Below are 56422 nucleotides of genomic sequence, written 5' to 3' on the forward strand. Positions count from 1 at the left end.
ACCGCCGTCGGCGGCCGTGAGCGATTCGGAGTACAGCGAGGCGACCCGGATGCGCAGGCCCGCCTCGGCCGCCATCACGCGGATGAGGCGGTCCGGCTGGGAGGAGTCGGCGAAGACCGTCGGGACGCCGGCGCGGCGGACGGCGTCGGCCAGCGACTTCAGATCCGCGCCGCTGGGCGAGGCCAGGGTCGTGCCGCTGGGGATGACCGCGCCGATCACGGTGAAGCCGAAGCGTTCGGCCAGGTAGCCGAAGACGTGATGGTTGGTGACCAGGTTGCGGCGGTCGGCGGGGAGAGCGGCGAAGCGTGCGGTCATCCAGCGGTCAAGGTCGGCTATCTGGGCCCGGTACGCGGCGGCGTTCGCCCTGATCTTGGCGGCGTCGGCGTCGGGGAGGTGCTCGATGATCCGCGAAGTGATCAGGTCGACGGCCTTGAGCATCCGCGCGGGGTCGGTCCAGAAGTGCGGGTCGGGTCGCTGGGCGTTCTCGCCGGACTTGTAGGCGAGAGGACCGATGCCCGCCCCCACGTCCAGGGTCGGGACGCCGGATGAACGGGCGGTCTCGACGTTGCGGGCCACGCCCTCCTCTAGGCCGAGCCCGTTGTGGATCAGAAGCGCCGCGTTCTCCATCCGCGCCGCGTCCTGGGCGGAGACGCCGAACGAGTGCGGGTCGGCGCCGGGCTTCATCAGCACCGTGACAGGGCTCTCAGTGCCGGCGATCGCGCGGGTGACGTCGCCGAGGATGTTGGTGGTGACGACGATCCCCGTCCGGTCGGCGCCGAGCGCCGAGCATCCGGTGAGGGCGAGGATCAGCAGGACTGCGGCCGTGGCGCGGCTCACCATCCCGTCTCCACCATGTGCTCGGGGGTGAACGCCAGGTCGAAGGTGCGGGCGACGCGGAGACCGTCGCGGTAGTCGATCTCGACGACCCGGCGGCCCGCGGGGTCGTTGACGTAGGCGCGGGCGGTGTCCACCTGGATCACCGATGCGGCGTTGGGCTTCTTCAGGAGGTCGCTCCGGTTTCGTTGTTTGCCGGTGCCGGGGTCGTAGGACCGCAGCGCGCCGCCGGCGTCCAGGGCCAGCACCGGTGTGTCCTCGCCGGTGCCGCTCACTGCGGTCAGCGGGGCGGAGCCCGCGCGCTTCCAGGACCGGGCGGTCACGTTGAGGATCCACAGCCCCCGGTCGCCGGCTTTGGCGGCCAGAACGGGGGTGCCCGGGCGGTGGTGGAAGTCCGTGGCTCTTTCCGCCGCGCGGACGCGGCCCGGATAGGCGATCTTGGTTCCGGTGAGGCGGCCCTCCTTTCCGGTCACCAGCAGGGCGCCGTCCGCGCAGCCCAGCACGGCGCCGCGCCTGGTCACCGCCTGTCCACGCGCCTGTGGGCACGGCTCGTCGAGCCTGGCGGTCTCAGTGCCCTGGCGATCGTGCACTCGGACCGTTCCGTCGGCGGCGGCGATGACGAGGTGCTCGGCGTACGCGACGGCCGCGCGTCCTGGGATCTCGCGGGCGGGCGGGACCTTGCCGCCCTCCAGCGCCTTGCGGTCCAGGGCGCGGACAGCGGTCCCGCCGGACACCGTGGTGACCGCCAGGTCGCCGGTGACGGCGCCGGGCGCTCCGGGGACAGTCCCGACATCACGGACGGCGGCCTTGTAGTAGTGAACGTGGTCACCGTGGTCGACGGTCCAGACTCCGCTGTCCACGGCGCGGATTCCGGCCGGTGTGGTCAGGTAGGCGAAGCGGCCGTCGCTGCTCATCCCGGTGACCCCGGGTGCCGCAGCCACGTCGGTGACCTTCTCGGTCCCGGGATCCAGAACGCGGACGCGGTCGTCGCCGGCGAGGACGAGCCGCCACTGCGCCTCGGATGTCTCCTCGGCTCCCGCCACATACCCGTGCGGCTTCTCGGCTGGCCGGCTTTCTCCGCCACCGCACGCGGTGGTCAGGAGTCCGGCCACCGCGATGGCGGTGGCGGGCCCGTAAGGGAGGCGGGGGGTCATGACGCGTGCTCCGGATCGATCAGGCCGTGGACGGGCCGGGTGGCCACCGGGATCCGGCGGTCGCGGAGCCGGGCCGCCGCGGAGGACAGGAAGAACAGGGCGACGGCCGTCGCCGCGATCGTCGCGCCCGCCGCCGTGCGCAGATGCCACGAGAGCAACAGCCCGATCACCGTGGACGCCGCGCCCGCCAGCGCGGCGCCGGCCATGACGAGGGGAACGCTGCGCGCCCACAACACGGCGGCGGCCGGTGGGGCGATCAGCAGGCCGAAAACCAGGAGGGTGCCGACCACATGAAAGGAGGCGGTGATCGCGAGCGTCAGCAGGGCGAGCAGCAGTCCGTGCGCCAGCCGGGGACGCAGCCCGAGGGTGGCGGCCTTGCGCGGGTCGAAGACCAGCGCGAGGAACGCGCGGTGCCCCAGCAGGGCGATGACGGCCGCGACCCCGAGGGCGGCGGCCAGCAGCGCCAGGTCGCGCGGGCGGACGGCGAGCACGTCGCCGAACAGGAAGGCGGTCAGGTCGACCGCGAAGCTCTCCGACCGCGAGACGATGATCACACCGAGCGCGAGCATCCCCACGAACAGCAGCCCGATGGCGGTGTCGTGCGACAACCGGCGCGACCGCGACAGCGCGGTGACGCCGAACGCCATCGCGACCGCGCTGGCGAACGCGCCGGCGAACAGGTTGCCGCCCAGCAGCGAGGCCAGGGCCACCCCGGGGAGCATCCCGTGGGACATCGCGTCGCCGAGGAAGGCCATGCCGCGCAGGACGACCCAGGTCCCCGCGAGGGCGCAGATGCCGGAGACCAGCAGACCACCCCACAAGGCGCGTTCAACGAAAGACACCCCAAAAGGGGCGAACAACCACTCCATGGCGGCACCCTACAATGAAAACCGTTATCGTTTGCAAGTGGCCAAGGGAGTGATCTGTGAGGACGGCGATCGCGCTGGACGGAATCTGCGCAGGTTACGGCCGGGTACGGGTATTGACGGGAATCTCCGCCGAGCTGCCCCGGGGTCAGGTGACCGCCCTGCTCGGGCACAACGGATCAGGGAAGTCGACGCTCCTCGGCGTCCTCGCCGGCCTGCACGCGCCCTCGGCGGGGACCGTGCGGTGCGACGGGGAACGGCGCCCGGCGCTCGTCCTCCAGCACACCGCCGTCAGCGTGGCCCTGCCCCTGTCGGTGCGGGACGCCGTCGCGATGGGACGGTGGGAACGCCTCGGCTGGTGGCGCCGGGCGACCACCCGCGACCATGCGGTCGTCCGGGACTGCCTCGAAAGGGTGGGCGCCGCCGACCTGGCCCGCCGGCAGTTCGCCGAGCTGTCGGGCGGGCAGCGTCAGCGTGTCCTCATCGCGCAGGGCCTGGCACAGGAGTCCGGCGTGCTGCTGCTCGACGAGCCCGCCGCCGGCCTGGACACCGCGGCGCGTGAACGTGTCCTCGCCATCATCGACGAGATCACCGCGACGGGCACGACCGTGGTGCACGCCACGCACGACGACGACGCGGCCCGCCGCGCCGGCCACTGCCTGCTTCTCGAACGCGGGCGGGTCCGGACCGAAGGGCGACCCGAGGAGGTGCTGGCGGCGGCCTCCATCCAAAAATGATCAAGCTTCGGGGGCTGAGCCGGGGTCGGAGCCGGCGTCGGAGCTGGGGGCAAGGGCGGCGTCGGAGCCGGGGGCAGGGGCGGCGTCGGAGTCGGCGGTGACCTCGGCGATCGCGGCTGCCAAGGCGGCCGGGACGTCCTCGATGAGGAGATGGCGGCCGTCGCGGACGATCTCGCGTCCGGAGACGACGACATGCCGGACATCGGCGGCGGTCGCGGCGAAGACCGCGGTCTCGGCGGCGAACTCCGGCCCCGGCCCCGCCGTGCGCACGGAGTCGAGCCCGACCGTGACGAGGTCGGCGTAGGCGCCCGGCTCCAGCCGTCCCGCCTCCGGCCAGCCCAGGCCGTAGTGGCCGCTGGAGGAAGCGGCGGCGAGAAGCTCACCGGAACTCCAGTGCCCGCGCTGCCGGGTGCGCAGCCGTTCGTCCAGCTCGACCGCGCGCGCCTCCTCGAAGAGATCGATCACCGCGTGCTGGTCCGACCCGAGGCAGATCGGCGAACCCGCGTCGCACAGGTCACGGGCGGGCCCGATGCCGTCGGCGAGGTCGCGCTCGGTCGTCGGGCACATGCACACGCCCGTCGTCGTGGTGCCGAGCAGCCCGATGTCCTCCTCGGTCAGGTGGGTCGCGTGCACCGCCACGGTGAGGGCGCCCAGCGCGCCGCAGTCGGCGAGGAGGCGGGTCGGCGTCATCCCGTACTCCGCCATGCACGCCTCGTTCTCGGCGGGCTGCTCGGAGAGGTGGACGTGCAGCGGCGCCCGGTGTTCCTTGGCCCAGCTCGCGACCGCGGCGATCTGCTCGCGCGGCACGGCGCGCACGGAGTGGATCGCGGCGCCCACCCGGGCGTGCGGGCGGGCGGTCTTGCCGGTCGCCTCGTAGAGGCTGTCGACGCGTCGCGTCCAGTTGCCGGCCGTGCCGTCGCCGAAGCGCAGCTGCGGGCCCTTGAGCGGCTGCCCGATCCCGCCCGCCAGGTAGCAGGCGTCCAGGAGCGTGATCCGGATGCCCGCGTCGGCGGCGGCTGCGATCAGCGCCTCACCCATGGCGTTCGGCTCGCCGTAGGGCTCGCCGCCGGGGCGGTGGTGCAAATAGTGGAACTCGCCGACACAGCTGATCCCGGCGAGGGCCATCTCCGAGTACACGGCGGTGGCCAGGGCACGGTACGACACGGGATCGAGCCGGTCCGCGACCTTGTACATCTGCTCTCGCCAGGTCCAGAACGTCCCGCGGTCCGCTTGAACGCGGCCGCGGAGCGCGCGGTGGAAGGCGTGGGAATGGGCGTTGGCCAGGCCCGGGAGGGTCAGGCCGGGGAGCCGTGCGGTGTCCGGCGGAGCCGGGACACCAGGCGTGACGCTGGTGAAACGTTCTCCATCGGCCTCGATGAGCACATCGGCGGCCACTCCGTCTCCGAGCCAGGCAAACTCGGCATGCCATCGCATACTGGGATCCCTACCCGCAAGCAAGGTCGTTGAGTACGGTCGCGAGGGCCTCAACTCCGGCCAGGCAGTCGTCCTCCTCCGCGAACTCCGAGGGTGCGTGGGAGACTCCGGTCGGATTGCGCACGAACACCATCGCGGTCGGCACACGCGAGGCGAGGATGCCCGCGTCGTGACCTGCGCCGGTCGGCAGGACGGGCACACCGCCGAGCGCCTTGACCACCCGGTCGCGGAGATCGAGATTGAAGTCGACGACCTCGGTGTAGGACTCCTCGGCCAGGTTCACGGTCACTCCGTGCGCCTCGGCGCCGGACCGCGCGGCCTCGTGGATCTCCGTCACCGTACGCCGGACGGCGTCATCGACGGGGCCCCGGCTGTCGAGCCAGGCGGCGACGCCGGACGGGATGGCGTTCACCCCGCCCGGCGTCACGTCCACCTTCCCGACCGTGGCCACGGTGTCGTTGCGCTCGGCGGCCTCGCGGGCGGCGAGCACCATCCGGGCGAACGCGAGCATCGGGTCGCGCCGGTCGGCCAGCCGGGTCGTGCCCGCGTGATTGCCCTCACCGGCGAAATCGAACCGCCACCGCCCATGCGGGACGATCGAGCTCGCCACCCCGACCGGATCGTCCAGCGCCCGGCCCTGCTCGACGTGGAGCTCGACGTAACAGCCGATCCGGCTCAGGAGTTCCTCGTCCGGCCCGACCGTGTCCGGGTCGAGCCCGTTCTCGGCCGCCACTTCGGCGAACGACCGGCCGTCCCCATCGGTGAGCCCCCGGGCACGGCCGGGATCGATGGCGCCGCTGAGGAGCCGCGAACCCAGGCAGGCGACGCCGAACCGGGCGCCCTCCTCCTCGGCGAAGGCCCCGATCCCGATCGGGCGGTCCGGCCGAACGCCGCGTTCGCGGAGCCGATCGATCGCGGCGAACGCGGACACGACGCCGAGCGGGCCGTCGAACGCGCCGCCGCCCGGCACCGAGTCGAGGTGGCTGCCCGTCAGCACGCCCCTTTTCCCTGGCGGCGGGGCCGAACGGTCCACCCACTCGGGGTACCACCACGCGAAGAGGTTCCCGTTGCGGTCGCGTTCGACCTCCAGGTCACGCCGGCGTGCCTCGTCGAGGAACCAGGCACGGCACTCCAGTTCGGGCGCGGTCCACACGAACCGGCGGTAACCCCCGCTCTCGGGATCGCGCCCGACCGGCAGCAGCGCCGCCCACATCTCCTCGAAGCTCACAGGCTCTCCCCGCTCAGATCAGATTCCCGCTCAGATCAGCTTCCCGCGTGGATCAGATCTCGTTCATCGGGATGCGGACGCCGCGTTCGGCCGCGACCTCGTTCGCCCGGTCGTAGCCGGCGTCGGCGTGCCGCATGACGCCGGAGCCGGGGTCGTTGGTCAGGACGCGCTGGAGCTTCTCGCCCGCCAGCGCCGTGCCGTCGGCGACGCAGACCTGCCCGGAGTGGATGGAACGGCCGATGCCGACGCCGCCGCCGTGGTGGATCGACACCCAGGTGGCGCCCGACGAGGTGTTGAGCATCGCGTTCAGCAGCGGCCAGTCGGCGATCGCGTCGGAGCCGTCGAGCATGCCCTCGGTCTCGCGGTAGGGCGAGGCGACCGAGCCGGTGTCGAGGTGGTCGCGGCCGAGCACGATCGGCGCGCTGATCTCACCGCGCGCGACGAGGTCGTTGAAGAGCTCGCCCGCCTTGTCGCGCTCGCCGTAGCCGAGCCAGCAGATACGGGACGGCAGGCCCTGGAAGTGCACCCGCTCCCCCGCCATCTTGATCCACCGGGTCAGCGGCTCGTTGTCCGGGAACAGGTCGAGGATCGCCCGGTCGGTGCGGGCGATGTCCTTCGGGTCGCCGGACAGGGCGGCCCAGCGGAACGGGCCCTTGCCCTCGCAGAACAACGGCCGGATGTAGGCGGGCACGAAGCCCGGGAAGTCGAAGGCCCGGCTGTAGCCGTGGAGCTGCGCCTCGCCGCGGATCGAGTTGCCGTAGTCGAAGACCTCGGCGCCCGCGTCCTGGAAGCCGACCATGGCCTCGACGTGCACGGCCATCGACTCGCGGGCCTTGGCGATGAAGCCGTCGCGGTCCTTGTCGCGTTCGGCCGCCATGTCCTCGAACGCCACCCCGCGCGGCAGGTACATCAGCGGGTCGTGCGCGCTGGTCTGGTCGGTGACGATGTCGATCGGGGCGCCCCGGCGCAGCAGCTCGGGCACGAGGTCGGCGGCGTTGCCGAGCACGCCGATCGAGAGCGGGCGGCGGGCCGCCTTGGCCTCCTCGGCCTGGCGGAGGGCTTCGTCCAGCGAGTCGACGCGGATGTCGCAGTAGCGGTGCGCGACGCGGCGGTCGATGCGGGACGGGTCGCACTCGATGCAGATCGCGACGCCGCCGTTCATGGTGACGGCGAGCGGCTGGGCGCCGCCCATGCCGCCGAGCCCGGCGGTCAACGTGATCGTCCCGGCGAGTGTGCCGCCGAAGCGCTTCTCCGCCACGGCGGCGAACGTCTCGTACGTGCCCTGCAAGATGCCCTGGGTACCGATGTAGATCCACGACCCGGCGGTCATCTGGCCGTACATCGTGAGCCCGACCGACTCCAGCCGCCGGAACTCCTCCCACGTCGCCCACTGCGGCACCAGGTTGGAGTTGGCGATGAGCACCCGCGGCGCCCACTCGTGCGTACGGAAGATCCCGACCGGCTTCCCGGACTGGACGAGCAGCGTCTCGTCGCCCTCCAGGTCGCTCAGCGAACGGATGATGCCGTCGAACGAGGCCCAGTTGCGGGCGGCCTTGCCGGTCCCGCCGTAGACGACGAGCTCATCGGGATGCTCGGCCACCTCGGGATCGAGGTTGTTCTGGATCATGCGCAGGGCGGCCTCCTGCGGCCAGCCCTTCGCGGCGGTCAGCGAGGTGCCACGCGGTGCGCGCACGGGGCGAGGACCAGACATGCGATGCTCCTTCTCAGGTGGAGGCCCGGTTATGGAGAGGCTCAGGTACGGAGAGGCTCAGTACAGAGGAACTCCGCACGGAGAGGCTCAGGAGAGCGGGCCGGTGACGCTTTCGGCGGCGGCGACGAGACCGCCGTTCAGGACGAGTTCGGTGGCGGCCGCGATCTCCGGCGCCAGGTAACGGTCGGGGCCCGGGCCGGGGACCCGTTCGCGCAGCCTGGCGACCACCGCGCCGGTGGACGGGCCGGGCCGCAGCGGCGTCCGCAGGTCGAGGGCGCGGGCGGCGGTGAGGATCTCGATGGCGACGACCTGGGCGAGCCCGTCCACGGCCCGGCGCAGCTTGCGCGCCGCGTTCCAGCCCATCGAGACGTGGTCCTCCTGCATGGCCGAGCTGGGGATCGAGTCCGCGCTGGCGGGGGCGGCCAGCCGCTTCAGCTCCGAGACGATCGCTGCCTGCGTGTACTGGGCGATCATGTGGCCGGAGTCTACGCCCGGGTCGTCGGCCAGGAACGGCGGCAGCCCGTACGAGCGGGCCTTGTCGAGCATGCGGTCGGTGCGGCGCTCGGACATCGACGCCACGTCGGCCGCCGGGATGGCCAGGAAGTCCAGCACGTACGCCACGGGGGCGCCGTGGAAGTTGCCGTTGGACTCCACGCGGCCGTCGGGAAGGACGACCGGGTTGTCCACGGCGGAGGCCAGCTCGCGGGAGGCGACCAGCTCGGCGTGCGCGAGGGTGTCGCGGGCGGCGCCGTTGACCTGCGGGGAGCAGCGCAGCGAGTACGCATCCTGGACGCGGGTGCAGTCCGGGCCCCGGTGCGACTCCATGATCTCCGAGTCGTCGAGGAGGGCGCGCAGGTTGGCGGCCGAGGTGGCCTGGCCCGGGTGGGGGCGCAGGTCCTGCAGGTCGGCGGCGAAGACCCGGTCGGTGCCCAGCAGGGCCTCGACGGTCATCGCGGCCGCCACGTCGGCGGCGGTGAGCAGCCGGTGCAGGTCGCGGATCGCCAGCACCAGCATGCCGAGCATGCCGTCGGTGCCGTTGAGGAGCGCGAGCCCCTCCTTCTCGCCGAGCGCGACCGGCGAGATCCCTGCCTCGGCCAGGGCATCCGCCGTGGGCTTCAGCTCACCTGCGGCGTCCCGGACGAACCCCTCGCCGATCAGCGCCAGCGCGACGTGCGCGAGCGGGGCCAGGTCGCCGGAGCAGCCCAGGCTGCCGTACTCGTGGACGACCGGCGTGATGCCCGCGTTGAGCAGCGCCGCCAGGGTCTGTGCGGTCACCGGCTGCACCCCGGTCCGGCCGGACGCCAGGGTGCGCAGGCGCAGCAACATCATCGCCCGGACGACCTCGCGCTCGACCTCCGGACCCGACCCCGCCGCGTGCGAGCGGACGATGTTGAGCTGCAGCTTGGCGCGCAACTCCGGGGCGATGTGCCGGGTGGCCAGCGCGCCGAAACCGGTGGAGACGCCGTAGACGGGCGTTGGCCGGGCGGACAGCTCGTCGATGTGCGCCCGGGTGGCCGCCATCCCCTTGAGCGCCTCGCCCGTGAGCGTGATCGGTGCGCCGCCGCGGGCCACCGCCACGACCTGATCGAAGGTCAGGGGTTCCGGTCCGACCTCGACGTTCATGTCCACCATGCCGAAACTCATACCCACCATTGCATCGTGCGGATCGGCACCGCCGTTAGGGCCCATTAGCCTTATGTGTCTCGTATTTGAGACAATCGACCCATGAGCCAGGTTCCCGCCGCACGCCGCGCCCTGGCCGTGCTGCGGCTGCTCGCCGGATCGGCCGGGCCGCTTCCCGCCTCGTCCATCGCCCGGTCCCTCGACCTGCCGCGATCAAGCACGTATCACCTGCTCACGGCCATGGCGGAGGATGGCTTCGTTTCCTACCTGCCGGAGGAACGCCGCTGGGGGCTGGGCGTCGGCGCGTTCGAGATCGGCTCGGCCTACCTGCGGCACGGCCCGCTCGAACGCCTGGCCCGCCCCCTTCTGCACCGCCTCGTCGACAGCGTCGGTGAGATCGCCCAGCTCGGCGTCTTGCACGGCGCGGAGACGCTCTACCTGCTGAAGGAACAACCACGGCGGCACGCCACCCTCGTCACGGACGTGGGCGTCCGGATCCCGGCGCAGCTGACCGCCAGTGGACGGTCGATGCTCGCGCACCTGCCAGCCGCCCAGGTCCGCGCGCTCTTCCCCGGCCCGTTCGTCGACCGCACGGGGCACGGACCGTCCTCGCTGCGCGAGCTGCGGCGCGAACTGGCCGAGGAGGCCCGGCGCGGCTGGTCGGTCGAAGACGGTTACGTGACCGAGGGCTTCGCGAGCATCGCCGCCTGCTCGTTCGACCACACGGGCCATCCCACCGCGGCCGTCACGGTCACGTTCCGCCGGGAGAAGCGCCCCGAGAACACCTGGCCGCAGCTCGCCACCCGCGTCCGCGCCACCGCGGCCGAACTGACCACCCGCCTCGGCGGGCACATCCCCCAACGGTGAACGGCCGCGCTCCCGGTGGAGCGCGGCCGTTCAGGGTGTTGCGGGTCGTGCGGGCGTGACGAAGATCAGACGAGACCGGACTTCTGGAGCCACTCCTTGGCGACGTCCTCGGGGTCGGCCTTCTCTGTCTCCATCTTGCCGTTCATGTCGATGAGGTCCTGGGTGGTGAGCTTGGCCGAGACCGCGTTGAGCGCGGCACGGGCGGTCTCGTTCACCTTGGACTTGTAGACGAGCGGCAGGACGTTCTGGGCGCCGAAGACGTTCTTGGGGTCCTCCAGCGCGACCAGCTTCTCCTTGGCGATCGCCGGGTTGGTGGTGAAGAGGTTGGCGGCCTGGATCTGCCCCTTGGTGAGGTTGGACAGGGTGATCGGCCCGGTGTCCAGGGACTTGAACTGCTTGAACTTCAGGCCGTAGACCTTCTCCAGCCCGACCATGCCCTGCTGGCGCGTCTTGAACTCCGGCGGACCGCCGACGATCATGTCCTTGGCGGCGGCCTTGAGGTCCTCGATGGTCTTGAGGTTGTTCTTGGTCGCGGTGTCCGCGGTCACCACGAGGGCGTCCTTGTCCTCCGCCTTGGACGCGCTGAGGATCTCCAGCGCGGCTGGCAGCTTGGCCTTGAGCGCTGCGTCCACCTCTTCGGTCGTGGAGGCGGTGCTGGTCTTGTCGACCCGCGCCAGGAGCGCACCGTTGTACTCGGGGAACACCTGGATCGCGCCGCTCTCGACCTGGCCGTAGTAGACCTCACGGGCGCCGATCTTGAACTTGCGCTCGACCTTGATGCCCTTGGCCTCCATGGCCTGCGCGTAGATCTCGCCGATGACCTCGCTCTCGCCGAAGTCGGCGGAGCCGACCGTGACGGTCCCCCCGGCGCCGCCCTTGTCGCCCCCCTTGAGCGGATCGTCGCCGCCGCCGTCGCCTCCGCACGCGGCGAGCGCCAGCGTCGCGGCCAGCGCGACCGCGGCGCCTCGAATGAACCGGGACATATCTCGTTCCTTCCTCAAGGGCCTGTGGAGAGCCCGTTCGATGCCGTGATCAGGACCCGGCGTACTGGAGCCGGGTCCCCGGCGAGACGACGTAGCGGCGTAGCGCCGTGAAGACGAGCTGGATGACCACCGCCAGCACCGCGACCAGGATGGCGCCGCCGGCCATCCGGTCGTATTCCTGGCGTGCGTAGCCGTCGACGATGTAGCGGCCGAAGCCACCCAGGCCGACGTACGCCGCCAGCGTCGCGGTGGAGACGATCTGGATCGCGGCCGTGCGCAGCCCCAGCAGGACGAGCGGGAGCGCCACCGGCAGCTCCAGCCGCAGGATCACCTGCGGCGCGGTCATGCCCATGCCCTCCGCCGCGTCGCGCAGCCCCGGCTCGACCTGCTGGACGCCCGCGTAGGCGTTCACCAGGACCGGCGGGACCGCCAGCACGACCAGCGGGATGAGGATGGGGACCAGGTCGCCCGCAGAGGTGAGGATCACAGCCAGGATGAGCAGGCCGAGCGTGGGCAGGGCCCGCGCCGCGTTGGCCGAGGAGGTCACCACGATGCCGCTGACCGCCGCCAGCCGGCCCTGGCGCACGTGGCCCAGCAGCAGGCCGAGCGGCATCGCGATCAGGACGGTGATGCCGAACGCGAGCAGCGACAACCAGAGGTGTTCGAGCAGCCGGTGCGGGATGCCGTCGACGCCGGACCACTGCTCGGACTTGCCGAACCACTCCAGCGCGTTGAGGATCGCGTTCACGCGGCACCTCCGGTCGCGAGCACTTCCTTCTCCCGCTTGCTCGCGCCTGCACCACGGCTGCGTTCCCATGGGGTGAGCAGCCGCTGGATCAGGAGTAGCACCATGTCGGCGACGAACGCCAGCGCGATGATGAGCACGATCCCCACGACGAGCGGCGTCGGGAAGTCGCGCCGCAGGCCGTCGGTGAACAGCTCGCCCAGCCCGCCGATCCCGATCATCGCCCCGACGCTGACCAGGCTGATGTTGGAGACCGTGGCCACCCGCAGCCCGGCCATCACGACCGGGATGGCGATCGGCAGCTCGACCTGCACCATCCGCCGCATCTCGCCGAAGCCCATGGCGGTGGCGGACTTGCGCACGTGGTCGGGCACCGAGCCGAGGCCGTCGACGACGCTCGGCACCAGCACCGACAGGGTGTAGAGGGTCAACGGGATGATCACCGTGGTGTACGTCAGCCCGGTGAACGCGACCAGCACCACGAAGAGCGCGATCGCGGGCAGCGCGTACAGCACGCTGGTGACCGCCAGCACCGGCGGGTAGAACCGCCGCCACCGGGCGCACGCGATGCCCAGCGGGAGCGCGATGAGAAAGCCGAGCAGGATGGGCGTGAACGACAGGACCAGATGTTCCTTGAGCGATTCAAGGATGTCGTCGTCCCAGTTGCGCGCGATCCAGTCCCACCGGATCAGCGGCTCGCCGTCCCCGATCGCCAGGGCCGCGTACATCGGGCTCACCGCTCCGCCGCCGTCGAGCCTGCCTCGGGTTGGGCGGCGGGGGCTCCCTGCCCGTCGGGTTGGGCGGCGGCCTGCCCGGCAGCCTCCTCGGCGCGTTGCTCGGCAGCCTCCTCGGCGCGTTGCTCGGCAGCCTCCTCGGCGCGTTGTTCGGCGGCCTCCTCGGCGTCCAGCTCCTGGAAGAAACGGAGCCGCCTGATGCCGCGCTCGCCGCCGAGGAAGTCGCGGACGAAGTCGTTGGCCGGGGCGTCCAGGATCTCCTCGGGGGTGGCGTACTGCGCGAGCTTGCCACCCACCTGGAAGACCGCGATCTTGTGCCCGAGCTTGATCGCCTCGTCGATGTCGTGGGTGACGAAGACGATCGTCTTCTCCAGATCGTTCTGCAGCCGGAGGAACTCGTCCTGGAGGCTGGCCCGGACGATCGGGTCGACCGCGCTGAACGGCTCGTCCATCAGCATGATCGGCGGGTCGGCCGCGAGGGCCCGGGCCACGCCGACGCGCTGCTGCTGCCCGCCCGACAGCTGGGCGGGGTAGCGCTTGGCCATCTTGGGATCGAGCCCCACGCGGTCCATCAGCTCGTGGGCCTTGGCGCGGGCCTTCTTCTTGTCCCAGCCGAGCAGGAACGGCACGGTCGCGATGTTGTCGACGATCGTGCGGTGCGGGAAGAGCCCGGCCTGCTGGATGACGTAGCCGATGCCGCGGCGGAGCGTGGGCGGGTCGATCTCGCTCACGTTCTTGCCGTCCACGGCGACGACGCCCTCGGTGGCGTCGACCATCCGGTTGATCATGCGCAGGGAGGTGGTCTTGCCACAGCCGGACGGGCCCACCAGCACGGTGATCCGCCCGGCGGAGATCTCCAGGTCCAGAGTGTCGACGGCGACGGTGCCGTCCGGATAGCGCTTGGTCACGCCCTCAAAGGTGATCAAACGAGTCACGTCCTCGCCGGGCGTCGGTGCAACGCCGTCGTTCCGCTCGTGGTCAGGGATGAAAGAAGATCGGGTTCGTACCCACAGTAGTCAATCGTTATCCTCGGCCCAATGACCAGGCTATGCCCGGACATCGCTTCCAAACCGTAACGATCTGAATGCCACGGAAAGTAACGTTTGTCCGTGGACAACAGCCGAATCGTTATCGACGGGGCCACCCTGACCTGCCCCACGGTGGCCCGCGTCGCCCGCGGCGACGTGATGGTCGCCGTCGCCGCCGAGGGAGTCGAGCGCGCGCGGGAGGCCTGGCGGGTCGCCGGCGAGGTGGCCGAGGTGCGCCCCGTCTACGGCCGTACGACCGGCGTCGGGGCCAACCGCGTCGTCGACGTCGAGTGGGAGGACGCCGACGCGCACGGCCTCCGCCTGCTCCGCAGCCACGCCGCGGGCGCGGGCCCCCTCGTCTCGCCCGAGATCGTCCGGGCGATGGTGCTCATCAGGCTCAACCAGATCTCGGCCGGCGGCTCCGGTGTGGACCCCGGCGTCCTCCAGCCGTTGGCGGACGTGCTCAACCTCGGGCTGCTGCCACCCGTCCCGGTCTACGGGGCGATCGGCACCGGCGACCTCACCGCGCTCGCCTCCACCGCGCTGTGCCTGCTCGGCGAGCGGTCCTGGCTGTCCGGCAGCCCGGACGGCGGGCAGGAGCGCGGCCCGGGGTTCCGGCTCCGGTCCGCCGACGCGCTGGCGTTCATCAGCTCGAACGCGGCCACGCTGGGCGAGGCGGCGCTGGCGGCGACCGACCTGCGCGTGTTGCTCGACGCCTCGACGGTCGTCGCGGCGCTCTCCCTGTTCGCCGTACGCGGGTCGGAGGAGCCGTACGCGCCGTACGTGCACGAGGCCTGCCCTCACCCGGGCCAGGCCGAGGTCGCCTCGACGATGCGCGCGCTGCTGGCCTTCGACCACGGCGAACCCGCCCGCATCCAGGACCCGTACGGCTATCGCGCGTTCCCCCAGGTCCACGGCCCCGCCCGGGAGAGCGCCCTGTACGCCGAGGACGTGATCACCCGCGAGATCAACGCCGCCGCCGAGAACCCCCTGATCGACCGGGCGGGCCGCACGGTCTGGCACAACGGCAACTTCCACACCGCCTACGTCGGCCTGGCACTCGACTCGTCCCGCGCGGCGCTCTTCCAGACCATGGCGCTCTCCACGTCCCGCCTCGGCACGCTCACCGAACCGTCCTTCACTGGCCTCCCGCCCTTTCTGGCGGCCACCGAGGCCTCTTCCGGGATCATGGTCCTGGAGTACGTGGCGCACTCGGCCCTGGCCGACGTCCGCCGCTACGCGACCCCGGCCGCCCTCGGCGGCGCCGTGTTGTCGCGCGGCGTGGAGGAGCACGCGGGCTTCTCCACCCAGTCGGCCCGGGCCACGACCGACGCGCTCACGGCGTACCGCATCGGGCTGGGCTGCGAGCTCGTCGCGGCCACCCGGGCGCTGCGCATGCAGGGCAGGATCCCTTCGGGCGGAGCGTTGAAGGCGGCCCACGACCTGGCCACCGGGGTCCTCGATCCGCGGATGGAGGACCGCCCGCTGGACGCCGACATCGCCGTGGCCGCCGACCTACTCCCCCATCTGGCCCGGCTCCTCGCCTAGGGCCTCGTTCGGTGCTTAGGGCCTCGTTCGGTGCTCAGCCGGTCGAGGCGCGGGCGCGCAGAGCGGGCTCACGAACGACGCGGCGGCGGCGCTGGGTGCCGTCGATGACGTCGACGACCAGGCGGACGGCGGAGGCAACGATGCCGTCGATGTCCCAGTCGACGGTGGTGAGCGGCGGCGTGAGCAGGGCGGACATCGGATGGTTGTCGTAACCGCAGACCGCCACGTCGCCGGGGACGTCGAGGCCGAGCTCGCGGGTCGCCGCGTAGACCCCGTAGGCGATCGAGTCGGAGAAGCAGAAGACCGCAGAGGGCCGGTCGTGGTCGGCCAGCACCCGGGTCGCCACCTCGGTCGCCTCCGGCAGGCTCTGCGGAGCGACGATGAGGTCGACCTCCAGGCCCAGCCGCTTGGCCTCGGCGTTCACGTGCACGTCGGCGGGGCGGTCGGGGGTGCTGGCGAGGGTGGGGCTGAACACGGCGACGCGGCGGTGGCCGAGGGTGTGCAGGTGCTCCAGTGCGAGAGTGACGCCGCGCCGGTTGTCGAAGACGACCTCGCCCTGGGAGTGGTCGCCGCGGAGCGCGTCTCCGATCGACACGACCGGGATCGACTCGGCCAGCTCGGCCCAGAGCTCGGCGGACGGGTCGAGCGGCTGCACGATCAGCCCGTCCACCCGCTGGTCGCGCAGCTGGCGGGCCAGGGCCAGCTCGCGGCCCGGGTCGCCGCCCGCGTCAACGATCAGCGCGTAGCGGTCGCGGGCGAGGAGCTCGCGGCCGATGCCGACGGCCAGCGACTGCTGCCAGTAGTCGCCCAGCGAGCCGCAGAGCAGGCCCACCATGCCGGTGCGCCCGCTGGCCAGGGCCCGGGCGATCGGATGCGCCTCGTAGCCGAGCTCGTCGGCCGCCGCGCGAACCCGTTCCTGGGTCTCCTCGGAGGTCTGGATGCCGCGCAGTGCGTACGACACGGCCGCAGGCGACAACCCCGTCGCCTGCGCCACTTCCCTGATCGTTGCGCGCTTGCGCCTGCTCGGCACCCCACAACCCTATGGGGTCGGGCCGGCTTTCCACGGTATCCGACTTGACGGGACGGCTCCTGAACCGGTTCACTGAAACGGTTAACTGATGCGGTTCAGTAGCCACTTCCAGGAGTTATGCGAAACATCGACGTGCATCAGCATCTGTGGAGCGCCCCGTTCATCGAGGCCCTCCGCGGTCGCCGCACACCTCCGTATCTGGACGGGTGGACGCTGCACCTTGCGGGCGAGCCGCCCTACGAGGTCGATCCGGCCGACCATGACATCGCCGTCCGAGCCGGGCAGGTCGAAGCCGATGGGATCGACCTCGCGCTGGTCTCGCTCTCGTCACCGCTCGGCATCGAAGGGCTTCCGGCGGGCGAGGCCCGGCCGCTGCTGGACGCCTACCACGCCGGGGCCCTGACGCTGCCCCACCCGTTCGGGTCCTGGGCCGCCGCCTCCGTACGGGACATCGACGCCGGGCAGCTCGCCAAGGACCTCGACCAGGGGTTCGCCGGCCTCCAGTTGCCCGCCACCGCGCTGGCCGACGCCGCCGGATACGACCGTTGCGGCCCGCTGCTCGACGTCCTGGAAGAGCGCGGCCTGCCCCTCTTCGTCCACCCCGGCCCCGCACCCGGCACCGGCGGCGGCCCGGCATGGTGGCCGGCCCTGGTGCCGTACGTCCAGCAAATGCACTCCGCCTGGTTCGCGTTCCGCGCGTTCGGCCGGCCGCGCCACCCCCGGCTGCGCGTGTGCTTCGCGCTGCTCGCCGGGCTCGCGCCCCTGCACGGCGAACGCCTGGCGGCCCGGGGCGGCGGCCGCGGCGAGGTCGACCCCGGCGCGTACGTCGAGACCTCCTCGTACGGGCCGCGCGCCGCCGACGCCGCCGTCCGCGCGCTCGGCATCGACGTGATCGTCCACGGCACCGACCGGCCGTACGCCGGACCCGCCGACCTCGCGCTCGGCGAGGCCGCACACCACGCGTTCCGCGTGACCAACCCACACCGTCTGCTTACAGGAAAGGAGCCGATCCATGCCGCCTGAGGTCACGACCTGCGCCCAGGGCACCGCCATCCGTCTCGACGACCCGGGCATCGACAGCCTGCCGGCCCGCCCGTTGGACCGCCGCGAACTGCGCGCCCTGGTCGACGGGCTCGCCGAACGACCCGAAGTCTGGCGGCAGCACGTCGCCTTCTCCGAAGGGCAGCGGCACTATGCCTCGCTGTACCGCGACGAGTACGTGGACGTGTGGTTGCTCTGCTGGACACCGGAGAACGACACCGGCTGGCACGACCACGACATCTCCTCGGGAGCCGTACGGGTCGTCGCGGGTGCCCTGGAGGAGTGCAACCCGCGGATCGGCGGCGCCCACGTCAAGACCGTCATCCCCGCGGGTTCGTCGTTCTCGTTCAGCGCCGACCACATCCACCGGCTCGTCGGCCTGGACGCGGCGAGCGTCTCGATCCACGCCTACTCGCCGCCACTCTGGCGGCTCGGGCAGTACTCCATCGACGACGACGGCGTGATGCGCCGCGTGTCGGTGAGCTATGCCGACGAGCTGCGTCCTCTGGATGAGCCGACGCTAGCTTGAGTAGGCGGGGTGATCGGACGCCCCGGCGTTCACGCCCATCCGCGCCATTTCCCGGGCGGCCTCCTCCTTCCCCAGCAGGGGAAGGAGGACGAAATAGGTGAGGGAGGAGACCATCTCCGGCAGCTCCGCCGTCCGGCCCGCGTCCACCCAGAGGTAGATGGCGCTGTAGACGCCGCCGACGACCGCGTCCGCCACCGCCTCGGGGACCCCCGCCACGCCGGGCTCGGGTGCGGGATCGGTCAGGAGCGTCCGGAAACCCTCCAGGCAACGTGTCCGCCCGCGCCGCACCCCGGGCGACGTCGAGTTGATCTCGACCATCGCCACCCGCGCGAACCGCGGCTGCCCCGCCAGCGTCTCCAGCAGCGTCCGCATCGCCGCCAGCACGCCCTCCGGGCAGGACCCGGCCCCCTTCCAGGCCTCCTCCACGCGTGCCACGATCAGGTCCATGCCCTGGTCGTAGGCCGCGCGGAAACAGGCCTCACGGTCCGCGAAATGGTCGTAGAACGCCTTCTTGGTCACCCCGGCCGCATGGGTGATCCGGCTGATCGTCGCCTGCGGGAAACCGTGCTCCGCCACGACCTCGACGAAGGCGTCGACCAGCCGGTCGCGCTGGTTCTCGGCTACCGTCTCCGGCGCCAGGCCATGACGGCCTCGCTTGATGCCCCGGTCGGGCTCGCGGGCCGAACGGGACCCGGGCAGCATCACGTCCCCGATGACGGCCTCCGGTGGGTGATTCATCATGGGCCTCAATCCAGCCTATGACGCGGACCAGGCAGTACATCGGTCACGCGCGACCGGACCAGGCCAGGCCACCGGTGGACTATCCGTGGCGGACGCTCTCCAGGCGCTCCTTCAGGCGCCCGTAGCTCACCGGCGCGCCCTTGCGAGCGGTCCGGCGGACGACGAGGGGCACCAGCAGCCTGCCGATCCCCCGTCCTTCGAAGTCCAGGGAGAACGTGACGCGCGAGCGGTCACCGAGCGGCTCCACCGTGATCTCCGCGCTCGGCCGCACGGGTCCGTCGACGCCGCGCACGGCCCAGCGCCGGGGCGGATCGTTCACCGTGACGCGCTGCGTCATCGTGCGCTCCGCGCGTCCGACCTTGCGGGTCGTGGTGAACGTCTCGTCCGGGCCGAGCCGGACGTTCACGACGTCGTACTGCCACTCGGGAAACCGAGCGGGGTCCGTGACGTAGGAGAACACCTCGTCCGGCGGACGGGCGATCTCGATCTGGGACACGAATGGCGACATGCTTCCTCCTCGCTGGGATGAGGTCTCGTCACCGACACGACGGATCGCGCGTAAGAGATGTGACGGCGTGACGTAGACCACATGGAGTCGGCAGATCTTCGGGCCCGCGCTCGCAAGGTTAGGTCCGCGTTATGCGGCTCCTCGGTAAGATGCGGCGACGCCTTCCCGGAATCACTTGGTGGTCCTTCAATGTCATCTCGCCGCGCCCGCCGCGGCGCGGCGATCCTGTCGCTGTGCCTCGGTCTCCTCCCGGCGACCGCGTGCGGCGAGTTCGGCGGCGACGCGGTCAAGCGAGAGGCGTCCCAGGCGCAGAAGGGGCAGGCCCGGAACGGGCAGGCCCGGGGCGGTGCCGGCACGAGCACCCAGGTCACCCCGGTCGTGATGATCCTCGGCGACAGCTACACGGTCGGCGAACGCGGCAGCCAGCCGGAGACCACCTACGCCCCGGCGGCGGCCCGGCTGCTGGGCTGGCAGGTCGTCGCGGCGGGCAAGGCCGGCACCGGCTTCGTCGCCACTGGCACGCGCCGCCGCAGCACCACCCAGGGCGGGGCCGGCGCGGCCAGGACCTCAGGACAGACGTTCATGGGCCTCTTCGAGAGCCAGCTCGGCTGGCGCCCGGCCCCCGATCTACTGATCGTCTCCGGCGGCCACAACGACCGGAAGTACCCCGCCATGCAGACCGCCCAGGCCGCCCGGGAGCTGCTCAGCCGCGCCAAGCTGCGCTGGCCGGGCACGCCGATCGTGCTGATCGGCCCGATCTGGGGGAACGACACACCGGCGCCGGCCACGCTCGCGATCCGCGACGTCCTGCGCGGCGTGGCCCAGGAGCTGAAGATCCCGTTCATCGACCCGATCGCGCAGCGCTGGATCACCGGCAACCGCGCCACCGGCACCGGCAACGCGCCGGGCTACATCCGCCCGGACGGGGTGCACCCGACCATCGAGGGCCATCGTTACCTGGCCACCCGGCTGGTGGACGACATCAAGCGCCTCGGCCTGGCGCACCCCACCCGCAAGGGGACGTCCTAGGCGGGACGGGCGAGGGAGAGCGAGAAGTCTCCGGCGTCGTCGGTCCACAGCTCGGCGAGTTTGAGCCCGGCCGCGTCCAGTTCGGCCTCCAGGCGTTCGGGACGGAACTTCGCGGAGATCTCCGTGCGCATCTCCTCCCCGGCGGCGAACGCGATCTCCAGGTCGAGCCCGCCCACCCGGACGGTCTGGTCACGCGTGGCGCGGAGCCGCATCTCGATCCACTCGTCGGCGGCGTTCCAGAGCGCGACGTGCTCGAAGGACCCGGGCACGAAGTCGGCGTCGAGCTCGCGGTTGATCACGCGCAGCACGTTGCGGTTGAACTCGGCGGTGACCCCGGCCGCGTCGTCATAGGCGCGGACGAGCCGTTCCTCGTCCTTGACCAGGTCGGCGCCGAGCAGCAGCGCGTCGTCCGGCCCCATCGTGGCGCGCACGCCGCCGAGGAACCCGATCCGGGTCGCGGGCGGCATGTTGCCGATCGTGCCGCCCAGGAACGCGATCAGGCGCCGGTCGCCCCCGGGCAGCAGATGCAGGTGCTGCTCGTAGTCGGCGACGACGGGCCGGACGGCCAGCCCCGGGTGGTCGGCGGCGATCTGCCCGGCGGCCTCGGTCAGGAAGTCCCCGCTCACGTCCACCGGCACGTACGTGCGGAGCGTGGGACTCAGCGCGGCCAGGAGCAGCCGGGTCTTCTCCCCCGAGCCGGCGCCCAGCTCCAGCAGGGTCTCCGCGCCCGTCACCGTGGCGATCTCCGGTGCCCGCGCGACGAGGATCTCGCGCTCGCGCCTGGTCGGGTAGTACTCACCGAGCCGGGTGATCTCCTCGAAGAGCGCGCTGCCCTGTTCGTCGTAGAACCACTTGGGCGGCAGTGTCTTCGGCGTGCCGGTGAGGCCCTCCCGTACGTCCTGGCGAAGCGTCTTGGCAAGGTCGTCAGCGGTCAGATACTGATCCACGAATCCCTCTCAGAGCGGGTAGACGTGCACGCCGGACGCGAGGCCGGCGGTCACGAGCGAACGTTCGGGCACGGTCTCCCAGGCGGCCTCCTCGGTGACGGGTTCGGAGGCGAGCCAGATCGCCTCCCCGGTCGTCCGGACGAACAGCGAGTCGCCCCAGGTGGTGGCCGCCAGCGTGGTGCCGTCGGAGGCGAGCAGGTTGTAGCGGCCGGGGGCCAGCCCGGACACCGAACGCACCACCTCGGCGAGGCCGTCGCCAAGGGTCACGCCCTCGCGCCACAACCGGGCGGCGAAGGCGAACAGCAGCGCCGAGTCGACCGGCGCGCGGGCGTCGGGCACCTCGGCGAGATCGCCCGCCAGTTCCCGGAGCTTGCTCTCGACGCCGGCGAACCCCTCGACCTTGCCGTTGTGGCTGAACAGCCGTGTCCCGGCCCGGAACGGCTGGGCGCACGACTCGTCCACCGGGAACCCCGAGGTCGCCGATCGGAGCGCGGCCACCGCACAGCCCGCCCGGATGACGTCGGCGACCTCACGGAACGAGACGTCGGTCCAGATCGGCTGGCCCCGCCGGAACCTCCTGGCCCCGCCGTCGTCCTCGTACCAGCCGATGCCGAAGCCGTCGGCGTTGAGCAGGTTGCCCTGGGTCATGCGCGGCGCGTACGACTGGCGTTCCATCGAGTGCTCCCCCTCGTAGAGGAGGGAGCTCAGCGTGCGTGCCGGTCCCAGGTAGCCAAGGTGACGGCACATCAGCTCGCACCCGCCGACCGGGAGTTCGCACCCACTGACCGGGCGCAGCGGAAGCCTGTGAAGATCTGCCGCCGGATCGGATAGTCCCAGTTGCGGAACGTGCCCCGGACGGCCAGCGGATGGGTCGCCCACGACCCTCCGCGCAGCACCTTGTAGTCGGGGCCGAAGAAAACCTCCGAGTACTCCTTGTACGGGAAGGACCGGAATCCCGGGTAGCCGTGGAAGTCCGAGGACGTCCACTCCCACACGTCGCCGATCATCTGCCGGACGCCGTACGCGGAGGCACCCTTCTCGTACGACCCGGCCCCCGACGGCCTGAGCATGCGCTGCCCGAGGTTGGCCCGGTCGTCCTCGTACACGTCGCCCCACGGGTAGCGGCGGGAACGGCCGGCGACGGGATCCCAGCGCGCCGCCTTCTCCCACTCCGCCTCGGTCGGCAGGCGCTTGCCGGCCCATCGGGCGTACGCGTCCGCCTCGTACCAGGACACGTGCTGAACCGGCTCAGCGGGCGGCACCGGCTCGGTTCGGCCGAAGCGGCGCCGCACCCATCCCGTCCCCTCGCGTGTCCAGAACGCGGGGGCGTGCTTGCCCCCGGCGGTACGCCACTCCCAGCCCTTCGGGTCCCACCAGCGCGGATCGTCGTAGCCGCCCGCCTCCATGAAGGCGAGGTACGCGGCGTTCGTCACCGGCTCGGCGTCGATGTAGTACGACGGCAGATCCACGATGTGCCCGGGGCGTTCGTTGTCGTAGGCCCAGGGGTCGTCGGAGGTGCCCATCTGGAACGGCCCCGCCTCGATCAGCACCTCACCCCCGGCGTGCGATGTCCGCAATACCTCCCCGGGTGATTCGAGAAGGGCTGGGGCGCCCTTGCGGAGCTGATGGGTGGCGAGCATGGTCTCGTCGTGCATGTGCTCGTGCTGGACGACCATCCCGTACACGAAACCGCCCGACGTGAGCGGCGCGTCGGTCTCGAAGCGCACCGACGACAGAGAGTCGAGCACCTTGGCGCGCACTGTCTCGATGTACGCGCGTGCCTCGTGCGGCTCCAACAGCGGGAGCGAGGGGCGTTCCGCGCGCGGGTGCTCGAACGCGTCGTACAGCGTGTCGATCTCGGGCCGCATCGGCTCGATGCCCGCGGCCTCGCGCAACAACCACAGTTCCTCGTAGTTGCCGACGTGCGCCAGATCCCACACCAGCGGCGACATCAGCGGCGAGACCTGGCTGATCAGCTCGGCCTCGTCCAGCACGTCGGTGGTCAGCCCCAGGCTGCGGTCCCGGACCCGCCCCAGCTCGTCGGCGATCAGCTCCTTGAGCGCGTGCTCGTCCATCGCGGCCAGTGGCGCGGTGTCCAGTGGCGTGGTGTCCAGTGGCTTCATCGGGGCCACGTCAGGTTCTCCTCAGCTCGCGAAATGTCATCCGCTCGGGACATGTGATCGTCGGCAGGGCTGCGGCCCCGGTCGACGTAACGGTCGGCGTACGCGCCCACCAGCGGGACCAGCCCGGCCGCGCCCAGCCTGGGCAGCGCCTCCAGCGCGGCGGCGAAGCACGCGCGCGCGGCCTGTGCCAGCGGCGGGTCGGCGAGGCCGCACCGGGCCGCCTCGGCCCAGCGGTCCGCCACCGGCTCGGTCGCCGCCTCGGCCGCCGCGGCGGCGCGCGGGTCGTCGAGCAGAGCGGTCGCGACGGCGACGGGCACCGGCCAGTACGGGTCGGGCAAGGCGTCGATCATGCGCAGCTCCAGCCAGCCCCGCGGCCGTACCGGCGGGAAGAGCGTGGAGAGGTGGTACTCCAGGTCCTGCTGGCCCGGCTCGCCCTTGTCGAGCCACTCCCGGAAGGTCATCCCGGGGTCGGCGAGCCAGGATCCGTCCGGCATGCGCATGATCATGACGCGGGCGTCCAGCGCGTACCGTGCCCAGGCCTCGGCCGGGTCGTCGCCGACCGGCGCGGCGGTCCGGCACGGGTCGAGGTCGGTCCAGATGGCCTGCCGGGTGGAGCGCATCCCGGTGCGGTGCCCGGCCCGCAGCGGCGAGTTGGCGAACGCGGCGACCAGCACCGGCCCGAGCGCGTGGGCGAGCCGCCACCGCCGCGCCGCGTCGGCGGGATCGGCGCCGATGTCCACGCACACCTGGACGGAGGCGGTCGAGCACATCATCGCCATGCCGACGTCGGCGAACTCCTGGGCGAAGTAGCCCTTCATGCACTCGTACCGCGGATGGTCGGCCTGGAAGAACGGCGTCCGTACCGGATCGACGCCGTGCCCGGTGAGCGCGAGCCCGGCGGCGGTGAGCGCCTCGGTCACGTGCGCCAGGTCCCCGGAGAGCCCCTCGTGGAGGGGTGCCAGGCCGGGGAACGGCGCCGAACTGAGTTCCAGTTGCCCGCCCGGCTCGTAGGTGATGTTGCTCCCGTTCGGCGGCGGCTCGGCTGCGTCCATGACCGTCCGTAGCCGGCGGACGGGGACGTGCGCGCCGGGCGCCGCGACGTCCACGACGAACCATTCGGTCTCCGCGCCGACCGTGCCGGGAGGCCCGTTCTTGAAACAGACACCGCGTATGTACTGGTGGACGTCGTCCTCGGACAGCCGACCCCGGTGCACCAGAACCCCCTCGTTCGACAACAGTTTCGAGTTTCCCTGGTGAACCGGATCAGTAATCAAGTAATCCGGAGCAAATGACATGAACTCCCCGTGAACGTGATCAATCACACCGCGTTCTCTACGGAGAGTGAGAAGTTTTAGCGGAAAGTAACCGCACTTCTCAGTTGCGTCCGGCTTCCACTACAGTCCCAGTTTTGACCGAATTGCCCCATTCACGGACACCCACGGAGGTCAGCATGCGCGGGGACCCGGGGACCCTCTATGACGCGCACGCCGCCCGCCTGTACGCCTACTGCTGGTCGCTGGTCGGCGACGACGCGGCGGCGGCGGTCACCGACACCTTCGCGGCGACGGTCCAGCACCCGCCGCGCGGCGACAGCGTGCTCTGGTTGTACGCCCTCGCGCGGTCGGCCTGCATCGAGCGCGGCGCCCTCGACCGTGGTTTCGTCCTGTCCGGGGACGCGTCCGGAAACGACCCGCTGCTCCGCGCGGCCGGCACGCTCCGCGCCGACCACCGCGAGGTGCTGCTGCTGGAAGCCGGCGAGTGGCTGGAGATCCCCGACATCGCCCGGGTGGTCGGCATCGCCCCCGACACGGCCCGGCAGTTGCTGAACGTGGCGCGCGTCCGGTTCGAACGGGCCGTGCTGGACGGGCTCATGCGCGGCGCCGGATCACAGAGCAGCGCCGGATCACAAAGCATGGACATCATCGCCGCGTTCGAGAAGGGCACGCTCCCGCAACTGCTCGCCCGCCGCGTACCCGACCAGCCGCCCGCCTGGCTCCGCGATCACACCCTCGCCGCGTTCGAGGGCGAACTGACCGGGCCCCTGCCCGGCATCGTCACCACCAACCCGGTCGTGGTGATCGGGTCCGGGAACACGTCGAAGGGCGGTCCGCGCCGCAAGGCCAAGAGCATCACCGCGGTCGCCGGCATCGCCGCGTCCGCCGCCGCGGCGGCCGGGCTGCTCGTGTCGTGGCCGGTGGCCAAGGGCGGCGGCGCCTCCTCCCTGCTGCCGACCGGGGGCAGCGGCACCACCGAGTCGACGAGTGACCGCCCGGCCACGCAACCGAACCAGACGACCACGGACCGGCCCGGCACCACCGGGAAGGACGGCGGCACCGTCACGCCGGGCCAGGGCTCCGCACCGCTCCCCTCGACCGGCGACGGCGGCGGCACGCCGACGACCCAGCCGGTCCCGACCAGGCCGGGCACCACCCCGGCGCCGGAGAAGGGCAAGCCCAGCCCGCCGGAGAAGTCGCCCTCGCCTCCCGAGGAGACGCCGACCGTGCCGCCGCAGGAATCCCCGTCCGAGCCTCCGACGACCCCGCCGACCGAGGACCCTGGCACGCAGGACCCGACGCCGACCGAACCCACGGAGAACCCGCCGGCGCCGCCGACAGGCGAGCCGAGCCCGAGCCCCTCGTCCAACCCCGTCCCAACACCCCAGGGCTGACGGCGAGCGCCCGACAAGGGCCGACATGGCTGCCCGGGCTGGGTTAGATCTCGGCGAGCGCGGGGGCGAGTCTGGGTGGGCGGCGGCGTTCGTGCCGGAACATCAAAGCGCCCACAAGGGCGCCTGTGAACATCGCGACGACGTGCCCGACCGCGGCGACGTCGAGTGAGAGCAGTCCCGCGAAGAGGAACGGGGCGAGCGCGCACCAGCCGCCCAGGGCCAGCAGGCGCGGCCAGCGACCCGGCCCGTACAGGATGGCGGCGACCAGGGCGGCCGACAACACGTACGAGGGCCCGACGTCGGGCATCGTGCGGATGGAGTCCGACAGCTGGCCCAGTTCCAGCCGGACGAACGCGATTCCCTGGCTGACCACGGTGCCGAGCACGTGGGCGACGGCGATCAGGAGCACGGTCCGGAGGTTGCCGAAGCGCCGGGCGACCGGAAAGAGCCCGATGGCGGTCACGACCATCAGCACGCCGTGCGCGTCCTCGGCCACGAAGGCGGAGGTCACCATGGTGCCGATCGGGTTGACCCCGAGGTTGGACAGGTTGGTGCTGGCCCAGCCGATCAGGCTGGCGCGAGCGTCCTCGGACAGGATCGCCGCCTGGACGAGCCACACCAGGCCGAACACACCCAGGAACACCAACGGCACTGGATACCGCCGTACAAACCCGCCCATCACCCCTGCAGACCCCATCACCTGCAGCCTATGAGTCACGGAAGTACATACGGGGCGATACTCCGAACGTCCGCTTGAAAACGGCGACGAACGCGCTCGCAGTCTCATATCCGACACGACGGGCGACAGTCGCCACCGGGACCCCTTCCGCCAGCAGTTCCAGGGCCGCCCGCATGCGCGCCTGTGTCCGCCACCGCCCGAAACTCATCCCGGTCTCCGCGTCGAACAACCGCGCCAGGGTCCGGCTGCTCGCCCCGACCTCCCGGCCCCACGCGTCCAGGGTCCGGCCGTCCTTCGGGTCGGCCAGCAGCGCCTCGGCGACCCGCCGGGCCCGCTCGTCGACGGGCATCGGCACCTCGATCGTCGTGATCTCAACCGGTTCGAGCAGGTCGTACACCACAGCTTCGGCGCGAGCCCGGGCTGCGTTCGGCAGCTTCGGCGTCGCCAGATGAACGATCAGTTCGCGCAGGAGCGGCGGCACGTTGATCACCGTCGGCTCGTTCCAGCCCACCGGACACGTTTCGGGCCAGAGGTACGGGCTCCGCAGCATGGAGGACGCGTGCGCGGACGTCGTGTGCGGCACCCCGGCGGGGATCCACAGGGCCCGGACCGGCGGCAACACCCACGTCCGGCCGGGGGTCTCAACGGTGACCACGCCCTCCGCCGCCCACGCGAGCTGATGCCACCGGTGCCGGTGCTCCCGGAACTTCCTCCGGGCCGGCATCGGAAAGCTGCCGACCGCCAGACCACCGAGCCCGAGCCCGGCGAACGAGGCGCCCGGCCCCGCAAGATCACTCAAGTGTCCGGATCGCGACATCATCTGTCACGCCACCTCATATCCGACATCGCCCTCTTGAGCCTAGCGTCGGAATATGCCAATGAACCGGTTTCACCAGTGGTTTTGCAGGTCAACGGCTTGGGCTCGATGCGTTGAGGGCAATCTCTTGCCCTGGGTGCTGGACGACACCGACCTCGGCGACAAGGTCCTGGAGGTGGGCCCGGGATACGGCGTCACCACCCGCATCCTCCAGCGCAAGGTCCCCGACCTGACCGCGCTGGAGATCGACCCCGCTCTGGCCAAGCGCCTGCGGACCCACACCACCGCCGAAGTGGTGGAGGGTGACGGCACGGACATGCCCTTCCCCACCGAGGCCTTCAGTGGGGCGACCTGTTTCACGATGCTCCACCACGTTCAGTCCGAGGCACTCCAGGACCGGCTGTTCGCCGAGGTGCACCGAGTCCTGCGTCCCGGCGGGGTCTTCGCGGGCAGCGACAGCCGCGTCAGCGCCGGATTCCGGCTGATCCACCTCTTCGACACGATGGTCGTCGTCGATCCGGACACCCTCGCCCCGCGCCTGGAGTCGGCAGGCTTCACCGACATCAAGGTCACCACGACCGACAGGGCCCTCCGCTTCCGGGCCCGCAAGCCGGCCTAGTCACAAGCCGGCCACCGCCCCCTGTTCGGGGTGCGGTGGCCTGAGTGCGGTCGTCGGGGGCGGGGTGCGGTGTGCCGCTCGGGGCGTGGGCGGCCATGGGTAGCGGCACACCGCAGGTCTGGTGTCAGTGCCGTCCGATTTCAGTGCCGTCCGGTGTCAGCGCCGTCCGGTCACAGGGCGGCGGCACCCTCGACTGGGGTCTGGCCGCGCTTGACCAGGAGGGCCGCGAGGATCGCGACCACCGCGACCGCCCCGGCGACGCTCATGGAGGTCTGCCAGCCGTCCATGAACGCCAGGTGGCTGGCGGTCGTGATGGCGTCGGCCGTGTCCGAGGACGAGCCCGGCGGCACGGGCGCGACGCCCTGCGAGACGAGTCCCGCGCCCTGGTCGCTGATCTGCCCGGCGGCCGGGCCGGGCACGCCCTCGCCGGTCAGGCGGCCGTACAGCACGTCACCGACCTTGGTGGAGAGCAGGGTGCCGAGCACCGATGTGCCGAGCACGCCGCCGATCTGGGCGGCGGTCTGCTGCAGGCCGCCCGCGACGCCCGCCAGCTGGGGCGGGGCGTTGCCGACGATCGCCTCGGTCCCGGCGACCAGCACGAAGCCGAAGGCCAGGCCGATCAGCACGAACCACGGCCACAGCTGGATGTACGGCGCGTCCACGCCGATCCCGGAGAGGCCGAACAGCGCGATCGCAGTGAAGGCCATGCCGAGCACGAGCGGCACGCGCGGGCCGAAACGGCTCGTGAGGGCGCCCGCGATCGGCGACGCCACGATGAAGACGGCGGTCATCGGCAACATGCGCACGCCCGCGTCGACCGGGCTCATGCCGTGCACCTGCTGCAGGTAGAGCGTGATGAAGAAGATCGTGCCGAACATCCCGAAGAAGCCCAGCACGATCAGGCCGGTCGCGGAGGAGAGCGAGACCGATTTGAACAGGCCGAGCGGCAGCAGCGGGTGCTCGACCCGGAGCTCGTTCACCACGAAGACCGCGCCGAGCACGATCGCGGCGGCGAACGACCACAGCGGGACGGCGTCGCCGAAGCCGTGCTCGCCCGCCTTGATGAGGCCCCAGACGAGGGCGAAGAGCGCGCCGCTCAGCAGCGCGACACCCGGCACGTCGAACGAGCCGCGTGCCCCCTCGTCCTTGGACTCGCGGATCACCCAGAGCCCGACCGCGAGCGCGATCACGCCCAGCGGCGCGTTGAGGAAGAAGACCGACTCCCAGTTGACGTTCTCGACCAGCAGACCGGCCACGATCGGGCCGCCGGCGATCGAGATGCCGACCGTGGCGCCCCAGATGCCGATGGCGGCGTTGAGCTTGTCGGCGGGGAAGGTGTTGCGCAGGATCGCGAGGCTGGCCGGTTGCAGGAGCGCCCCCGCGAAGCCCTGCACGACGCGCCAGAAGATGACCATCCCGAGGCTGCCCGAGAGGCCGATCAGCACGGAGGCGATGGCGAAGCCGATCACACCGGCGATGAATGTGCCCTTCCGGCCGAACCGGTCGGCGATCTTGCCCGCCGGGATCAGCGTGACGGCGATGGTGAGCATGTAGGCGTTGGTCACCCACTGCAGGCCGGACAGGTCGGCGCCGAGGTCCTTGGCGATCGCAGGGTTGGCGATCGACACGACGGTGGCGTCGAGGCCGACCATCATCACGCCGAGCGCGACGGCGACGAGGGTCAGCCAGGGATGGCCGTGCCCGGCCCGTGACGAGAGGCCGCGGGAGTCGTCCCGGGGCTTCTGTGGTTGTGCGTCGAGCACATCAGTGCCCGCGGATGGGGACATGGAGCTGCCTCCGTTGGACGGCTGTTCGTTGGGGTGGGGGTGCGGATCTCAAGCTGTCATAGAATGACAGTTGTCGTCAAACGACTGCTTTCATGAGGAGACATGATTCAGATCACGACAATATTCATGGTCCGCCAGTTGGCAGAGGATCACCGGGCCGTTACACTTCGCCCATGACCGCGACCGCCCCCGAGGCCCACCCCGCGGGTCTGGACTCCCAGCCCCAGGGCCGGCGCGAACGCAAGAAGCAGCGCACCAGAGAAGCCCTGATCGACGCCGCGTTCGAGCTTTTCGCCGAGAAGGGCTTCGACGCCACGACGGTGGAGGAGATCGCCGACGCCGTCGACGTCTCGTCCCGCACGTTCTTCCGCTACTTCGCCTCCAAGGAAGACGTCGCCCTGACCTTCCAAGAGGAGCAGCACCAGGCGATATTGGCGGCGCTCACCGCCCGGCCGCCGGACGAGCCGGTCGTGACCGCCCTCCGCCGCGCCGTCGTCGACATCGTCCAGGCCGCCGAACGCGGCGAGAGCGGCTTCGACCCCCAGCGCCTGTCCACCATGATGGAGCTCATGCAGAAGAGCCCCACGCTGCTCGCGGGCAGCCTGGAGCACATGCAGAAGAAGCAGGCCTCACTGACGCGCGTCATCGCCGAGCGCATGGGCGTCGACCCCGCGGCCGACCTTCGCCCGCACGTGGTGGCGGCCACCGCCGCCTGCTCGTTCCGCGCGACCACCGACATGATCCATCAGTACCGCGGCGACTGCGGCCGTCCCCTGTCGGAGGCGGTCGATCAGGCCTTCGCCATCGTCGAGGGCGGCATCAACTTCCCCTCCGTTCCACCGGCCGGCTGATCACGAGGCTTGTAGGCTCGTCCACCATGAGTACAGACCGCCATTTAGTGGACGAAACTGCCATCGCCACGGCGCTCGCCGCCGTTCCGGACCAGCTCGCCGAGGACGCGTCGCGGGCCGAGAACGGCGGCCCGTTCGGCATCGAGATGCTCAGCGACATGCTGCTCGACTACGTGGCGGCACGGTCCGCCGAGATCGACCCGCGGTTCGAGACCCGCGAGTCGTGGACGGCGCTGAAGAGCGCGGCCGAGCTCGCGTACAACTACGTCAGGGCGCAGCACACCCCGGTGGGCGAGTCGGTACAGGCCTGGGTCGAGTATCTGGGGGTCGGCTTCGGCTTCATCCAGACCGACGAGGAACGCGTCTACACCAGCGACTGGATCCACGCCTTTCACCTGGCGCTGATCTGCCGTGACGGGCCGAAGCTCGTCGCGCTCTACAACCTGCTGGGAGGCCTGCGGGACGGTTCTGACACCGTCTACGCGAAGGCCCTGGCGATCCGCTGGGCGGACCTCGCCGGGATCATCGAGCGCGACGAGGACGAGGCGCACAGCGCCGACGGCTCCCCCGGCCCGGCAAGGACCGCCTATCCGGTGAAGCTCGACGGCGCCCAGTCGCCCGGCGACGAGGTCACGCTGCTCCGCGCGCTCGTCGACGGCACCGGTTTCCAGCCGGCCCTGACCGAGGCGCTCGCCGCGCACGGGAAACGTGCGAGCGACCGGCGCGTTCGCGACCTGATCGCCTGGGGCCCGCTCGCCCTCGCCGCGCTGGCCCACGACAGCGGCGTGCGGATCGACGTCGAGTCGGGATACCTCCCGGCGCGGCTGGTCACCGAGGCCGGACCCCGGACGGCGGAGGCGGGCGAGCCGATCCCGCGGCCCGAGTTCGAGGTGGAGTTCGCGACCCGACAGGTCGAGCGTCTGAAGAAGGACGCGGCGGAGGACGTCGAGCATCTCTTCGAGTCCCGCATCCTGCTCGGCTACCGGAGCAAGGTCTTCCAGGACTTCGCCCGGGACTGCCTCCGGGCGTTCGCCTACCGCTCGTGCCTCGATCCCGCGGCCGGCGACCCGCGCCAGTGGACCGACCTGGTCCTGGCGAGCGAGGCCGCGTGCGCCGCGTTCCGGCTCGCCGCCGCGCCCCGGGAGACCGAGCTGGAGCTCACGGTTGCCGGTCGCACCGGGTCGGTCCCGGCGCCTGGCCCGAACAGCTACAGCGGCCACTGGGAGTACGCCAAGGCGGTCGCCTTCGCGCTCACCGCCCGGTCGGCCGACGACCTGGTGTTTCTCGGCGGCGTGGCCGACGAGGTCTTCGGCAAGAGCCGCGGCGCCGGACCAGACGTCCCGGCCTACGCTCTCGCCCTGCGCGCTTTCCTGGCCGGCGGGGATGCCCGTACCCATCTGGACACGGCGCTGGCCAAGAAGAGCGGCGACGACCACTGGGAGTGCCTGCGCAACCCGCGGGTGCACATGCTCGACCGCTTGGTGGCCGACGACCAGGAGGGCTTCGACAAGGCGATGACCGAGGGCTTGGACCTCTACCGGCAGTACTACTCGGCTGGCGACCGCGTCGACGACGTCGAGGGGCTGATCTGGATCGACGCCCTGGGGCTGGCCTGCGCCGCGCACGACCGGGGCTGGCCGGTCGCCGTCGAGACCGACTACCTGCCGCGCCGGATCGTCGAAGGCTCCTGGCTCGGCACTCCCGTCGATCTCGGCATCTTCAGCTGACGCATCGTCAGCTGACGCCGAGGACCAGGCCGCTGGTGGGCACGCCCGTTCCGGCGGTCACCAGGACGTTGCGCACGTCCTCGACCTGGTTGACCGAGGTGCCGCGGACCTGCCGCACGCCCTCGGCGATGCCGTTCATGCCGTGGATGTACGCCTCACCCAACTGACCCCCGTTCGGGTTGACCGGAAGCCGCCCGTCAATTTCAATGCCGCCGTCCTTGATGAAGTCGCGTGCCTCGCCGCGTCCGCAGAAACCCAGCTCCTCCAGCTGGATCAGTACGAACGGGGTGAAGTGGTCGTACAGGATCGCCGTCTGGATGTCCGCCGGGGCCAGCCCCGACTGCTCCCACAGGCGCCCGCCCACGTTGCCCATCGCGGGCAGCGCGGCCAGGTCGCCGCTGTAGTAGCTGAACATCATCATCTGGTCGGGTCCGGTGCCCTGCGCCGCCGCGTTGATGACGACGGGCGGGTTCGGGAGGTCGCGGGCCCGTTCCACGCTGGTCACGACGATGGCCACGCCGCCGTCGGACTCCTGGCAGCAGTCCAGCAGGTGCAGCGGGTCCACGATCCAGCGGGACTCCTGGTGTTCCGCGAGCGTGATCGGCCGCTGGTGGAACCAGGCCTTGGGGTTGGTCGCGGCGTGCCGCCGCATCGCGACCGCGACGCGCCCGAAGTCCTCGCTGGTCGCGCCGTACTCGTGCATGTAGCGGCGGGCCTGCATCGCGACCCAGGCCGCCGGGGTGGCGAAGCCGTACGGAAGGTGCCAGGAGAACTCCAGCCCGGTCGAGTCCACCCGCGCCGAACGGTTGGCCTGGCCGAAGCGGTGCCCCGATCGTTCGTTGAACGCGCGGTAGCAGACGACGACGTCCGCCTGCCCGGTCGCGACGGCCATCGCCGCGTGCGCCACGGTGCCGCACGCCGCGCCGCCGCCGTACTCCACCCGGGAGAAGAAGCGCAGCTCCGGGATGCCCAGCTCGCGCTGCACGGCGATCTCGGCGTTGGCGTCCGCCGCGAACGTCACCAGTCCGTCCACGTCCGACGGCTTGAGACCGGCGTCGCGGATCGCGTCCAGGCATGCCTCGGCGGCGAGTTGCAGCTCCGACCGGCCCGACTCCTTGGAGAACTCCGTCGCCCCGATCCCAGCGATCGCGGTCTTGCCTGAGAGGCTCACTCGCTCTCCTTGATCCGTACGGTCGCCGTCGCGTGGTCGCCGAGGCTCACCGCGCCGCGCACCTTCAGCGTCGTCGCGTCGACCCGTTCGGTGAAGACGCGGAGGGTGTCCCCGGCGTACGCGGGGACACCGAGCCGGACGGAGATGCTCGCCAGGACCGCGCCGGGCTCGGCTTGGAGCGCCGCGCGCTGGACGAGGCCGATGGACGTGAGGATGTTGAGGAAGATGTCTTTGGTCCCCTGAGCGCGGGCCAGCTCGGTGTCGTGATGGACGGGCGTGAAGTCGCGGGTGGCGAGAGCCGTGGCGATCACGAACGTGGGGGTCAGCGGGATCTCCAGGTCGGCGTGCGGCTCCTCCGCGACGGTCTCCGGGGCCTCGGCGGGCGCGTCGGCGGGGATCCATTGCGGGAGCGTCAGGTCGTCGTCCACGCGCTCGAAGACGGCCTTCACCGGCATGCCGATCGACACGTCCTCGGGCGGGCAGCCGTTGACGTTGCCCACGACCCGTACACCCTCGTCGAGTTCGATCACCGCCACCACGTACGGCGGGGTCTTGCCGGGTACGGGGGGATGGTGGTGCACGACATAGCTGTGCACCTGACCGCGTCCGCTTGCGACCACGTAGTCACGCTTGACCGAGTGGCACTTCGGGCACATCGGACCGGGCGGGTGGCGGAGCACTCCGCAGTCGGCGCAGCGCTGGACCCGCAGTTCCCCTTCCTTGGCGCCGTCCCAGTAGAACGCGGTGTCCAGTCCGATCGCGGGCCTAATCGGCCCGCCCTTGGACTTGGCGCCGCTGCGCTTGCGCGGCTGGAACTTGAGGACACGGAAGAGCATCTCGGCGACGCGTTCGTCATTCTCGTCGTACCAGGTCTGGTACCAGGTGACGAAGTAACCCTCACCCATCCCGGTTTTCTTCGGCCCGGTAAGCCCGCCGAACCGCATCGTCGACCGGAGCTGCTCGCCGACCTTCACGTAGCGGTCGTACGTCTGCTCGCAGTTGGTCGCGACGACCCCGGTGAAGCCCGACTCGTTCAGCAGCCGCATGATCTCGTCGGCGGCCGACGCACCTTTCTGCGCGACGAGGCCCGGCATGGACCAGACCTGGATCATCGCCGGCGGCGCGACCTCGGCCCAGTCGCCGGTGTCGCCGAGCGCCTGCGTCCAGTTGCGGATCATCGCGCCGTTCACCGGGTCGAGGCAGGGCGCCCCGGCCCGTTCGCCCGCCGCCGCGAGCTCGGCGGCCAGGGCCTGGAGCCGGTCGTGCACGCCGGTCGCGTCGGTCATGGCGGTCACCGCGGCGCCCGGGGCAGGCCGAGGCCGATCATTGCGATCAGCTCACGCTGGATCTCGTTGACGCCGCCGCCGAACGTGAGCACGATCGCGCCCTTCACGCCGTGGTCCAGCCGGTCGATGAACGCGGCCGTGACCGGGTCGCCGGGGTCGCCGTACCGCGCGAGCGTGTCCCCCACGATCCGGCCGACCTCCTGCATGCGCTCCGAACCGTAGATCTTGGTGGCGGACGCGTCCGCGGCGCCCAGCCAGCCGAGGTCCATGTTCGCCGCGACCTGCCAGTTGAGGAACTCGTTCACGCGCAGGTAGGCGTACACCTGGGCCACCGCGCGGCGGACGGCGGGCTCGTTGATGAGCGGCTCGCCGTCCCGGCCGGTCGCCGTGCGCGCCCAGCGCTCGAAGCGGTCGTAGGTGTGGCCGATGTTGCCCGCCGGGCCCAGCGTCACGCGCTCGTGGTTGAGCTGGTTGACGATGAGGTCCCAGCCCTTGTTCTCCTCGCCGATGAGCATGTCCACCGGCACTCGTATGTCCTGGTAGTACGTGGAGTTGGTGTGGTGCCGCCCGTCCATGGTCACGATCGGCGTCCAGGAGAAGCCCGGATCCTTGCAGTCCACGATGAGCATCGAGATGCCCTTGTGCTTCTTGGCATCCGGGTCGGTGCGCGCTGCGAGCCAGATGTAGTTGCTGTAGTGGGCGCCCGACGTGAAGATCTTCTGACCGTTGACGATGTAGTGGTCGCCGTCCTTGACCGCCGTGGTCCGCAGCGACGCCAGGTCGGTGCCCGCGCCGGGCTCGCTGTAGCCGATCGCGAAGTGGCACTCGCCCGCGAGGATCTTGGGGAGGAAGAACGACTTCTGCTCGTCCGTGCCGTACTGCAGGATCGTCGGCGCCACCGAGTTGAGCGTGATGATCGGGTACGGCACCTCGGCGCGGGCGATCTCGTTGGCGAAGATCTGCTGCTCCATCGGGCCGAAGCCGCGCCCGCCGTACTCCGTGGGCAGCGCGACGCCGAGCATGCCGTCGCGGCCAAGGCGTTTGCAGTGCTCCATGTAGTGCTCGCCGAACGGATCGTTCGCGATCTGGTCGCGCTGTCCGGCGGTCAGGCAGCTCCGGAAGTAGTCGCGCAGCTCGGCGCGCAGCTTCTTCTGCTCGTCGGTCAGATCGATGAACACTCAGGCCTCCCGAGCGGCGACAAGAACGCCAAGCGTGTCGAGTTGGTCTTCGGCACCGCCGAGCAGATGCCCGTAATGCTTGGCCCAGGCGAAGTACCGGTGCAGCGGATAGGTCACGTCCAGCCCGATCCCGCCGTGCAGGTGCTGGCAGGTGTAGAGCGCCTTGACGACCGGGCCCGCGGCGTTGAACGAGGCGATCGCGAGCACCTCGTCGATGTCGTTCTCCATGCGCGCACCTTCGGCCAGGCGCCAGGCGCCTGCCCAGACCGCCACGTCCAGCGCGCGCTTGGCGATGTAGACGTCGCCGATCTGCATGGTCACGGCCTGGAACTGCGCCAGTGGCCGGTCGAACTGCTCGCGCGTCTTCACGTACTCCGTGGTCAGGTTGAGCGCGCCCTCGATCACGCCGGACGACAGCGCGACCGCCCCGGCGACCGCCGACCGCCGCAGCGTCTCCCAGGCCGCGCCGTCCGCGACGCCGCCGAGCAGCGCGTCCGCGCCGACCCGCACGCCGTCCAGCTCGACCCGTGCCAGCGGCTCGGTCGTCGCCGACGGCTGGGGCTTGATCGACACGTCTCCCGGCTCGACCAGGAAGACGCCGGCTCCCTCACCCTCGACCTGCGCGGGGATGAGGATGCGGGAGGCCTCCGCCGCGTACGGCACGAAGGTCTTGACCCCGGTCAGGACGAAGCCGTCGCCGTCGCGCCGGGCGGTCGTCGCGACCAACCCGGCCGGGCCGATCTCGCGGTACGCGCCGGTGAGGAGGGTCTCGCCCTCGTTCAGCGGGGCGAGAAGCGACTTCTGCTCGGCGGTCCCGTGCCGCACGATGGGCACCGCGGCCAGCGCGAGCGAGGCGTACGTGGGAACGGGCGCCACGCGCGCGCCGACCTCGCGCAGGATCACGGTCAGCTCGATCTGCCCGAGCCCGGCGCCGCCCTGCTCTTCGGGCAGGCAGATGCCGAGCAGCCCGGCCTGGGCGAGCGCCTTCCAGATCCCCACCTCGTACGGGGCGCCGCTTTTCTCGAAGGCCTCCAGGCGCTCCTGCGTTGCCTCACGCGTGAGCAGGTCTGCGGCGAGGCCCCGCAGCTCTTGCTGGGTCTCATCGAGATTGAAGTCCACTCATTTGCCCCTTTCGAGGAGATCGGGTGACCGCAGCGAGCTCTACGAGCGAGGATCGCCCGATCGACTCTGCGGGGGTCCGGGGGTCGCCCCCCGGTCGAGCACGTGCCGGCGGCCGCGCTGTTCGAACTCGGTCCGGAGCCGGGCCACGTCTTCGGGGGTCATCCGGCGATAGGTGAGGTCCCGTCCGGGCCGCCACCAGACCGGGTCATCGGTGCGCCAGCCGTCCTGGACGAGCCGGCGCTTGAGGATCTTGTTGGAGGCGGTCGCGGGCAGTTCCCGCGTGACCCGCACGTACCGGGGCGGCCACTTGGGGCTGAGATCCGCGCGGGCGCGCAGGTACGCGGCGAACGCCTCCGGATCGAAGTCGTCGGTCGCCAGGGCCAGCATCACCTGGTCGCCCGCAGCCGCGTCGGGCACCCCGTACACCGCGAGCTGCCGTACGCCGGGAAGCTCGGCCAGCACTCGCTCGACCTGGGCGGCGCCGAAGTTCTCGCCGTCCACGCGCAGGCGGTCGGCGGTGCGGCCGGCGAAGAACACGTAACCGTTCTCGTCGGCGTAGGCGTGGTCACCGCTCCAGAACATGCCCTCCCGCAACCGGTCGGGGGCCTCTTCGTTGTAGTACCCGTCGAAGAGCCCGAGGCCGGCGGTGTTGACGAGCTCGCCGATGGCCTCGTCGCCGTTCAGCAGCCGCCCGGCCTCGTCGAACCGTCCCGGCGGGCACTCCCGGCCGGTGTCGGGGTCGAGCACCTTGATCCCCTCGGTCAGCTTGCCGAGTGCGCCGGGCGGGCCGAACGGATCGGGTGAGAGCGAGATCGCGGTCTCGGTCGAGCCGTAGCCGTCGATGACGAAGCAGCCGAAACGTTCACCGAAAGCCTTCTGCTCCAGGGGCGCCGCCTCGTTCCCGAAGGCGAACTTCAGCGGATTGTCGTTGTCGTCGTCCTTGGCAGGCGTCGCGAGCACGTACGAGAGGGCCTTGCCGACGTAATGGAGGTAGGTGCAGCCATATCGGCGCACGTCGGGGAGCATCCCTGAGGCGGAGAAACGCCCGCGCAGGACCAGCTCGGCGCCTGCGGAGAGCGCCGGAGCGTACGCCGCCATGATGGCGCCGGAGTGGAACAGCGGCATCGGGCAGTAAACGACCGACTCGGCGTCCAGCATCCGCCCAGCGAGGTTCTCGCCCGGCACCACCACCTTGCGATGGGTGACGCGGACGGCCCGCGGCTGCCCGGAGGTACCGGACGTGAAGATCAGCATCAGCAACGTCTGCTCGGTGATCTCGTCGTCCGCCGGAAGGACGGCCCCTTCGTCGTTCGCAAGCTCGTACGGCGCGAGCGACTCCGCGTACTCCGCGCTCTCGATCCCGAGAACAGGCCCGCCGATGTCAGCCGCCAGCTCGGCGTGCCGGGGCTGGGTGACGATCAGGTCACAGTCGACTCGAAGGGCGTCGCCGGCAAGCTCGGTGGCGCTGCGTGAGTGGTTGAGTGCGACCAGCACCGAACCCGACAGGGCCGCCCCGCCGAGCAGGAACACCATCTCGGGGACGTTGTCGAGCAGCACGCCGACATGCAGGGGGCGGTCCGGTGTGCGGCGGGCGTCCATCCAGGCCGCGCGTACCGCGCACTCGCGCACGACCTCGCGCCAGGTCCACCTGCGGCCGTCGTCGGCGCCGCGCAGGCCTGGCCGGTCGTCGCCGGCCCGCGCCCTCAGCATGGCTGCCACCGTCATGGCGCAAAAACTAGAACAGATTCTAGTCTGTGTCCAGAGGTGTGATCAGGAGGCGATTCGCCACGCATGTCAGGGTTAACTGATCGCCCGAACAACGGTCTGCGCGCAGCGATTCAGATAACACGTTCTTGCCAGGGCTGTACGCTAGGGGCAGGAGAACAACGGGAGGCGAGACCGTGACCGCAGAGCCGGCTGCGACCAGCCAGGACGAGGCGGCCGACCAGGCCGCCCAGCAAGGCGTACGCTCGCGCAGCCAGCACCAGCGGCGCAAGCGCATCGTGCAGGCGGCGGCCGCCCTCGCCTCGCGCGGCGGCGTGGAGGCCATGCAGATGCGCACCGTGGCCGAACGGGCCGGGGTCGCGCTGGGCACTCTATACCGCTACTTCCCGTCCAAGATGGACCTGGTCGTCGCGGTCGTCAGCGAGGAGCTCGACCTCCTCGAAGGCAGCATCGACCGGCGCCCCCCGCGCACCAGCAACCCGCCGCAACGCGCGGTCGAGGTACTGATGCGCGCCACCCGCGGCCTCATGCGCGAGCCCGAGCTGGCCGAGGCCCTCATCCGTTCACTGCTGCTGTCGGACGTCAAGACCGACTTCGGCGACCGCATGTCCCGCCTCCTCCTGCGCGCCGCCGTCGGCCCCGAGCACGACCTCCCCGCCGACGACGAGCGCCGCGTCCTCGTCCGCGCCCTGGCCAGCGTCTGGACCATGGAGATGATCGAGATGCTCCGCGGCCACGCGAGCGCCGACGAGATCCAGGCCAAGCTGGAAATCGCCGCCGCCCGCCTGCTCGAGGACTTCTGATCAGCGCGGTCGCTCGCCCATCTTGTCGACGACCGCCACCCGGGTCAGCAGCACGTTGACCCCGGTCCCGTCCGGATTGCAGATCACCTTGTCGCAGTCAGGCTTCGGCCCGTCCACGGGGTTGGAGAGCTCGCCGAGGTACCGGTAGGTGCGTGGATCAAGCAGCAGCTGGTCGAGCACCCAGCCGGGATTCGGCACGTAACCGGCCCTGCGCAGCCCGACGACGAGAGCATCCCTGCCTGCAACGGTCTTCCGGCTGAGCCGCACATCCGGGATCATCTTCATCGCCCGGAAGATCGCCGCCTCCAGTTTGGGCGGCAGCGGCGCGGAGCGCAGGATCGAGCCGAACGCCCGGAACACGTCCTCGTAGGAGGCCTCCAGCGGCGCCGAGCCAGGCGGCGCTACGGAGTCGACCCGCGTCCCCATGGGGAGCTTGGTGCGGTCGGTGTACGACGGGTGCCGGAGCATGAGCTTGAGGAGCGCGGCCGGATCGGTGGGCAGCGCGGCCCGTCCCGCGTAGTCGGCCGGAGGCCAGTCGGTGTCCGGCCGCCTGTTCTTCCCGATCCGGTCGAGGTCTGCGGGCCGCTCGGCCGTGCGGATCAGCTTGCCCTTCCACATGAAGGCCGCGTTCCGGCCATCCGCGGAGTGCCACTGCCGCTCGGCGATGAGCTCCCGCACCGGGTTTCCGTCATGGTCCTTCCAGCCACGAGCGGGGTCGATGTTCCTGAACTCGGTGTAGATCCACTGGTCGCGCGCCGGTGCGGTGAAGGGCCGGGTTTCGGCGGCGACCGCGGCCCGTTCGAGCGCCTCCGCCGCCGCGTTCGCGACACCACCGGGCGGCACACCCGGCACCACCGGCCGCCCGTCGTCCGCGGTCTGCACGACGCTCACACCTGCGGCGATCGCAGCCGCGAGCGCGCCCACCGCGACGAACCGGACGGCCAGCCGAGACCGCCGCCCGGCCGCCAGAGGGCCATGATGGAAACGTTTCCGCCCCACCGCCCGAGCAGGGACCGGCCGGTCGCGGCGGAACCGGCGGGCGTGGTCTGCGGGGCTGTCGACTAGGGCTCCTGGCTTTGAGGCAGCCGCGGCATGTTGGAGCAGGGTGGCGCGGGCGGCTGCGCGGGCTTCGGGGTTGGGCGGCGGGGGTGTGTCCCAGGAGTCGTGCAGGATCTGCAGGTCGTTCATCGGTCGAGCTCCTCTCCGGGAGACGTGGGGTCGGTCTCGCCCAGGGCGGCGCGGAGTTGTTTGCGGGCACGATGCAGGCGGGATCGGGCGGTGCCTGCGGGGATGCCGAGGGCCTCGCCCGCCGCCTGGAGGGAGAGCTCGGCCCAGGCGACCAGGAGGAGGACGTCACGGTCGCGGTCGGCGATCTCGGCCAGCACGGCGGCCAAGAGGGTGCGGGCGGATTCGGCGTCCAGCCGTACGGCGACCCGGTCCGCGTGGCCCTCGGTGACCTCGTCCACGCCGGTGCGGGCGAGGGCGCGGTAGAGGCGGACCTCGGCGCGGTGGTGGCGGGCGATGAGGTTGGACGCGATGCCGTACAGCCAGGGGCGGGCGTCGGGCCGCGCGAGGTCGTAGCGGGCGCGGGTGTCGAACGCGATGAGGAACGTCTCGGCGGCGACGTCGTCGGCCAGGCTCGTGCCCAGCCGGCGCGCCGCATAGCCGTGGATCGCGTCGTAGTAGCGGTCGAAGACGGCGGCGAAACACTCCGGATCGTCCTGGGACGTCCGGATGATGTCGGCGTCGGTCCGGGTGGTCACCGTGGCCAAGTCCGGCTCCGTGTGGTCATGGTCTGCCTTCCGCAGGGTGGATGGTCACCTCTCCTTCGCCGGTACGGGTGAGAGCGTTCGCGGCCGTTCGAGGCAAACGGAAATCAACTGTGAAAAACCGTTCACCGACGATTCATTGCCGCATTCCGGTCGTCCGCATACATTCCCGCCGGAGGGCACCCCCTCCTCCCTTAACCCCCTCAGGAGAGTCATATGGCTCGCACACGCCTCCTGCTTGGGATCGCTGCCTCGGCCGGACTGGTCACGGCTCTGGCGGTCCCGGCGGTAGCGAGTACCAGCTCCCCCGCCACGCAAAGCGCGCTGGTGGCCGCCCCCGTCGCACCGTCACCGTCGTACGATCGGGCGACCCGCATCCAGAAGAACCTTCGCATGGCCCTCGGCAAGAAGTTCGCCGGGGCATGGGTCTCGGCCGACGGCCGGACCGTCACCGTCGCGTCCACCGACGCCGACTCCGCCGCCATGATCCGCAAGGCCGGTGCGACGCCGAAGACCGTCGCCCGCAGCGAGGCCGGTCTCGCCTCCACCCAATCGACGCTGAACCGCAAGGCCCGTTCCGCGGCCAGGTCCGTCAGTTCCTGGTACCTGGACGCCAAGACCAACAAGGTCGTCGTCGAGACCCGTTCCGTCGCGGCCGCGAAGAGGTTCGTGCGGGCCAGCGGGGTGGACGCGCAGGCCGTACGGATCGTCAAGTCGAACGCCAAGCCGCGTCCGCTCTACGACATCATCGGCGGCGAGCGCTACTTCACGACGCAGTACGGCTGCTCGGTCGCGTTCTCGGTGACCAACGGCTTCCTCACCGCCGGGCACTGCGGCCCAACGGGCGAGGCCACCCGGGGCTCCAACCAGGTCGCGCAGGGCTCGTTCGGCGGCTCGTCGTTCCCCGGCGACGACTACGCCTGGGTCAACACCAACAGCCAGTGGACGCCCACGCCCAAGGTCAACAAGTGGAACGGCACGTACGAGACCGTGCGCGGCGCGACCGCCGCTCCCGTCGGCACCCGCGTCTGCCGGTCCGGCGGCACGACCAACACCCGCTTGTGGTGCGGCACCATCCAGCAGCTCAACGCCACCGTCAACTATGAGGAAGGCGCGGTGCACGGGCTGATCCGCACCAACGTCTGCGCCGACCCCGGTGACTCGGGCGGCGCGCTCATCACCGAGACCGGCGGCCAGGCGCAGGGCATCACGTCCGGCGGCTCCGGTACGTGCAGCGACGGCCAGGGCAGCGGCGACTCCACCTACTTCCAGCCCGTGACCGAGCCGCTGCAGATCCTCGCCGGCCAGGGACGCCAGCTCATCACCGAGGGCGGCGACCCCGGTCCCGGCCCCGGTTACTGCGACAGCTACAGCACCAAGGCGACCACCTCCATCTCCAGTGGCGCCAACCAGTACCAGCCCAGCTACACGTCCTCGGCCTCCGGCACCCACGCCGGTTGCGTGGACGGACCGGATGGCGTCGACTTCGACCTCTACCTCCAGAAGCAGAACGCCTCCGGCACCTGGTCCACCGTGGCGAGCTCGACGAGCCCCGGACCGGACGAGAAGGTCAGCTACAACGGCACAGCCGGCACCTACCGCTACCGCGTCCACGCGTACAGCGGCTCCGGCTCCTACACGGTCGGCTACACCAAGCCGTAACCGCGGCGAGCCGCCGTACGAAACCGGTCCCCGGCCGCTCCCCTCCTCGGGGCGGCCGGGGATCCCGTGTCTCGTGGCCGATGATCCCGTGTCTCGTGGCCGATCCAGGCGTCCACACCCACTCCCAACGGGCAGGAAGCCGCTGCGTGGCTGGTCGGCCGCCTCGTCACCGCCCGCGCCACGTGAGATGGGAGGGCAGGCGCCCGGCGGAACCGTTGTGGCTCATCGGGGCTCCAGGCGGACGGGCATATGGCGCAGTCCGGTGTGCTTGTTGCTGCGGACGAACTCCACCGGCCCGGTGAGCTCGATCGCGGCGACCCGGTCGGCGAGGGCGCGCAGGACGACGCGCATCTCCATCCGCGCCAGCGTGGCGCCGAGGCAGAAGTGCCCGCCGCGGCCGAACGCCAGGTGCGGGTTGGGATGCCGCGTGATGTCGAACCTGTAGGGATCGGTGAAGACGCGCTCGTCCCGGTTGGCCGACGCCCACCACAGCGTGACCTTGTCGCCCGCACGGATCGTACGGCCTCCGATCTCGACGTCGCGCGTGGCCGTACGCCGGTTGTACGGGGTCGGCGACGCCCAGCGCAGCATCTCCTCGACCGTGGTGTCCAGCAGGGACGGCTCATTGATCGCCTGCCAGGCGGCCGGGTCGCCGACGAGCGCCAGCACGCCGAGCGCGAGGGAGTTGCGGGTGGTCTCGCTACCGGCGGCGATCATCAGGTTGAACAGCATCGTCTGTTCGAGGTCGGCGAGCGGCTCCCCGTCGATGCGGCCGTGGGCGGCCAGCGACAGAAGGTCGTCGGCGGGGGTCTCGCGCTTGTCCGCGAGCAGGCCGGAGCCGTACGCGAACATCTCGGCCGCCGCCTGCCGCGTACGTTCGGTCGCCTGGCCGAGTTCGCGGTCGTCGTAGTCGAGGGTGACGTTCGCCCACTCCAGCAGCCGGTGCCGGTCCTCCTGCGGGACGCCCAGGAGCTGCGCGACCGCCTGGAGCGGCAGTTCGGCGGCGATGTCGACCAGGAGGTCGCACTCCCCCTTCGCCAACGCGGCGTCCACGATGCGGGCGGCCCGCCGTGCGAGGTCGTCCTCGATGAGCCTGAGGGTGCGCGGGGCGACGCTCGGCCGCAGCAGGCGGCGGAAGGCGGCGTGGCGCGGGTCGTCCATCATGTTGAGCAGCACCCCGGCCGCGAACCCGCGCGGCAGATCCTCGATGAGCGTGCCGCCGCCGTCCCGCGCCCCGCCCGTCTCGGACGAGAACGTCCCCGCGTCGCTCGCGGCCGCGACGACGTCGTCGTAACGGCTGAGGACCCAGAAGCCTTCGCCGTCCGGGGTGTGCGCCGTCGGCTCGTGGAACCACACCGGCACCTCACGGCGCAGCAGGTCGAACACCGCGTACGGAAACCCGTCGGCGAAGCGCTCCAGGTCCGTCAGGTCGATATGACCGCCGATGCCGTCCATGCCACCTCCCGCGCCACCGAGGCTCGCACAGCCACCAAAACTAAGCAATCGCTTGGTCGAACGTCGCGCGCCGCCCTCGAGGCGGCCAGGGACCCCGCGCCTCCGCCCGGATCGCGGCAGAAGAGTGCGCTTGGGGCTGCAAGTTCCAGGCCCACCCTCGGTCCCGTGCGAAATTTGGGACCTGATCGGCCTCTGGCAGCTCGGCGACGTGACACGAGGGAATAGTGCCTTGCAGGGCTCGGTTCGCTGCATAAACCGGCGATCGTGAGCGGCAGGCGGTCTGATATTCGTTCTGACGGGCGCCCTTCGATTCGGTCGAACCGCCCAGCGAGACGGGGGGCCAGGGGTCACCAGGTCAGTCACCGGGTCACCGGGTCACCGGGTCACCGACAGGGCTGGTATCACGACCGCATGGTGAGTTCAGCGACCCTGTCGCGGACGGCGGTGGCCGGATCCAGCGGGACTCTTTCACGAATACTCGCAGGTCACGTGGCTGACGCAGTCCAGGGACCAGCTAATGCACACCCTCCCGGTTCTGGTGATTTGTTCTGAGAATGCATCACTTACAGATAGCAAGTATCACCTTGCAGGGGATATTTAGCCACATGAGCAGCACTTACGATCCTTGATCGGACAGGAAGGGAATAGGTGGGATGAGTAGAGACTTGCTGGATATGGCGGAGCAGATCACACCCTATGTGGTGGCAGCGGCGAGCGCGTACGGTGGCGCAGTGCTGGCCCAGGCACAGCAGGAGACCGCGACCGCGGCACTGGGGGTAGGGCGTCGACTGGCGCGAAAGATATTCGGCGGGGACAAGACCGGCAGACCCATTCCGGAGGAATGGGTCGACGTGATCGCCGACTACCACAATCCTAGAAACGCGGCGGCATTGCGTGGAGCGATTCACAAGGCACTGGCCGAGGATGGAGAACTGGTCGCGCAGGCAGTGGAAGCCCTTGCAAAATCCCGGAATTCCCGACCACAGGTGGCGACATTCGGGGAGCGATCACCAGCAGTCGGTACCAATACTGGAATCATCATGACCGGTGACGACGCCTATTTCTCCAGTGAGGCCTGCGATGGCGGACGAGTCCGACGAAGCTATCAATGCTGACCCGACTGACGAGATAAGGGCTTGGGGAGATCGGTCACCTGCGGTCGGCACCAATCACGGCGTTATCATCACCGGTGATGGCGCGCAGTACACCACTGTCACGCCGGTACCGTTCCCACTGCCCGAAAACGTGCGACCTCGGGCCAGGGTCATAACTCTTCCCCGACCGGCGACTCGGGTGTTTGTGGGGCGCGAGGATGCCTTGGCGCAACTGACCGAGGCGTTGGAGGCTCCTGGCCACGCGATAGTGGCTCAGGTGGTCCATGGCATGAGCGGCGCGGGCAAGTCGGAGTTGGCATTGCAGTACGTTCACCGCTACCAGCAGCAGTACTCGCTGGTCTGGTGGACCACCGCCGAGAGCCTCCAGCACGTCCAGACTGGATTGGCCAAACTGGCCCGGTTTCTGGCACCTGATGGCGCCAGGATGGCGACAACAGAGGAAGCCGCCGGATGGGCGGCTGCATGGCTGCGCGCCCACCCGGGGTGGCTCCTGGTGCTCGACAACGTCACTGACCCAGCCCATATCGCTGGTCTGCTGGGATCGGTGGCGAACGGACGTGTGGTGATCACCAGCCGCCGCGATGTGCGCTGGCCCGGCGTTACCAACACTCTGCACCTGGAGTTGCTGGACCCGAGCGCCGCCGCGGATCTCATCGCCGACATCACCGGCCACACCGATCCCGCTAGTCACGACTCTGCCCGGGCGATCGCCGAGGAACTCGGGTTCTTGCCGCTGGCGCTGGACCAGGCGGCTGCCTACATCCTCCAGACGCGCATCGGCCTGGACGACTACCTACGACGGCTGCGGCTCTACCCTGAGCACTGCTACGCCGCAGCCGCACATGGGGACAAGGCTCAGTCCACCATCATCCGACTGTGGGATCTCACTTTGCGCAGCCTCCTTGCCCAGGCCCCCTACGCTGTAACGATCGCCCGGGTCCTGGCGCACTACGCCCCCGAAGAGATCCCTCGTCATCTGGTTGGCGGCCAGAGCGAGGACCTTACTGCACAGGTAGATGACGCACTGGGAGCACTGGCCTCCCACAGCATGATCACCCTCACTGGCCAGGCCGTGACCATGCACCGTCTCACTCAGGCCGCCGTTCTCAGCCAAACCACCCCGCTGCCCACAAACAACACCATCTACCGCGACACGGCACTCAGTTGGCTCAACCGAGCTATGCCCGCCAACCCACAATCCAACCTGGACGGCTGGGCAACATGGCGCTCCCTTCTGCCGCATATCGATGCCCTCAGCGCCCACCACATTCCCAACCACGAGACCGGACAACTGGGACTTGTCCTCAAAGAAGCGGCGCGGTTCCTCATTAGCCAGGGGGAATACCAGCGCGCTCACACAATGCTCTCAACCGCTGCGGCCATCGCCGAGAGCATCTCCGCGTCCACCTCCCCTGACCTGGCCATTCGTTTGGGTGACATCGCTGTCGCCTATTGCGACCTGGGGAGGCCGGCCGATGCCCTGCCGTTGTTCGAGCGGGCATTCGCCATCGCCGAATCTGATCTCCCACCCGACGATCCCAATCTCGCCATCCTGTTGGGCGACCTCGCCGCCACCCACCGCGCCCTGGGACGACCCAGTGATGCCTTGCCCCTGGATCGGCGGGCGCTGGCCATCACCGAAGGCGCGCTTGAACCTGAGCCGCGACTCCTTGCCATCCGCCTAGGCAACCTTGCTGCCACCTATCGAGCCTTGGGCGCGCCCGTCGACGCCCTGCCACTGGAGCACCGGGCACTCGTCATGATCGAGGCGGCCTTCGAGCCCAACTCCCCCGAAGTCGCCATCCGGTTGGGCAATCTAGGTGCCACCTACTGCGATCTAGGGCGAGCCGACAAAGCACTTCCGCTGTTCGAGCGGGCCCTGGCAATCACCGAGTCTGCGTTTGGATCCGTCCACCCCACCCTCGCAGTGAACTTGGGTAACCTAGCCGTCACTTACTGCACTCTGGGGCTTCCCAGAAATGCCCTGCTGATGGCGCGTCGGGCAGTCGCCATTGTCGAGGCAGCCCATGGTCCCGAGCACCCAACGCTCGCTATCCGATTGGGCAGCCTAGCCATTGCCTATTGCGATCTGGGGCAAATCACAGATGCCCTACCTCTGTTCGAACGAGCTATCACCATCGCAGAAGGTGCACTTGGATCGGACTACCCGGACCTCGAAACCTGTTTGAGTAATCGCGCCATCGTTCAATGTGATCTTGGGTGGGCCATCGACTTCCAAGAGGCAATCACCCAAGCCGCAGACCGTTCATTGGCCATTTATGGCGCCAACCATCCTGCTACTCAATCATTCCAACAACTCTCAGATAAACTGAGAGATCTCTACGGTGCAACCGAATAGATACCGTCCACTATTGCGACGACAATGACACTCACCGTCTCTCGAGCGACGACCAAGGGATCCGATTGATCACCATCCGCTCGTCGGCAAAGCCGCACGGTCTGCGGCAGAAGCGTGCGTCGCGCCCCACCGGTATGAGCGGACGATCGCAGGCGGTCAATGAGAGGGCAGGATGGCGGCCTAACATTGCGTCATGGCGTACGAGGCGGTCTATGCAATCACGGTGCGGGCAGTCCAGAGTGGTCCTGAAGATCCGGACGATCCCTATGCGAATATCCGCTTCATTCAGGACGGAGAGCCATTGGTCTATGCCGCCGCGCCACCACAGCGCGTCCCCGAGTGTGGTGCGACGCGCTTCATCATGCCAGGCGAGCTGTGGTCAGCGCCGATCCCCGCCCGATGACGTCGATGTCGCCGAGCGGTCTCGCCGCGCCTTCACCCGTGCCTCGACTGGCCGGGTGGGCGGTGCGATCCGGAGCCAGCCAGACCGCGACGCAGATGCTCACCACGCCGGCCAAAGCTGACACTGCGGCCAAGACCTTGTTGGCCTGCTCCCACTTCATCACGAAGGAGAGCACGAGGACTCCGATGGCCACGACGACCGTCATGGCCATCACTATGCGCCGAGTTCTCACGGGGATCATTCTTCCCCACGCGCGATCAACACTGCGGCCGCTTCCCGGAAGTCCGGAGATACGGGGAGTGATGGCAGCCCGAGTGGATACGACAGGGCTGACACCCGCAGAACAGCTGGACCTTTACCGACCCGCAGTCATCGACAGTCACGACTGATCGGCTCAGCCCGAACATGGCCGCTGGAGGGCTGCGTCCAGCCGGTTAGATGAAGGATGCGGGAGATTTGCATTCCGCCGGGGAGGTCGGCCGTCTGTTGTCGGGCGAGAGCCCGTTCAAATGCGCGCGGAAGGTGATGTCCCACTGCCGGAGGACGAACTCTTCGATCGCCTCGTTCAGCTTTTTACAGAGCTTCGGCCTGTTGTTCGGAATTCCGATGCCGTATTTCTCGACGCCGAGGCTGAGCGAGCCTGGCGGATCGATGCCTTTTGCCTTGGCGTTGGCTTCGAGTATGGCCGCGTCGGTGGAGACCGCCATGTCAGGATCGGCCTTGCTGAGGAACTTGTTAAGGCATTTGGCCAGCGATGGTTCGTAGATTGGCTTCCATCCCAGCTTTTCGAGTCTCTCATGACCGGTCGTGCCGTTGGGCACACAGACCTTCTCCGGAGGAATATCTTCGAGCCTTTTGACCGGGTCCCAGGTGAAGAACTTCTGAGTGTCGAGGAAGTAGGGCCCGGCGAAATCGATGCTCTGCTCTCTATCGGGAGTCATCGAAAAATTGGCGACCACCAGCTTTACATCGCCCTTCCGACTCCCCCGCAACTGCCCCAACCGCTCCGAAAGTGAAAGGGGAATGTATTCCGGGGTAAATTTGAAATGCGACGCCAGGAACTCCACCAGCGCTATGTCAAAGCCGACGCGGGTGTTGTTCCGCATCGTGCTCCAGCCGGGATAGTCTTCGAGATTCACCCCGACCTTCACGGTGCCCGACAGGTAATCCCTCGGATCTGGCTCCCTGGTGTACAGGTAAACTCCTACGCTGGCCGCAAAGGCCAAGGCCGTGAACAGGATCGCGAATCGCAGCATTCGCCTTCGAGAAGGAATCAACGCACCCTGCTCGCTCGCGCGGATCAGGATGGGCACAATGACGGCGGCGACATTTAGGGGGATGACAACTATGGCAGCGACATCGGCCCCCCACTTCGGATTCAGTAGGAGCCATAGGGTGAGAGCCGCAGTCGCCAGTATCGTGGGCAGGAGCCAATACAAGTGGCCATAGACGGGACTGCCGAGCGATCCGGAAGGCTGCGCAGCGGATCCGGAGGATGAAGAGGTCCCCGTTTCTCCTGTTGCCATGCCGCGAGTTTAGCGAGAAATCCTTTGCGATGACCTCCGGCCAGTCAGATATAACCTCAAAGCCAGACGGCGTGCATTTGCCTCATAATAGACTTTCTTCATCTACATTAAGGCGCGATGTCTGGCTTGGGGTAAGTTGCTAGCCGTCAGTCCGGAACGGCACCGCCATGGGGCCGCGTTTGGGGTGGAAGGGACGGACCAGGTCGATCAACGCTCCGACGTCGGGGGTTGGGACCTGATGTGCGATGGTCCAGCACCATTCGCGTTCGCCAGGATTCCACCACGATTCCAGGTCCGGGTACGGGCTGGCCAGCCCAAGTTGATCAGGGTGATCGGGGAGTTTGCAGGCCAGCCGCGGGACGCGGTTGTGGTACAGGTCGATGACCAGGACGTTGTAGGCTCCCGGCCGCTGGATGGCGACGTAGCCTTTGTTCATCACCGGTTGCCAGGGCAAAGCGCGTTCTTCTACCGCGGTGACGATGTCTCGGAGAAGTTGCTGGCCGACCTGTAGCCGGTCTTGTGGGACGCCAAGTTCGGTGGAGTAGGCCTCCCAGGTCCAGTCGATCGCGTGGGAGCGTGCCGGGCGGCTGTGCTTGGCCCAGTCGTTGGGACGCACCACCAGCTATCCAGATGACGACCTCGGCCTGGGTGCCCGCACAGTAGGTCAGGACTTGGCCCAGGTGAGCGTGGTCGGTCTGCTCGAGTTGATTCTCCACGATCACCACACGGCCCTGCGCGTCCTCCAGGAGAAGATCCAAGGAGTACCGTCCCACCGCATGTTCCCGTTGGCGCAGTTCCAGCGCCAGTCCAACAGCCTGTCCAAGGACGTCCAAATGTTCTGCCAGCCAGGGAGTGAAATCGGTGGCCTCGTTGGGCCACACCTGGCGCAGGGCAACTGGCTCGAGCCGTCCGAGGTTGGTCATGAACCCTTTGCCTACCACCCCGGGAGTGGATGGGAAACCCCAGCCGGGACTGGTAGGTCGTCGCCGTCGGCCAGGCTCAGCACGGTCGGCGGAGGGCTGTTCCGCTGACGTGCACCGAGTGGCGCCTGCAGACCACCGCAGCGCGCCACACTGTGGTGGTCTGCGTCCCGAACGAGCGGTCACGGCAGAGTTCCGGCATCGTGTCAGGCATGCGTGGGGCTGCGTTGGCCAGCGCCCAGCCCGCTCGGACTCGTGTGTCGAGGTGGATGCGTTCTGCACCAATGATGCCAAGGAGAGCCCAGCCGTCTTGTGTTCCCTCAGCGGTCTTGCCGAACAGCCGGATCACGGCCCGCAGAACAACGGCTCCAGCAGATCAGCTCCCTAGCCCCCGATAGCTACCTTCCGGTGGAATGCCAGGTAAAGGAGACCGTGGCGCCTGCCTGGATCACCATCCCGGTTCGTGGCCGCCGTCCCCTCCGAAACCTGACCAGCCCTGGCGACGTCCAAGGTTGTGCGGTCATTGCGTGCCCACGAGGTGAGTTGAAAGGGAGATCCCATGGTGTTCTTGGCCGTCTTCGGGGCGGTGACGTTGTTACTGGGCCTGACCTTCGTTGTCATCGCGACGGCGTTAACCCGCAGCGAGCGGCGCTTCGCGCGTACCGGGATCCAGGTCGCCGGCAACGTCGTCGGTGAGGAACAGCACACCCGCAGATCTCAGAGTGGCGTAACCGTCTACTACCATCCGGTCATCGAATACCAGACCGCCGACGGCCACCTGCTGCGCGCCAGCACCGAGGTCAATGCCCAGCGCCGCCACACGATCGGCACGCAGGTGAAGATCCGATACCTGCCGGACGCTCCGACCCGGATCCGGCTCGTCGGCGAGACCCTCCTAAGGCGGATCTCCGCCATCTTCCTGGGCGTCGGCGCACTGTTCACCCTGCTCGGGCTGATCCTCCTGACCGTCTGGCTGATCAAGATCACCGGCTAGTGGGAACGCGCCTGATACTCCTTCCCACCCCTCATCGGCATGTCCGCATGAAGGATTAGAGATCGGCTTCAGGGCGCACGGTCCTTGGGCGGCGGGGGATCACGCGTCTCCGCCCGCGCGGCGGTCCGGCCCGCACTAATCTGGAGGCCGACCCGGCAGCGGAACGGAGCAGGTGTGTCAGTGAGCGAGCAGGAGCCGATCCTGAGCGACGGCGTCATCATCGAGTTCATCGATGGCAAGGACGTCCCGGTGGGCCATAAGGACTTCGGTGAACGTGCCGTCGTCATGCGCGACGCCAAGAACCCCGAGGGCCCGATCCTCTACTTCACCGAGGCCGAATGGGACGCGTTCATCGCGGGCGTCAAGGACGGCGAGTTCGACGACCTCCTTGACGAGGAGCCGCCCGCCGACGTGTGAGCGACGGCGGCCCCGCCACGCGGGGCCGCCTCATCTGGGCTTGGCGGTGGTCGCGGGCCCCAGAAGGACGAATTTGCCGTTCTGCACCTGGTAGATGTAGCTGGTGCCGCCGCGGAGCCGTCCCTTTGCGTCGAACCGGATCCGCTGGGTGGCCCCCTGGATGTCGAACGCACGGAGATGGGCGTTGATCTTCTGGGGCGTGGTGTCCCCCGTGGCGATCGTGTACAGGAGCCCCTTCGCGGCGTCATAGGCCTCCGGTCCGTACGGCCCCGGCCGCGCGCCGCCGTTCGCCTTCGCGTACCGCGTCAGGAAGTCGAGGAATTCCTTGGGCATGCCCTTCGTCCCCCGGCTGACGTCCACGCATGAGCAGGCGAGGAGCGCGCCCTCGGCCGCGCCGCCGGCAAGCTCGATGAGCCGGTCATCGAACGCTTCCTCGGTGAGGTAGAACCGCTTTTTGAAACCCTCCTTCCGCGCCTGCTTGATGAGAGGGCCGGCCGTCGCGAAGTCGCCGCCGAAGAAGACCCTCGTCACGTCTTCGTAGAGCCCCAAGACTGGTTTGCCGCCGTCCTTCAGGCGTTTCACGACCTCCGCGAAATCCTCAGGCCTCGGATTGCGCGGCGGGCTCATCGAGATCCGGCGGAGCCGCCGGCCCCACCCGCCCTCTTGCGCACCGGCCCCGAACATGTCGGCGGCGGTCCGGGCCTGCGGCTGGTCGTCCTTCAGCACCGCAAGCCTGTGTCTGCCGTACGGATCCCACGTCGACGAGAACGGCACCAGGGCGTTCAGCGTTTCCTTCGCGTCGGGGACCATGGTGTGCGAGTACTTCCAGCCGTTGGCCGTGAGCTTCGCGCCCGAGGCCGAAGGCGAGACGCTGGGTAGTCCCAGTCGCTCGAGTACCGGCATGACCTTCTCGCTCTCACCGGTGAGCATCGGCCCCACGACGGCGACGAGTTTCTGTTCGCTCGCCCGCGTCGCCGCCGCTTCCGCCGTCGCCGGGTCGCCCTTGGTGTCGATGGGGACGAGTTCAGCGCGCGTCCGCGGCTTGCTCGCGTTGTGCTCCTCGACCGCCAGCTTCGCCGCCGCCATCGCGGACCCCCCGTACCTGCTCGACGGGCCGGTCATGGGCGCCATCAGGCCGATCCTGACCTTCTCGGGGAGGTCTCCGCCGGGGGCGCCCCCGTCAGACCCGAAGTTGGCGAACGTCACAGGCACCGCGATGGCGACCGTCACCAGGACCACCGGAATCGTCGCGAGCATCCATGGACGGCGGCGGAGACGCGCGAGGCGGGGGCCTGCCGGTGGCGGTTGCGCGGGCGGCGGCTCCGCCGGTAGCGCTTGCACGGGGCGCTGGTCTGCCGGTGGCGCTTGCTCGGGGCGCTGGCCTGCCGGAGACGGTTGCTCGGGGTGGGGGTCTGCCGGGGGCGCTTGGGCGGGGTGGGGGTCCGCTTGGTGGGGCTCCGCGGGCGCCATGGGAGTGGTCGGCGTGGCCACCACCTCTGCGCCGCGTTCGGCTGGATCGGTGTCCGCGGGTGGTTCGGCGCCGACGAGGCTCATCAGGCGATACAGCAGGTCCGAGCTGGTGGGTCGTTGTGCCGGGTCCTTGGCGAGGCACGCGGCGGCGAGGTCCGTCAGCGGCTCGGGCACTCCGCTGAGGTCGGGGTCGGCGTTCAGCACCTGGTTGAACAGCGCCGGGATCGACTCCGCCGGGAACGGCCTCCGTCCGGTGGCCGCGAACACCATCGTCCCGCCCCAGGCAAACATGTCGGCGGCGGGTCCGACGTCGTCCGCGGCCACCTGTTCGGGTGCCATGTAGGCAGGCGTGCCGAGCGCGCCGGACAACGTCGCCGCCGACGCGTCCAGCGCACGCGCGATCCCGAAGTCGATGACCCGTGGCCCGCCGGGCCCGATGAGCACGTTCGGCGGCTTGAAGTCGCGGTGAACGACCCCGGCCCGGTGGATGGCCACGAGCGCGGTCGCCGTGCCGATGGCCAGGCGCATCATCGCGCCGTGGTCGAGCGGGCCCTCGTCCCGCACGACGGCGGTCAGGGACGGCCCGCGCACGAACTCGCTGACGATGTACGGGCGGTCGCCGAGCATGTCGGCGTCCAGGACGCGAGCCGTGCAGAAACCGGAGACCCGTTCGGCGACCTCCAGCTCGCGCATGAAACGCCGCCGGGCCTCGGCGTTCGAGCCGAGCCGCGAATGCAGCAGCTTGACCGCAACCTCGCGCCCCTGCTGGTCACGCCCTAGGAAGACGGTGCCCTGCCCGCCTTCGCCGAGGCGTCCGACCAGCTCGTACGTGCCCGCCCGCCGGGGATCGTCGGGCAGCAGAGGGTCAGCCATCGGCAAACCTCCCGGGGATCAAGCTCGCGCGTCACCCATATGACGCTCCCCGAAAGATCTCAGTTGGCCGTGCCCGCCGTCTTTCGATCAGCCTTCCTTGATCTGGTCGGCGAGGCGCCGGAACGTGTCGCGCGGCAGCAGGAGCACGCCGCCGTCGGGGTCCTTGCTGTCGCGCACGGCCACGACGCCGGGCTGCGAGGCGACCTCGACGCACTCGCCGCCGTTGTCGCCGCTGTGGCTTGACTTACGCCAGATCAGCGCGAGCTCGACGCAGTTGCCGCCGTTGTCGCCGCTGCGGCTGGACTTGCGCCATCGGGCGCCGCTCAGGTCCATCTCTCTACCTTGATCCTCTCGATGCGTTCGAGCGACTGATCGACGGGGAGGGCGAGCGAGCGGATCGCCTCGAACCTCTCGGAGGCGGTCCGCAGGTCCTTCGGCTCGCCCGTGGTGATCCCGCGAACGGCCGTCTCCACGTACGCTACCTCGCTTCGATCCTCCAGGGTCGCGAGCACGAACGAGCCGTTGACGCCGCGGTGGCGCCTGGACGGGACTACGTGGATATTGATGTTTTCGGAGGCCGACGCGAGTAGATGGTCGAATTGCTCGCGCATCACGTCCGGGCCTCCGACGTCGCGGAGCAGCGCGGCCTCGTCGAGGAGGCAGATCAGCATCGGTGGAGGCGGGTCTTCTCGGGTGAGGATTTTCTGCCGGGCCATGCGGGCGGTGACGGCGGACTTGTCTCCGTACAGCAGCTCGGTCGCGTACGCCTCGGTCTGTAGCAGACCGCTGATCACGGCGAGTTGGAAGTTGCGGAGGGCGATCGCCTTTCGTTCGTGCTCTGGCCAGTCGAACCACGGCGGGTAGACGCTCTCCTTGAGGAGCCCGTCCCAGAGTCGGACGATCGCGCCGTGTGCGTCGAGGGCGGCGTCGATCTGTACCGCGAACTGGCGGAGCGGCATCTCCTTGGCCCGTTCGACCGCGCCGACGTACGACCCTGTGTAACCGGCGCGGGAGCCGAGCTGGTCGAGTGACAGCTCCATGCTTTCTCGGCGTACGCGCACCTCGGAGCCGAAGAGCGCGAGCGGGGAGGACGAGGGGTTGAGGGCACCAGAACGCCGGGGCATGACGACACTCCGTTCGCAAGCGATGGCAAGCGGGTGGGCCGCGTTGCCGCGTGGGTCACAGTCTGTCGAGGGTTCGGTCACTTTCAGTATGGATCGGCGGGGAGGCTGGAGGCCGGAAAGCAGGAAAAGCGGTGATGAGGTGGTCGCAGTGTCAGATCCACGCCTGGTCGGGGTGCTACTCGGGCATATCCGTCTCCCCCGGGTCGAGGCGAGTACCAAGCCCGCGCGTGACCTCGTCGCGATGACCGCGCGTTCGTGGAAGCTGGACGACACCATCGTCTACCGGGCGCGCCTGGCGGCCTCCGAGCTCGCCACCAACGCCGTACGCCACGGCGGCGGAACGGAGATGCTCATCTTCAGCACGCGCGTCGGCACCCGGTTGCGCGCCGAGGTCCACGACGCCTCACCGGTCATGCCCGAGCGGCACGACCCTGCGGTGACCGACGAGTCCGGGCGCGGGCT

General features: G+C 69.9%; 52 protein-coding genes (2 of these 52 only partly in view). 17 read left to right on the forward strand and 35 right to left on the reverse strand.

Going from position 1 to position 56422, the window contains the following annotated elements:
• The 3 genes in view from aztC to aztB are tightly spaced (each overlapping or abutting the next) and all read right to left on the reverse strand, a layout consistent with a single transcriptional unit that may run on beyond the window.
• Nucleotides 1–840, reverse strand: partial view of a zinc ABC transporter substrate-binding protein AztC gene (gene aztC / locus ACH34W_RS40140; RefSeq protein WP_395966430.1) — the 5' portion only. The gene continues 78 nt to the left of window position 1, outside the view; only the first 840 of its 918 coding nucleotides appear in the window; its start codon is at nucleotides 838–840; its stop codon lies beyond the left edge, outside the window.
• Nucleotides 834–1988, reverse strand: coding sequence for a hypothetical protein (locus tag ACH34W_RS40145; RefSeq protein WP_395966431.1), 1155 nt, complete (start codon nucleotides 1986–1988; stop codon nucleotides 834–836). Before ACH34W_RS40145 ends, aztC begins: the two co-directional genes overlap by 7 nt.
• Nucleotides 1985–2857, reverse strand: coding sequence for a zinc ABC transporter permease AztB (gene aztB / locus ACH34W_RS40150; RefSeq protein ID WP_395966432.1), 873 nt, complete (start codon nucleotides 2855–2857; stop codon nucleotides 1985–1987). Before aztB ends, ACH34W_RS40145 begins: the two co-directional genes overlap by 4 nt.
• Nucleotides 2858–2913: 56 nt before the next feature.
• On the opposite strand from aztB, the gene aztA reads away from it, so the two are divergent.
• Nucleotides 2914–3591, forward strand: coding sequence for a zinc ABC transporter ATP-binding protein AztA (gene aztA, locus ACH34W_RS40155; RefSeq protein WP_395966433.1), 678 nt, complete (start codon nucleotides 2914–2916; stop codon nucleotides 3589–3591).
• On the opposite strand, the gene ACH34W_RS40160 is transcribed toward aztA, so the two are convergent.
• The 4 genes from ACH34W_RS40160 to hutH form a co-directional block, all read right to left on the reverse strand.
• A complete protein-coding gene (locus tag ACH34W_RS40160) occupies nucleotides 3592–5025 on the reverse strand; it encodes a formimidoylglutamate deiminase (protein ID WP_395966434.1) in 1434 nt (477 codons plus the stop codon). It lies immediately after the preceding gene.
• A gap of 10 nt (nucleotides 5026–5035) precedes the next feature.
• The gene (locus ACH34W_RS40165) at nucleotides 5036–6253 is read right to left on the reverse strand and encodes an allantoate amidohydrolase (RefSeq protein ID WP_395966435.1); all 1218 of its coding nucleotides are present in this window, start codon (nucleotides 6251–6253) and stop codon (nucleotides 5036–5038) included.
• Between the two features lie 52 nt (nucleotides 6254–6305).
• Complete coding sequence (hutU, locus tag ACH34W_RS40170; RefSeq protein ID WP_395966436.1) at nucleotides 6306–7964, reverse strand: urocanate hydratase; 1659 nt, start codon at nucleotides 7962–7964, stop codon at nucleotides 6306–6308.
• Between the two features lie 87 nt (nucleotides 7965–8051).
• Nucleotides 8052–9596, reverse strand: coding sequence for a histidine ammonia-lyase (hutH, locus tag ACH34W_RS40175; protein ID WP_395966518.1), 1545 nt, complete (start codon nucleotides 9594–9596; stop codon nucleotides 8052–8054).
• Nucleotides 9597–9689: 93 nt separating this feature from the next.
• On the opposite strand from hutH, the gene ACH34W_RS40180 reads away from it, so the two are divergent.
• Nucleotides 9690–10454 (forward strand): IclR family transcriptional regulator, encoded by a 765-nt coding sequence (locus ACH34W_RS40180; protein WP_395966437.1) that lies wholly within the window; start codon nucleotides 9690–9692, stop codon nucleotides 10452–10454.
• Between the two features lie 65 nt (nucleotides 10455–10519).
• Here the strand turns inward: ACH34W_RS40180 and ACH34W_RS40185 are convergent, their stop codons facing one another.
• From ACH34W_RS40185 to ACH34W_RS40200, 4 genes are read right to left on the reverse strand one after another with little or no spacing between them, the layout of a single operon-like run.
• Nucleotides 10520–11437 (reverse strand): ABC transporter substrate-binding protein, encoded by a 918-nt coding sequence (locus ACH34W_RS40185; protein ID WP_395966438.1) that lies wholly within the window; start codon nucleotides 11435–11437, stop codon nucleotides 10520–10522.
• Between the two features lie 49 nt (nucleotides 11438–11486).
• A complete protein-coding gene (locus tag ACH34W_RS40190) occupies nucleotides 11487–12185 on the reverse strand; it encodes an ABC transporter permease (RefSeq protein WP_395966439.1) in 699 nt (232 codons plus the stop codon).
• The gene (locus tag ACH34W_RS40195; RefSeq protein ID WP_395966440.1) at nucleotides 12182–12910 is read right to left on the reverse strand and encodes an ABC transporter permease; all 729 of its coding nucleotides are present in this window, start codon (nucleotides 12908–12910) and stop codon (nucleotides 12182–12184) included. Before ACH34W_RS40195 ends, ACH34W_RS40190 begins: the two co-directional genes overlap by 4 nt.
• Nucleotides 12911–12915: 5 nt before the next feature.
• The gene (locus tag ACH34W_RS40200) at nucleotides 12916–13842 is read right to left on the reverse strand and encodes an ABC transporter ATP-binding protein (RefSeq protein WP_395966441.1); all 927 of its coding nucleotides are present in this window, start codon (nucleotides 13840–13842) and stop codon (nucleotides 12916–12918) included.
• Between the two features lie 183 nt (nucleotides 13843–14025).
• On the opposite strand from ACH34W_RS40200, the gene ACH34W_RS40205 reads away from it, so the two are divergent.
• Nucleotides 14026–15492: an aromatic amino acid ammonia-lyase gene (locus ACH34W_RS40205; RefSeq protein WP_395966442.1), complete on the forward strand. Its 1467-nt coding sequence runs from the start codon at nucleotides 14026–14028 to the stop codon at nucleotides 15490–15492.
• 34 nt (nucleotides 15493–15526) lie between these two features.
• Here ACH34W_RS40205 and ACH34W_RS40210 read toward each other — a convergent pair whose 3' ends face one another.
• Nucleotides 15527–16522: a LacI family DNA-binding transcriptional regulator gene (locus tag ACH34W_RS40210; RefSeq protein WP_395966443.1), complete on the reverse strand. Its 996-nt coding sequence runs from the start codon at nucleotides 16520–16522 to the stop codon at nucleotides 15527–15529.
• A gap of 117 nt (nucleotides 16523–16639) precedes the next feature.
• On the opposite strand from ACH34W_RS40210, the gene ACH34W_RS40215 reads away from it, so the two are divergent.
• The gene (locus tag ACH34W_RS40215) at nucleotides 16640–17545 is read left to right on the forward strand and encodes an amidohydrolase (protein ID WP_395966444.1); all 906 of its coding nucleotides are present in this window, start codon (nucleotides 16640–16642) and stop codon (nucleotides 17543–17545) included.
• Nucleotides 17535–18092: a cysteine dioxygenase gene (locus tag ACH34W_RS40220; RefSeq protein ID WP_395966445.1), complete on the forward strand. Its 558-nt coding sequence runs from the start codon at nucleotides 17535–17537 to the stop codon at nucleotides 18090–18092. The genes ACH34W_RS40215 and ACH34W_RS40220 overlap by 11 nt, the downstream gene beginning before the upstream one ends.
• Here the strand turns inward: ACH34W_RS40220 and ACH34W_RS40225 are convergent.
• Both ACH34W_RS40225 and ACH34W_RS40230 read right to left on the reverse strand, forming a co-directional pair.
• On the reverse strand, nucleotides 18084–18833 hold the full coding sequence (locus ACH34W_RS40225; RefSeq protein WP_395966446.1) for a TetR/AcrR family transcriptional regulator: 750 nt from the start codon (nucleotides 18831–18833) through the stop codon (nucleotides 18084–18086). The genes ACH34W_RS40220 and ACH34W_RS40225 overlap by 9 nt on opposite strands.
• 79 nt (nucleotides 18834–18912) lie before the next feature.
• Nucleotides 18913–19341 (reverse strand): SRPBCC family protein, encoded by a 429-nt coding sequence (locus ACH34W_RS40230; protein WP_395966447.1) that lies wholly within the window; start codon nucleotides 19339–19341, stop codon nucleotides 18913–18915.
• Nucleotides 19342–19530: 189 nt separating this feature from the next.
• Between ACH34W_RS40230 and ACH34W_RS40235 the strand changes: the two genes are divergently transcribed.
• Nucleotides 19531–20370, forward strand: coding sequence for an SGNH/GDSL hydrolase family protein (locus ACH34W_RS40235; protein ID WP_395966448.1), 840 nt, complete (start codon nucleotides 19531–19533; stop codon nucleotides 20368–20370).
• Here the strand turns inward: ACH34W_RS40235 and egtD are convergent.
• From egtD to egtA, 4 genes are read right to left on the reverse strand one after another with little or no spacing between them, the layout of a single operon-like run.
• Nucleotides 20367–21317: an L-histidine N(alpha)-methyltransferase gene (egtD, locus tag ACH34W_RS40240; protein ID WP_395966449.1), complete on the reverse strand. Its 951-nt coding sequence runs from the start codon at nucleotides 21315–21317 to the stop codon at nucleotides 20367–20369. The genes ACH34W_RS40235 and egtD overlap by 4 nt on opposite strands.
• 9 nt (nucleotides 21318–21326) lie before the next feature.
• Nucleotides 21327–22064: an ergothioneine biosynthesis protein EgtC gene (gene egtC, locus ACH34W_RS40245; RefSeq protein ID WP_395966450.1), complete on the reverse strand. Its 738-nt coding sequence runs from the start codon at nucleotides 22062–22064 to the stop codon at nucleotides 21327–21329.
• Complete coding sequence (egtB, locus tag ACH34W_RS40250; RefSeq protein ID WP_395966519.1) at nucleotides 22064–23440, reverse strand: ergothioneine biosynthesis protein EgtB; 1377 nt, start codon at nucleotides 23438–23440, stop codon at nucleotides 22064–22066. The genes egtC and egtB overlap by 1 nt, the downstream gene beginning before the upstream one ends.
• Entirely contained in the window at nucleotides 23437–24654 is a 1218-nt protein-coding gene (gene egtA / locus ACH34W_RS40255) for an ergothioneine biosynthesis glutamate--cysteine ligase EgtA (protein WP_395966451.1), read from the reverse strand. Before egtA ends, egtB begins: the two co-directional genes overlap by 4 nt.
• Nucleotides 24655–24890: 236 nt before the next feature.
• Here egtA and ACH34W_RS40260 point away from each other — a divergent pair, with 236 nt between their 5' ends.
• The gene (locus ACH34W_RS40260; protein ID WP_395966452.1) at nucleotides 24891–26108 is read left to right on the forward strand and encodes an RNA polymerase sigma factor; all 1218 of its coding nucleotides are present in this window, start codon (nucleotides 24891–24893) and stop codon (nucleotides 26106–26108) included.
• Between the two features lie 43 nt (nucleotides 26109–26151).
• Here the strand turns inward: ACH34W_RS40260 and ACH34W_RS40265 are convergent, their stop codons facing one another.
• Nucleotides 26152–26805, reverse strand: a complete 654-nt coding sequence (locus ACH34W_RS40265) for a rhomboid-like protein (RefSeq protein ID WP_395966453.1) — start codon at nucleotides 26803–26805, stop codon at nucleotides 26152–26154.
• Nucleotides 26806–26815: 10 nt separating this feature from the next.
• On the reverse strand, nucleotides 26816–27586 hold the full coding sequence (locus tag ACH34W_RS40270; RefSeq protein WP_395966454.1) for an AraC family transcriptional regulator: 771 nt from the start codon (nucleotides 27584–27586) through the stop codon (nucleotides 26816–26818).
• Nucleotides 27587–27740: 154 nt separating this feature from the next.
• On the opposite strand from ACH34W_RS40270, the gene ACH34W_RS40275 reads away from it, so the two are divergent.
• Complete coding sequence (locus ACH34W_RS40275; RefSeq protein WP_395966455.1) at nucleotides 27741–28223, forward strand: class I SAM-dependent methyltransferase; 483 nt, start codon at nucleotides 27741–27743, stop codon at nucleotides 28221–28223.
• A 170-nt stretch (nucleotides 28224–28393) separates the two neighbouring features.
• Here ACH34W_RS40275 and ACH34W_RS40280 read toward each other — a convergent pair whose 3' ends face one another.
• Complete coding sequence (locus tag ACH34W_RS40280) at nucleotides 28394–30010, reverse strand: MFS transporter (protein WP_395966456.1); 1617 nt, start codon at nucleotides 30008–30010, stop codon at nucleotides 28394–28396.
• A 173-nt stretch (nucleotides 30011–30183) separates the two neighbouring features.
• Here ACH34W_RS40280 and ACH34W_RS40285 point away from each other — a divergent pair, with 173 nt between their 5' ends.
• Nucleotides 30184–30861: a TetR family transcriptional regulator gene (locus ACH34W_RS40285; protein ID WP_395966457.1), complete on the forward strand. Its 678-nt coding sequence runs from the start codon at nucleotides 30184–30186 to the stop codon at nucleotides 30859–30861.
• Between the two features lie 26 nt (nucleotides 30862–30887).
• Complete coding sequence (locus tag ACH34W_RS40290; RefSeq protein WP_395966458.1) at nucleotides 30888–32588, forward strand: immunity 49 family protein; 1701 nt, start codon at nucleotides 30888–30890, stop codon at nucleotides 32586–32588.
• A gap of 7 nt (nucleotides 32589–32595) precedes the next feature.
• On the opposite strand, the gene ACH34W_RS40295 is transcribed toward ACH34W_RS40290, so the two are convergent.
• From ACH34W_RS40295 to ACH34W_RS40315, 5 genes are read right to left on the reverse strand one after another with little or no spacing between them, the layout of a single operon-like run.
• Complete coding sequence (locus tag ACH34W_RS40295; protein ID WP_395966459.1) at nucleotides 32596–33759, reverse strand: lipid-transfer protein; 1164 nt, start codon at nucleotides 33757–33759, stop codon at nucleotides 32596–32598.
• Entirely contained in the window at nucleotides 33756–35045 is a 1290-nt protein-coding gene (locus ACH34W_RS40300; protein ID WP_395966460.1) for an OB-fold domain-containing protein, read from the reverse strand. Before ACH34W_RS40300 ends, ACH34W_RS40295 begins: the two co-directional genes overlap by 4 nt.
• A 5-nt stretch (nucleotides 35046–35050) precedes the next feature.
• The gene (locus tag ACH34W_RS40305) at nucleotides 35051–36223 is read right to left on the reverse strand and encodes an acyl-CoA dehydrogenase family protein (RefSeq protein WP_395966461.1); all 1173 of its coding nucleotides are present in this window, start codon (nucleotides 36221–36223) and stop codon (nucleotides 35051–35053) included.
• A complete protein-coding gene (locus ACH34W_RS40310) occupies nucleotides 36224–37342 on the reverse strand; it encodes an acyl-CoA dehydrogenase family protein (RefSeq protein ID WP_395966462.1) in 1119 nt (372 codons plus the stop codon). It abuts the gene before it with no gap.
• A 42-nt stretch (nucleotides 37343–37384) separates the two neighbouring features.
• Nucleotides 37385–39070 carry an AMP-binding protein gene (locus tag ACH34W_RS40315; RefSeq protein ID WP_395966463.1) on the reverse strand — a complete coding sequence of 562 codons (1686 nt, stop codon included), beginning with the start codon at nucleotides 39068–39070 and terminating at the stop codon, nucleotides 37385–37387.
• A gap of 176 nt (nucleotides 39071–39246) precedes the next feature.
• Here ACH34W_RS40315 and ACH34W_RS40320 point away from each other — a divergent pair, with 176 nt between their 5' ends.
• The gene (locus ACH34W_RS40320; RefSeq protein WP_395966464.1) at nucleotides 39247–39873 is read left to right on the forward strand and encodes a TetR family transcriptional regulator; all 627 of its coding nucleotides are present in this window, start codon (nucleotides 39247–39249) and stop codon (nucleotides 39871–39873) included.
• On the opposite strand, the gene ACH34W_RS40325 is transcribed toward ACH34W_RS40320, so the two are convergent.
• Together ACH34W_RS40325 and ACH34W_RS40330 are read right to left on the reverse strand one after the other, a co-directional pair.
• Entirely contained in the window at nucleotides 39874–41061 is a 1188-nt protein-coding gene (locus tag ACH34W_RS40325) for a CU044_5270 family protein (RefSeq protein WP_395966465.1), read from the reverse strand. It lies immediately after the preceding gene.
• Nucleotides 41058–41636, reverse strand: coding sequence for an RNA polymerase sigma factor (locus ACH34W_RS40330; RefSeq protein ID WP_395966520.1), 579 nt, complete (start codon nucleotides 41634–41636; stop codon nucleotides 41058–41060). The genes ACH34W_RS40325 and ACH34W_RS40330 overlap by 4 nt, the downstream gene beginning before the upstream one ends.
• Before the next feature lie 222 nt (nucleotides 41637–41858).
• Between ACH34W_RS40330 and ACH34W_RS40335 the strand changes: the two genes are divergently transcribed.
• Nucleotides 41859–43304, forward strand: coding sequence for an alpha-lytic protease prodomain-containing protein (locus ACH34W_RS40335; RefSeq protein ID WP_395966466.1), 1446 nt, complete (start codon nucleotides 41859–41861; stop codon nucleotides 43302–43304).
• Between the two features lie 222 nt (nucleotides 43305–43526).
• Here ACH34W_RS40335 and ACH34W_RS40340 read toward each other — a convergent pair whose 3' ends face one another.
• The gene (locus tag ACH34W_RS40340) at nucleotides 43527–44759 is read right to left on the reverse strand and encodes a cytochrome P450 (protein WP_395966467.1); all 1233 of its coding nucleotides are present in this window, start codon (nucleotides 44757–44759) and stop codon (nucleotides 43527–43529) included.
• A gap of 653 nt (nucleotides 44760–45412) precedes the next feature.
• Between ACH34W_RS40340 and ACH34W_RS40345 the strand changes: the two genes are divergently transcribed.
• Nucleotides 45413–45874 carry a hypothetical protein gene (locus ACH34W_RS40345; protein WP_395966468.1) on the forward strand — a complete coding sequence of 154 codons (462 nt, stop codon included), beginning with the start codon at nucleotides 45413–45415 and terminating at the stop codon, nucleotides 45872–45874.
• Complete coding sequence (fxsT, locus tag ACH34W_RS40350; RefSeq protein WP_395966469.1) at nucleotides 45840–48233, forward strand: FxSxx-COOH system tetratricopeptide repeat protein; 2394 nt, start codon at nucleotides 45840–45842, stop codon at nucleotides 48231–48233. Before ACH34W_RS40345 ends, fxsT begins: the two co-directional genes overlap by 35 nt.
• 359 nt (nucleotides 48234–48592) lie before the next feature.
• Here the strand turns inward: fxsT and ACH34W_RS40355 are convergent, their stop codons facing one another.
• From ACH34W_RS40355 to ACH34W_RS40365, 3 genes are all read right to left on the reverse strand, one after another.
• The gene (locus tag ACH34W_RS40355) at nucleotides 48593–48841 is read right to left on the reverse strand and encodes a hypothetical protein (RefSeq protein WP_395966470.1); all 249 of its coding nucleotides are present in this window, start codon (nucleotides 48839–48841) and stop codon (nucleotides 48593–48595) included.
• A gap of 229 nt (nucleotides 48842–49070) precedes the next feature.
• A complete protein-coding gene (locus ACH34W_RS40360; protein ID WP_395966471.1) occupies nucleotides 49071–50162 on the reverse strand; it encodes a substrate-binding periplasmic protein in 1092 nt (363 codons plus the stop codon).
• A 139-nt stretch (nucleotides 50163–50301) separates the two neighbouring features.
• Nucleotides 50302–50781, reverse strand: coding sequence for a hypothetical protein (locus ACH34W_RS40365; RefSeq protein WP_395966472.1), 480 nt, complete (start codon nucleotides 50779–50781; stop codon nucleotides 50302–50304).
• An 860-nt stretch (nucleotides 50782–51641) separates the two neighbouring features.
• Between ACH34W_RS40365 and ACH34W_RS40370 the strand changes: the two genes are divergently transcribed.
• Together ACH34W_RS40370 and ACH34W_RS40375 are read left to right on the forward strand one after the other, a co-directional pair.
• A complete protein-coding gene (locus tag ACH34W_RS40370; protein WP_395966473.1) occupies nucleotides 51642–52076 on the forward strand; it encodes a DUF3592 domain-containing protein in 435 nt (144 codons plus the stop codon).
• Between the two features lie 180 nt (nucleotides 52077–52256).
• On the forward strand, nucleotides 52257–52493 hold the full coding sequence (locus ACH34W_RS40375) for a DUF397 domain-containing protein (protein ID WP_151566048.1): 237 nt from the start codon (nucleotides 52257–52259) through the stop codon (nucleotides 52491–52493).
• A gap of 30 nt (nucleotides 52494–52523) precedes the next feature.
• On the opposite strand, the gene ACH34W_RS40380 is transcribed toward ACH34W_RS40375, so the two are convergent.
• The 3 genes from ACH34W_RS40380 to ACH34W_RS40390 all read right to left on the reverse strand — a co-directional run bounded on the left by ACH34W_RS40380 (nucleotide 52524) and on the right by ACH34W_RS40390 (nucleotide 55960).
• Nucleotides 52524–54836: an ABC transporter substrate-binding protein gene (locus ACH34W_RS40380; RefSeq protein ID WP_395966474.1), complete on the reverse strand. Its 2313-nt coding sequence runs from the start codon at nucleotides 54834–54836 to the stop codon at nucleotides 52524–52526.
• Between the two features lie 87 nt (nucleotides 54837–54923).
• Nucleotides 54924–55169: a DUF397 domain-containing protein gene (locus tag ACH34W_RS40385; protein WP_395966475.1), complete on the reverse strand. Its 246-nt coding sequence runs from the start codon at nucleotides 55167–55169 to the stop codon at nucleotides 54924–54926.
• Entirely contained in the window at nucleotides 55160–55960 is an 801-nt protein-coding gene (locus ACH34W_RS40390) for a helix-turn-helix transcriptional regulator (RefSeq protein WP_395966476.1), read from the reverse strand. Before ACH34W_RS40390 ends, ACH34W_RS40385 begins: the two co-directional genes overlap by 10 nt.
• Nucleotides 55961–56108: 148 nt before the next feature.
• Between ACH34W_RS40390 and ACH34W_RS40395 the strand changes: the two genes are divergently transcribed.
• Nucleotides 56109–56422 carry the 5' portion of an ATP-binding protein gene (locus ACH34W_RS40395; RefSeq protein WP_395966477.1) on the forward strand. It continues 193 nt past the right edge of the window, so the window shows 314 of its 507 coding nt (coding positions 1–314); it begins with the start codon at nucleotides 56109–56111; the stop codon falls past the right edge of the window.

This window comes from Actinomadura sp. 6N118 (assembly GCF_044326415.1).
In the GTDB taxonomy this organism is placed as follows: Bacteria; Actinomycetota; Actinomycetes; order Streptosporangiales; family Streptosporangiaceae; genus Spirillospora.

Bases quoted from the DNA above. Each gene is read 5' to 3' on its own strand.
- ACH34W_RS40380 (WP_395966474.1), bottom strand. From the start codon at position 54,836: ATGGCTGACCCTCTGCTGCCCGACGATCCCCGGCGGGCGGGCACGTAC.
- ACH34W_RS40160 (WP_395966434.1), bottom strand. From the start codon at position 5,025: ATGCGATGGCATGCCGAGTTTGCCTGGCTCGGAGACGGAGTGGCCGCC.
- ACH34W_RS40355 (WP_395966470.1), bottom strand. From the start codon at position 48,841: ATGACGGTCGTCGTGGCCATCGGAGTCCTCGTGCTCTCCTTCGTGATG.
- ACH34W_RS40335 (WP_395966466.1), top strand. From the start codon at position 41,859: ATGGCTCGCACACGCCTCCTGCTTGGGATCGCTGCCTCGGCCGGACTG.
- fxsT (WP_395966469.1), top strand. From the start codon at position 45,840: ATGGCGGACGAGTCCGACGAAGCTATCAATGCTGACCCGACTGACGAG.
- aztB (WP_395966432.1), bottom strand. From the start codon at position 2,857: ATGGAGTGGTTGTTCGCCCCTTTTGGGGTGTCTTTCGTTGAACGCGCC.
- ACH34W_RS40345 (WP_395966468.1), top strand. From the start codon at position 45,413: ATGAGTAGAGACTTGCTGGATATGGCGGAGCAGATCACACCCTATGTG.
- ACH34W_RS40325 (WP_395966465.1), bottom strand. From the start codon at position 41,061: ATGAACGACCTGCAGATCCTGCACGACTCCTGGGACACACCCCCGCCG.
- ACH34W_RS40230 (WP_395966447.1), bottom strand. From the start codon at position 19,341: ATGTCGCCATTCGTGTCCCAGATCGAGATCGCCCGTCCGCCGGACGAG.
- hutH (WP_395966518.1), bottom strand. From the start codon at position 9,596: ATGGTGGACATGAACGTCGAGGTCGGACCGGAACCCCTGACCTTCGAT.
- ACH34W_RS40290 (WP_395966458.1), top strand. From the start codon at position 30,888: ATGAGTACAGACCGCCATTTAGTGGACGAAACTGCCATCGCCACGGCG.
- ACH34W_RS40280 (WP_395966456.1), bottom strand. From the start codon at position 30,010: ATGTCCCCATCCGCGGGCACTGATGTGCTCGACGCACAACCACAGAAG.
- ACH34W_RS40370 (WP_395966473.1), top strand. From the start codon at position 51,642: ATGGTGTTCTTGGCCGTCTTCGGGGCGGTGACGTTGTTACTGGGCCTG.
- ACH34W_RS40390 (WP_395966476.1), bottom strand. From the start codon at position 55,960: ATGCCCCGGCGTTCTGGTGCCCTCAACCCCTCGTCCTCCCCGCTCGCG.
- egtB (WP_395966519.1), bottom strand. From the start codon at position 23,440: ATGAAGCCACTGGACACCACGCCACTGGACACCGCGCCACTGGCCGCG.
- ACH34W_RS40360 (WP_395966471.1), bottom strand. From the start codon at position 50,162: ATGGCAACAGGAGAAACGGGGACCTCTTCATCCTCCGGATCCGCTGCG.
- ACH34W_RS40265 (WP_395966453.1), bottom strand. From the start codon at position 26,805: ATGGGGTCTGCAGGGGTGATGGGCGGGTTTGTACGGCGGTATCCAGTG.
- ACH34W_RS40285 (WP_395966457.1), top strand. From the start codon at position 30,184: ATGACCGCGACCGCCCCCGAGGCCCACCCCGCGGGTCTGGACTCCCAG.
- ACH34W_RS40315 (WP_395966463.1), bottom strand. From the start codon at position 39,070: ATGACGGTGGCAGCCATGCTGAGGGCGCGGGCCGGCGACGACCGGCCA.
- ACH34W_RS40235 (WP_395966448.1), top strand. From the start codon at position 19,531: ATGTCATCTCGCCGCGCCCGCCGCGGCGCGGCGATCCTGTCGCTGTGC.
- ACH34W_RS40145 (WP_395966431.1), bottom strand. From the start codon at position 1,988: ATGACCCCCCGCCTCCCTTACGGGCCCGCCACCGCCATCGCGGTGGCC.
- ACH34W_RS40225 (WP_395966446.1), bottom strand. From the start codon at position 18,833: ATGATGAATCACCCACCGGAGGCCGTCATCGGGGACGTGATGCTGCCC.
- hutU (WP_395966436.1), bottom strand. From the start codon at position 7,964: ATGTCTGGTCCTCGCCCCGTGCGCGCACCGCGTGGCACCTCGCTGACC.
- ACH34W_RS40195 (WP_395966440.1), bottom strand. From the start codon at position 12,910: ATGTACGCGGCCCTGGCGATCGGGGACGGCGAGCCGCTGATCCGGTGG.
- ACH34W_RS40385 (WP_395966475.1), bottom strand. From the start codon at position 55,169: ATGGACCTGAGCGGCGCCCGATGGCGCAAGTCCAGCCGCAGCGGCGAC.
- ACH34W_RS40180 (WP_395966437.1), top strand. From the start codon at position 9,690: ATGAGCCAGGTTCCCGCCGCACGCCGCGCCCTGGCCGTGCTGCGGCTG.
- ACH34W_RS40215 (WP_395966444.1), top strand. From the start codon at position 16,640: ATGCGAAACATCGACGTGCATCAGCATCTGTGGAGCGCCCCGTTCATC.
- ACH34W_RS40185 (WP_395966438.1), bottom strand. From the start codon at position 11,437: ATGTCCCGGTTCATTCGAGGCGCCGCGGTCGCGCTGGCCGCGACGCTG.
- ACH34W_RS40260 (WP_395966452.1), top strand. From the start codon at position 24,891: ATGCGCGGGGACCCGGGGACCCTCTATGACGCGCACGCCGCCCGCCTG.
- ACH34W_RS40300 (WP_395966460.1), bottom strand. From the start codon at position 35,045: ATGACCGACGCGACCGGCGTGCACGACCGGCTCCAGGCCCTGGCCGCC.
- ACH34W_RS40220 (WP_395966445.1), top strand. From the start codon at position 17,535: ATGCCGCCTGAGGTCACGACCTGCGCCCAGGGCACCGCCATCCGTCTC.
- egtC (WP_395966450.1), bottom strand. From the start codon at position 22,064: ATGTGCCGTCACCTTGGCTACCTGGGACCGGCACGCACGCTGAGCTCC.
- ACH34W_RS40340 (WP_395966467.1), bottom strand. From the start codon at position 44,759: ATGGACGGCATCGGCGGTCATATCGACCTGACGGACCTGGAGCGCTTC.